This window comes from Pseudomonas sp. S4_EA_1b, from assembly GCF_016307435.1.
Lineage (GTDB): Bacteria > Pseudomonadota > Gammaproteobacteria > Pseudomonadales > Pseudomonadaceae > Aquipseudomonas > Aquipseudomonas rhodesiae.
This window is the reverse complement of record NZ_JAEILC010000035.1, coordinates 1-56,757: the sequence shown is the minus strand read 5'-3', so window position 1 is coordinate 56,757 and position 56,757 is coordinate 1. Positions and strand designations below refer to the sequence as shown.

General features: G+C 59.7%; 52 protein-coding genes and 1 pseudogene (1 of these 53 only partly in view). 35 read left to right on the top strand and 18 right to left on the bottom strand.

The genetic code is table 11. From position 1 onward, the window contains the following. The 6 genes from YA0848_RS11810 to YA0848_RS11785 form a co-directional block, all read right to left on the bottom strand. Positions 1-573 carry the 5' portion of a DegT/DnrJ/EryC1/StrS family aminotransferase gene (locus YA0848_RS11810; RefSeq protein ID WP_034115415.1) on the bottom strand. 570 nt of this gene lie to the left of the window's left edge, so 573 of the gene's 1,143 nt are visible here — the first part of the coding sequence; it begins with the start codon at positions 571-573; the stop codon falls past the left edge of the window. A 162-nt stretch (positions 574-735) separates the two neighbouring features. Beyond that, entirely contained in the window at positions 736-1,050 is a 315-nt protein-coding gene (locus tag YA0848_RS11805; protein WP_003176799.1) for a DUF2388 domain-containing protein, read from the bottom strand. Between the two features lie 69 nt (positions 1,051-1,119). After that, the gene (locus YA0848_RS11800; protein ID WP_034101373.1) at positions 1,120-1,566 is read right to left on the bottom strand and encodes an NfeD family protein; all 447 of its coding nucleotides are present in this window, start codon (positions 1,564-1,566) and stop codon (positions 1,120-1,122) included. A 10-nt stretch (positions 1,567-1,576) separates the two neighbouring features. Beyond that, complete coding sequence (locus YA0848_RS11795) at positions 1,577-2,497, bottom strand: SPFH domain-containing protein (RefSeq protein ID WP_010207363.1); 921 nt, start codon at positions 2,495-2,497, stop codon at positions 1,577-1,579. Between the two features lie 91 nt (positions 2,498-2,588). After that, positions 2,589-4,253: a GspE/PulE family protein gene (locus tag YA0848_RS11790; protein WP_169902340.1), complete on the bottom strand. Its 1,665-nt coding sequence runs from the start codon at positions 4,251-4,253 to the stop codon at positions 2,589-2,591. An 83-nt stretch (positions 4,254-4,336) separates the two neighbouring features. Next, positions 4,337-4,675 carry a hypothetical protein gene (locus YA0848_RS11785; RefSeq protein ID WP_034101371.1) on the bottom strand — a complete coding sequence of 113 codons (339 nt, stop codon included), beginning with the start codon at positions 4,673-4,675 and terminating at the stop codon, positions 4,337-4,339. Positions 4,676-4,801: 126 nt separating this feature from the next. On the opposite strand from YA0848_RS11785, the gene YA0848_RS11780 reads away from it, so the two are divergent. After that, complete coding sequence (locus tag YA0848_RS11780) at positions 4,802-5,272, top strand: Lrp/AsnC family transcriptional regulator (protein ID WP_169867613.1); 471 nt, start codon at positions 4,802-4,804, stop codon at positions 5,270-5,272. A gap of 84 nt (positions 5,273-5,356) precedes the next feature. Here the strand turns inward: YA0848_RS11780 and YA0848_RS11775 are convergent, their stop codons facing one another. After that, complete coding sequence (locus tag YA0848_RS11775) at positions 5,357-6,724, bottom strand: CYTH domain-containing protein (protein ID WP_034101370.1); 1,368 nt, start codon at positions 6,722-6,724, stop codon at positions 5,357-5,359. Between the two features lie 158 nt (positions 6,725-6,882). Between YA0848_RS11775 and argE the strand changes: the two genes are divergently transcribed. From argE to YA0848_RS11725, 10 genes are all read left to right on the top strand, one after another. Continuing rightward, complete coding sequence (gene argE / locus YA0848_RS11770; protein ID WP_034101369.1) at positions 6,883-8,031, top strand: acetylornithine deacetylase; 1,149 nt, start codon at positions 6,883-6,885, stop codon at positions 8,029-8,031. Between the two features lie 135 nt (positions 8,032-8,166). Next, positions 8,167-9,468 (top strand): amino-acid N-acetyltransferase, encoded by a 1,302-nt coding sequence (gene argA / locus YA0848_RS11765; RefSeq protein WP_034101368.1) that lies wholly within the window; start codon positions 8,167-8,169, stop codon positions 9,466-9,468. A gap of 645 nt (positions 9,469-10,113) precedes the next feature. Further along, positions 10,114-11,478 carry an OprD family porin gene (locus YA0848_RS11760; RefSeq protein WP_167417015.1) on the top strand — a complete coding sequence of 455 codons (1,365 nt, stop codon included), beginning with the start codon at positions 10,114-10,116 and terminating at the stop codon, positions 11,476-11,478. A gap of 280 nt (positions 11,479-11,758) precedes the next feature. Further along, positions 11,759-12,397, top strand: coding sequence for a peroxiredoxin (locus YA0848_RS11755; RefSeq protein WP_034101366.1), 639 nt, complete (start codon positions 11,759-11,761; stop codon positions 12,395-12,397). Positions 12,398-12,652: 255 nt separating this feature from the next. Then, positions 12,653-13,246 (top strand): NADPH-dependent FMN reductase, encoded by a 594-nt coding sequence (gene ssuE / locus YA0848_RS11750; protein WP_034101365.1) that lies wholly within the window; start codon positions 12,653-12,655, stop codon positions 13,244-13,246. A 96-nt stretch (positions 13,247-13,342) separates the two neighbouring features. Continuing rightward, positions 13,343-14,311 carry a sulfonate ABC transporter substrate-binding protein gene (locus YA0848_RS11745; RefSeq protein WP_034101364.1) on the top strand — a complete coding sequence of 323 codons (969 nt, stop codon included), beginning with the start codon at positions 13,343-13,345 and terminating at the stop codon, positions 14,309-14,311. A gap of 25 nt (positions 14,312-14,336) precedes the next feature. Further along, entirely contained in the window at positions 14,337-15,485 is a 1,149-nt protein-coding gene (gene ssuD, locus YA0848_RS11740; protein WP_034101363.1) for an FMNH2-dependent alkanesulfonate monooxygenase, read from the top strand. 9 nt (positions 15,486-15,494) lie between these two features. Further along, positions 15,495-16,283: an aliphatic sulfonate ABC transporter permease SsuC gene (ssuC, locus tag YA0848_RS11735; protein WP_169867610.1), complete on the top strand. Its 789-nt coding sequence runs from the start codon at positions 15,495-15,497 to the stop codon at positions 16,281-16,283. Next, a complete protein-coding gene (ssuB, locus tag YA0848_RS11730) occupies positions 16,280-17,086 on the top strand; it encodes an aliphatic sulfonates ABC transporter ATP-binding protein (RefSeq protein WP_169902341.1) in 807 nt (268 codons plus the stop codon). Before ssuC ends, ssuB begins: the two co-directional genes overlap by 4 nt. A gap of 29 nt (positions 17,087-17,115) precedes the next feature. Further along, the gene (locus tag YA0848_RS11725) at positions 17,116-17,331 is read left to right on the top strand and encodes a TOBE domain-containing protein (RefSeq protein ID WP_003176783.1); all 216 of its coding nucleotides are present in this window, start codon (positions 17,116-17,118) and stop codon (positions 17,329-17,331) included. Between the two features lie 115 nt (positions 17,332-17,446). Here YA0848_RS11725 and YA0848_RS11720 read toward each other — a convergent pair whose 3' ends face one another. Beyond that, a complete protein-coding gene (locus YA0848_RS11720; protein ID WP_169902342.1) occupies positions 17,447-18,076 on the bottom strand; it encodes a TetR/AcrR family transcriptional regulator in 630 nt (209 codons plus the stop codon). 222 nt (positions 18,077-18,298) lie between these two features. Then, the gene (locus YA0848_RS11715) at positions 18,299-19,675 is read right to left on the bottom strand and encodes a glutamine synthetase family protein (protein ID WP_034101359.1); all 1,377 of its coding nucleotides are present in this window, start codon (positions 19,673-19,675) and stop codon (positions 18,299-18,301) included. Positions 19,676-20,283: 608 nt separating this feature from the next. On the opposite strand from YA0848_RS11715, the gene YA0848_RS11710 reads away from it, so the two are divergent. The 7 genes from YA0848_RS11710 to YA0848_RS11680 all read left to right on the top strand — a co-directional run bounded on the left by YA0848_RS11710 (position 20,284) and on the right by YA0848_RS11680 (position 28,595). Then, entirely contained in the window at positions 20,284-21,642 is a 1,359-nt protein-coding gene (locus YA0848_RS11710) for a glutamine synthetase family protein (RefSeq protein ID WP_034101358.1), read from the top strand. 58 nt (positions 21,643-21,700) lie between these two features. Beyond that, positions 21,701-23,065 (top strand): aspartate aminotransferase family protein, encoded by a 1,365-nt coding sequence (locus YA0848_RS11705; RefSeq protein WP_034101357.1) that lies wholly within the window; start codon positions 21,701-21,703, stop codon positions 23,063-23,065. 183 nt (positions 23,066-23,248) lie between these two features. Beyond that, on the top strand, positions 23,249-24,343 hold the full coding sequence (locus tag YA0848_RS11700; protein WP_198712560.1) for a polyamine ABC transporter substrate-binding protein: 1,095 nt from the start codon (positions 23,249-23,251) through the stop codon (positions 24,341-24,343). A 150-nt stretch (positions 24,344-24,493) separates the two neighbouring features. Then, entirely contained in the window at positions 24,494-25,588 is a 1,095-nt protein-coding gene (locus YA0848_RS11695) for a polyamine ABC transporter substrate-binding protein (RefSeq protein ID WP_034101356.1), read from the top strand. Between the two features lie 66 nt (positions 25,589-25,654). Further along, positions 25,655-26,797, top strand: a complete 1,143-nt coding sequence (locus YA0848_RS11690) for an ABC transporter ATP-binding protein (protein WP_034101355.1) — start codon at positions 25,655-25,657, stop codon at positions 26,795-26,797. Next, a complete protein-coding gene (locus YA0848_RS11685) occupies positions 26,794-27,714 on the top strand; it encodes an ABC transporter permease subunit (RefSeq protein WP_034101353.1) in 921 nt (306 codons plus the stop codon). Before YA0848_RS11690 ends, YA0848_RS11685 begins: the two co-directional genes overlap by 4 nt. Further along, positions 27,711-28,595 (top strand): ABC transporter permease subunit, encoded by an 885-nt coding sequence (locus tag YA0848_RS11680; protein WP_034101352.1) that lies wholly within the window; start codon positions 27,711-27,713, stop codon positions 28,593-28,595. Before YA0848_RS11685 ends, YA0848_RS11680 begins: the two co-directional genes overlap by 4 nt. A 130-nt stretch (positions 28,596-28,725) precedes the next feature. On the opposite strand, the gene YA0848_RS11675 is transcribed toward YA0848_RS11680, so the two are convergent. Then, positions 28,726-31,080, bottom strand: a complete 2,355-nt coding sequence (locus YA0848_RS11675; RefSeq protein ID WP_169902343.1) for a penicillin acylase family protein — start codon at positions 31,078-31,080, stop codon at positions 28,726-28,728. Between the two features lie 31 nt (positions 31,081-31,111). Further along, positions 31,112-31,687 (bottom strand): DUF6436 domain-containing protein, encoded by a 576-nt coding sequence (locus tag YA0848_RS11670; protein ID WP_034101350.1) that lies wholly within the window; start codon positions 31,685-31,687, stop codon positions 31,112-31,114. Positions 31,688-31,777: 90 nt separating this feature from the next. Between YA0848_RS11670 and YA0848_RS11665 the strand changes: the two genes are divergently transcribed. Then, positions 31,778-32,719 carry an alpha/beta hydrolase gene (locus YA0848_RS11665; protein WP_034101349.1) on the top strand — a complete coding sequence of 314 codons (942 nt, stop codon included), beginning with the start codon at positions 31,778-31,780 and terminating at the stop codon, positions 32,717-32,719. A gap of 41 nt (positions 32,720-32,760) precedes the next feature. Here the strand turns inward: YA0848_RS11665 and YA0848_RS11660 are convergent, their stop codons facing one another. Continuing rightward, positions 32,761-33,513 carry a DUF2059 domain-containing protein gene (locus tag YA0848_RS11660; RefSeq protein ID WP_034101347.1) on the bottom strand — a complete coding sequence of 251 codons (753 nt, stop codon included), beginning with the start codon at positions 33,511-33,513 and terminating at the stop codon, positions 32,761-32,763. Between the two features lie 132 nt (positions 33,514-33,645). Between YA0848_RS11660 and YA0848_RS11655 the strand changes: the two genes are divergently transcribed. Continuing rightward, positions 33,646-34,278, top strand: coding sequence for a 2OG-Fe(II) oxygenase (locus YA0848_RS11655; protein WP_047881737.1), 633 nt, complete (start codon positions 33,646-33,648; stop codon positions 34,276-34,278). A 2-nt stretch (positions 34,279-34,280) separates the two neighbouring features. Next, entirely contained in the window at positions 34,281-34,775 is a 495-nt protein-coding gene (locus tag YA0848_RS11650) for a DUF523 domain-containing protein (RefSeq protein WP_034101344.1), read from the top strand. 36 nt (positions 34,776-34,811) lie between these two features. Here the strand turns inward: YA0848_RS11650 and YA0848_RS11645 are convergent, their stop codons facing one another. Next, a complete protein-coding gene (locus YA0848_RS11645) occupies positions 34,812-35,291 on the bottom strand; it encodes a transporter substrate-binding domain-containing protein (protein ID WP_034101343.1) in 480 nt (159 codons plus the stop codon). A gap of 134 nt (positions 35,292-35,425) precedes the next feature. Between YA0848_RS11645 and YA0848_RS11640 the strand changes: the two genes are divergently transcribed. Next, positions 35,426-35,866: a DUF4399 domain-containing protein gene (locus YA0848_RS11640; RefSeq protein WP_034101341.1), complete on the top strand. Its 441-nt coding sequence runs from the start codon at positions 35,426-35,428 to the stop codon at positions 35,864-35,866. Positions 35,867-35,933: 67 nt separating this feature from the next. Here the strand turns inward: YA0848_RS11640 and serA are convergent, their stop codons facing one another. Next, a complete protein-coding gene (gene serA / locus YA0848_RS11635) occupies positions 35,934-37,163 on the bottom strand; it encodes a phosphoglycerate dehydrogenase (RefSeq protein ID WP_034101340.1) in 1,230 nt (409 codons plus the stop codon). Positions 37,164-37,367: 204 nt separating this feature from the next. Here serA and YA0848_RS11630 point away from each other — a divergent pair, with 204 nt between their 5' ends. The 4 genes from YA0848_RS11630 to YA0848_RS11615 all read left to right on the top strand — a co-directional run bounded on the left by YA0848_RS11630 (position 37,368) and on the right by YA0848_RS11615 (position 41,573). Further along, the gene (locus YA0848_RS11630) at positions 37,368-38,762 is read left to right on the top strand and encodes an FAD-binding oxidoreductase (protein WP_034101339.1); all 1,395 of its coding nucleotides are present in this window, start codon (positions 37,368-37,370) and stop codon (positions 38,760-38,762) included. 23 nt (positions 38,763-38,785) lie between these two features. Continuing rightward, positions 38,786-39,451, top strand: a complete 666-nt coding sequence (locus YA0848_RS11625; protein WP_034101337.1) for a fumarylacetoacetate hydrolase family protein — start codon at positions 38,786-38,788, stop codon at positions 39,449-39,451. A 165-nt stretch (positions 39,452-39,616) separates the two neighbouring features. Then, positions 39,617-40,543 (top strand): SdiA-regulated domain-containing protein, encoded by a 927-nt coding sequence (locus tag YA0848_RS11620; RefSeq protein ID WP_184316003.1) that lies wholly within the window; start codon positions 39,617-39,619, stop codon positions 40,541-40,543. A 121-nt stretch (positions 40,544-40,664) separates the two neighbouring features. Further along, the gene (locus YA0848_RS11615) at positions 40,665-41,573 is read left to right on the top strand and encodes an SdiA-regulated domain-containing protein (RefSeq protein ID WP_198712558.1); all 909 of its coding nucleotides are present in this window, start codon (positions 40,665-40,667) and stop codon (positions 41,571-41,573) included. Here the strand turns inward: YA0848_RS11615 and YA0848_RS11610 are convergent, their stop codons facing one another. After that, positions 41,574-43,520 carry an autotransporter domain-containing protein gene (locus YA0848_RS11610; protein ID WP_034115400.1) on the bottom strand — a complete coding sequence of 649 codons (1,947 nt, stop codon included), beginning with the start codon at positions 43,518-43,520 and terminating at the stop codon, positions 41,574-41,576. A gap of 264 nt (positions 43,521-43,784) precedes the next feature. Beyond that, positions 43,785-44,456, bottom strand: coding sequence for a ribose-5-phosphate isomerase RpiA (gene rpiA / locus YA0848_RS11605; RefSeq protein WP_034101332.1), 672 nt, complete (start codon positions 44,454-44,456; stop codon positions 43,785-43,787). Between the two features lie 137 nt (positions 44,457-44,593). On the opposite strand from rpiA, the gene ilvA reads away from it, so the two are divergent. Continuing rightward, on the top strand, positions 44,594-46,108 hold the full coding sequence (ilvA, locus tag YA0848_RS11600; RefSeq protein WP_034101330.1) for a threonine ammonia-lyase, biosynthetic: 1,515 nt from the start codon (positions 44,594-44,596) through the stop codon (positions 46,106-46,108). Positions 46,109-46,149: 41 nt separating this feature from the next. Further along, complete coding sequence (locus YA0848_RS11595) at positions 46,150-46,563, top strand: DUF2269 family protein (RefSeq protein ID WP_034101329.1); 414 nt, start codon at positions 46,150-46,152, stop codon at positions 46,561-46,563. A gap of 90 nt (positions 46,564-46,653) precedes the next feature. Here the strand turns inward: YA0848_RS11595 and YA0848_RS11590 are convergent, their stop codons facing one another. After that, positions 46,654-47,310 (bottom strand): HAD family hydrolase, encoded by a 657-nt coding sequence (locus tag YA0848_RS11590; protein WP_034101327.1) that lies wholly within the window; start codon positions 47,308-47,310, stop codon positions 46,654-46,656. A 143-nt stretch (positions 47,311-47,453) separates the two neighbouring features. On the opposite strand from YA0848_RS11590, the gene YA0848_RS11585 reads away from it, so the two are divergent. After that, a complete protein-coding gene (locus YA0848_RS11585; protein WP_003176750.1) occupies positions 47,454-47,933 on the top strand; it encodes an RNA pyrophosphohydrolase in 480 nt (159 codons plus the stop codon). Positions 47,934-47,955: 22 nt separating this feature from the next. Further along, positions 47,956-50,235: a phosphoenolpyruvate--protein phosphotransferase gene (gene ptsP, locus YA0848_RS11580; protein WP_034101326.1), complete on the top strand. Its 2,280-nt coding sequence runs from the start codon at positions 47,956-47,958 to the stop codon at positions 50,233-50,235. A 63-nt stretch (positions 50,236-50,298) separates the two neighbouring features. On the opposite strand, the gene YA0848_RS11575 is transcribed toward ptsP, so the two are convergent. After that, positions 50,299-51,045 carry an NRDE family protein gene (locus YA0848_RS11575; RefSeq protein ID WP_169867601.1) on the bottom strand — a complete coding sequence of 249 codons (747 nt, stop codon included), beginning with the start codon at positions 51,043-51,045 and terminating at the stop codon, positions 50,299-50,301. Between the two features lie 120 nt (positions 51,046-51,165). Between YA0848_RS11575 and YA0848_RS11570 the strand changes: the two genes are divergently transcribed. The 5 genes and pseudogenes from YA0848_RS11570 (at position 51,166) to YA0848_RS11550 (ending at position 56,659) form a co-directional block, all read left to right on the top strand. Next, positions 51,166-51,948: a sulfite exporter TauE/SafE family protein gene (locus tag YA0848_RS11570; RefSeq protein ID WP_034101324.1), complete on the top strand. Its 783-nt coding sequence runs from the start codon at positions 51,166-51,168 to the stop codon at positions 51,946-51,948. A gap of 65 nt (positions 51,949-52,013) precedes the next feature. Further along, positions 52,014-52,826, top strand: coding sequence for a prolipoprotein diacylglyceryl transferase (gene lgt, locus YA0848_RS11565; RefSeq protein WP_034101323.1), 813 nt, complete (start codon positions 52,014-52,016; stop codon positions 52,824-52,826). Positions 52,827-52,884: 58 nt separating this feature from the next. After that, a pseudogene (thyA, locus tag YA0848_RS11560) lies at positions 52,885-53,478 on the top strand (thymidylate synthase); the annotation flags it as partial. Positions 53,479-53,573: 95 nt separating this feature from the next. Then, positions 53,574-54,821 (top strand): tyrosine-type recombinase/integrase, encoded by a 1,248-nt coding sequence (locus tag YA0848_RS35985; protein ID WP_054895970.1) that lies wholly within the window; start codon positions 53,574-53,576, stop codon positions 54,819-54,821. After that, entirely contained in the window at positions 54,818-56,659 is a 1,842-nt protein-coding gene (locus YA0848_RS11550) for a site-specific integrase (protein ID WP_198731300.1), read from the top strand. Before YA0848_RS35985 ends, YA0848_RS11550 begins: the two co-directional genes overlap by 4 nt. Positions 56,660-56,757: the final 98 nt, after the last annotated feature.

Here is a 56,757-nt window from a genome sequence, read left to right as displayed (position 1 = left end):
CTCGGAGCAGGTGATGTTCTTGTTTGCCTGGAAACTGAACGACACGAAATCCCCAGTGGCGCCGATGCGCTCGCCGTCCCAGGTGGAGCCCAGCGCCTGGGCGGCATCTTCGACGATACGCAGGTTGTACTTATTGGCCAGTGCATAGAGCATCGGCATGTCCAGCGGCAAGCCGGCCAGATAGACAGGAATGATTGCCTTGGTGCGTGGCGTGATCGCGGCTTCCACTTGGGCCAGGTCGATATTACGGGTAACAGGGTCGATATCGGCGAATACCGGTGTGGCGCCAACTTCCAGAATGACGTTGGCGGTGGCTACCCAGGAGATCGGTGTGGTGATGACTTCATCGCCCGGCCCGATGCCCGCGATGCGCAAGGCAATCTCCATGGTGCAGGTGCCTGAGTTAAACGTGCGCACCGGACGGCCGCCAAAATATTCCGAAAGTTGCGCCTCGAACGCCTGCACCTTCGGCCCGCTGGTGATCCAGCCCGAGCGCAATACGTCGCCTACTGCCGAAATGGTGGCTTCATCGATGGTGGGTTTGGAAAACGGCAGGAAAGGCTGTTGGCTCATGACGATGACGGCATCCGTTCTGATTGGCGATGGTGGTGAGGCGTGTGCGCACCGGCATGGTTGCACGGTTCGACTGAATATAGCCTGTCGCCTGTGAATGAATCGTCGCCTTCCGGGCAAAAAAATGCCGCTTCAAAAGCGGCATTTTTCAGCGAGAAGCTATCACTCAGTGACAGCGTTTTTCGCGAGGATGGCGTTGGCCAACTCCATGTCCGTGGCTTGCAAGCCTGGGTTGTCGGCGCGGACTTTCTGCATTGCGGCCTCCAGGTACGGGCCACGGATACCACCGTCGCTGGCTACGAAGCTGCCGGCGTCGTCTTGAGCGGCGACCACCAGTTTGTGGTCTTTGAATGTCAGGTAGGTCGAGCCGGTGGTGGCACCGGAGGAGATGACATTGCGCCAGAAACTGTCGGCCATGGCTGAACCGACAGGAAGGGAAAGCACAGCGAGGGTTGCGACAGCATATTTGAGACGCATGATGGGTGACTCCGGGTGGGTGATCTGTACGTTTGGATCGTGGTTAGCCCAATCGAGTTCCGTCATTGACTAAACAGTTTCAACCTTCAACACCACGCCTTCCTGGGCAATCACGCGTACTTGAGCGCCTACCGGGCAGTCGGGGCCGCTGACCATCCACACACCGTCGCCGACCTTCACCTTACCTCTTCCATCCACAATCGCCTGGTGCACCACGAATGTGCGGCCGATCAACTCTGAGCCGCGTTCATTCAGCCCCGGTTGGTCACTGACCTTGGCGCTGCTGCGCTGACGTTTCCACCAGTACACCGCCGTCAATATCGACAGCACGGCAAACAACAGCAGTTGCCATTCCAGCGCGAGGGGCGGAACCAGAAACTTGATCACGCCCACGGCTGCCGCTGCGATACCCATCCATAGCAGGTAACCACCGGCGCCGAAGACCTCAAGAATCAACAGCACTGTGCCCAAGGCCAGCCAATCCCAAAACGACAGGTGCAGCAGGAAATCCCACATGGCGATGGCCTCAGCCCTTCTTGTTATCGAACGTTGCCTTGACGATCTCGCCGATGCCACCGACCGCACCGATCACCTGGCTGGCTTCAAGCGGCATCAGGATGACCTTGCTGTTGTTGGCCGAGGCCAGCTTGCCCAGGGCGTCGATATACTTTTGCGCGACGAAGTAGTTGACCGCCTGCACGTTGCCCGAGGCGATGGCTTCCGACACCACTTGGGTCGCCCGTGCTTCAGCCTCGGCCTGGCGTTCGCGGGCTTCGGATTCGAGGAACGCCGCTTGCCGGCTACCTTCGGCCTCCAGAATCTGGGCCTGCTTTTTGCCCTCTGCGGTGAGGATCGCCGAGGCCCGCAGCCCTTCAGCTTCAAGGATTTGCGCACGCTTGATCCGCTCGGCTTTCATCTGGCCGGACATGGCTGCCATCAGGTCGGCCGGGGGGCTGATGTCTTTGATTTCGATACGTGTGATCTTGATGCCCCAGGGCGCGGTGGCTTCGTCCACGGTTTTCAGCAGTTTTTCATTGATGCCATCGCGCTGGCTCAGCATCGCATCCAGTTCCATCGAACCGAGTACGGTTCGGATATTGGTTTGCAGCAGATTCCGAATGGCGTGTTCGAGGTTGTTGACCTCGTAGGCAGCCTGAGCGGTATTGACCACCTGGAAGAAACACACGGCATCGATCTGCACGGTGGCGTTATCGGCAGTGATGACTTCTTGCGGCGGGATATCCAGCACGCTTTCCATTACGTTGATCTTGCGACCGATACGGTCCATGACCGGGATGATGATATTCAGGCCTGGCTTGAGCGTGTTCGTATAGCGGCCAAAGCGCTCGACCGTCCATTGGTAACCCTGGGGCACGACTTTGAAGCCCATGAACAGAATGGCGATGGCCAATCCTACAAAGAGCAGCAGTACGGTTCCGATTTGCATGACGATTCCCTATCTGATGATGTCAGTGACGCAACGTTTGCTGATTGTAATGGTGTTGTCTGCGATAAGAACGATCTGCCCGCGCCGTAATCTAGGGATTTGTTACTGAATCTGAGGGGGTGACCCGCAGCACTTCAGCCAAGGTGGTCTGCCCCGTCCTGACCTTCTGCATGCCCGCCATGCGCAAGCTGCACATCCCGTGCGCCATCGCCGCCTGACGCAGGGCTTGAACATCGGCGCCCGGGGTAATCAGCGCTTTGAGCGACTCGTCCAATATCATGATTTCGTAAACACCGGCTCTTCCCCGGTAACCGCTGTGACGGCACTCCGCACATCCCACCGCTTCATGGCCGTCATCGCCCATACGCTTGCAATAAGGACATAGCACCCGTACCAAGCGCTGCGCCATCACCCCCAACAAGGTAGCCTTGATCAAATAATGAGCAATACCCAGTTCCTGAAGCCGACTGATGGCGCTGGGCGCGTCGTTGGTGTGCAGGGTGGACAGCACGAGATGCCCGGTCAGCGCGGCCTGGATAGCCATTTCTGCGGTTTCCTGGTCGCGAATCTCGCCGATCATGATGATGTCCGGGTCCTGGCGCAGTAGAGCGCGGATGCCGCTGGCAAAGGTCAGGTCGATATTGTGTTGCACCTGCATCTGATTGAACGCCGGCTCGACCATCACGATCGGGTCTTCCACGGTGCACAGATTGACCTCACGGGTCGCGAGCTGTTTGAGCGTGGTGTAGAGCGTGCTGGTTTTGCCTGAGCCGGTAGGCCCGGTGACCAGGATGATGCCGTTGGTCTGGCGCGTCATGGCATTCCAGCGGTGCCGGTCGTCATCCGACAAACCCAACTGGTCAAAACTCTTGAGCAGGACCTGAGGGTCGAAAATCCGCATCACCAGTTTTTCGCCGAAGGCCGTGGGTAGGGTCGACAGGCGCAACTCGATTTCAGTACCCGCCGGGCTTTTGGTCTTCACCCGACCGTCCTGGGGTTTACGTTTCTCCGCCACGTTCATGCGGCCCAGGCTCTTGAGGCGGCTGACCACAGCCACCGTAACCTGGGGTGGGAATTGATAGACATCGTGCAGCAACCCGTCAATGCGAAAGCGCACGCGGCCCTGATCCCGGCAGGGCTCGATATGGATATCACTGGCCCGCTGGGCAAAGGCGTACTGCAGCAGCCAATCGACGATATGGACAATGTGTGCATCGTTAGCGTCCGGCTCCTGATCGCTGCCCCCAAGGTTGAGCAGGTCCGGATGGCCCGGTGCGGTGACCTTCTGCTCAGCACCGTTGACCGATTGTGCCAGTCGATAGAATTCGCCGATGCAGCGTTGAATATCCTGCGGGTTGGCCACCACGCGCGTGATCGAACGCTTGAGCACCTGCGCCAGGCCGGCCTCCCAGCAGGTCACATAGGGCTGCGCACTGGCAACGGTGACGGTTTGCGCGTCCACCGCCACCGCCAGGATGCCGTGGCGTTGGGCGAACGCATGGGACATCAGCGGCACCACCGTCGCGACGTCGATCTTCAGCGGGTCGATGCGTAGATAGACTTGCCCGGCCTGCTCGGCAAGCCACTGAGTGAGGCGTTCCAGGCATGGCCCCAGCTCCGCGATGCGCTCCAGTGGGTGGCGGGTCGTATCGGCTGGCAGCGCCGATAAGCGGTGCGCGATGTCGGGCGTAATCAGCCCATATTCCACCAAGGGTGGCAGCAACGGGTGCAGTTCCAAACGACGATCAGCAGGCATGAAGAGGTTTCCGGATGGCCTTGGATGTTTCCCCAGGCTAGTCAGCCTCCGACGTTCTCGACGTCAACCTGTGTTGCAGGTTTTTACCTGGCGACCGCCATCTGGACGCCGGCCCCCAGTGCATCGGGCGTCCACACGTCCAGAGAACATACGCTGATCAGGTTTCGAATCTTTTCGCCGATCACCTGGGCCCGATGCCAGCTCAGACCATCGAGCACAATTTGGATATTCAGTACGTCTACGTCTCGACTCACCGAGACCTGCCGAGGCGTAAGAAATTGCAGGGCGAAATAGTTGAGCACGCGGCACAGCACATCGGGCTCGGCTTCGGCGACGATCTGGTAGTGGGCCTGACAGTGGGCGGTGTTGACGGCCCATGCATCGACGCGGGTGACAGGCGGAGTGGTTTCGACGGCGTGCATGCTGACTCTCCAAATTGAGTGGAGGAATTTTTACATCCAACCTCGGAGATTTCTTATCTAATATTGGCGTAAATACGGACATAAAAACGTATTCAATCCAATAGACGGTCCAAAGAAGGTATTTTTATGCACAGTGATTTGGACGCCTACGATCGCCGCATCCTGGCCTTGCTTCAAGAAGATGCGTCGCTGTCCAGCGCGCAGATCGCCGAGCAGGTCGGCCTGTCCCAGTCGCCCTGTTGGCGCAGGATTCAACGGCTCAAGGAGGAAGGGGTGATACGCGGTCAGGTGACATTGCTGGATCGCAAGAAAATCGGCCTTAACACGCAGATATTCGCCGAGGTCAAACTCAACGCCCACGGCCGTTCCAACTTCACCGAGTTCACCGAGGCGATTCGCGGGTTTCCGGAAGTGTTGGAGTGTTACGTGCTGATGGGGGCAGTGGATTTCCTGCTGCGCATCGTGACGTCGGACATCGAGGCGTACGAACGGTTTTTCTTCGAGAAGCTGTCGATGGTGCCGGGGATTCAGGAGGTCAATTCGATTGTGGCGCTGTCTGAAATCAAGTCGACCACCAGCCTGCCAGTATTACGCTGACCGGGTGGACCTTATCGGGGGCGAGCCCCCTCCCACACTTGGAATGCATTTCAAATGTGGGAGGGCTGGCGGCCGATTGCAATGTTACAGACGCAGCAGGGTCTTCCACGCACGGTTCTGATACACCGCAATCGCCTGGTGCATCCGCGCATCCAGCGACTCATCGGTGATCGGCTGGTTGGCCAGTAGCGCCAACTTGTTCAGCTCGCCGTAGAGACGATCCAGTTCCGGAATGTCCAGCACATGGCGGGCGTGGTGCAGCCAGGCCTGGATGCGTTCGATACGTGGCAGTTGCTCGGCCAAGTCTTCCGGCTGCTGCTGGTAGCGTGGCAGTTGCAAGGCGACGGCGTCGTCGGCCAGCAGGCGCGGCAACCAGTTGGCGATTTGCGCGGCGCCCTGGCGGTTGCCACGCACGTTGCGGTCGGCGGTCCAAGTGCGGGCCATCAACCAGCGCGACGTGTTGAGTGAGAACAGGCCCCAGCGCACGTCTTCCAATTCTTCGGCGAATTGTTCCGGTGCGGCTTTACGGATGTCTTCATCATCGTCACCGGCCTGCACCAGTGGGCGCCAGTCTTCCAGCAGCGCGTCCAGCGCAGTGCGCAGTTCGCTGGTGGACTGGCGGGGCGCGGCCTGGCCGAGGCTGCCGACCAGAGCACGCAGTTCGCCGAGGTTATCGACCCAGTCCTGCAGCAGGCGCCAGTGGCCGTTGAAACGGTATTGTTCAGCCAGGCGCTGGCTGCTGCCGAGCAGGTGCCACATCAGGGCGGCGAAAGCATCGTCCAGCGGCATTTCGGCGTGTAGCTGTGGCGCCGGCAGGCTCAGGGAGTAACTGCTGGCGTCATACAGGCGGTAGCCGCGCTCGGCCTTGCTGATATCGCATGGCATCAGCGCCAGGGTGGCGGCCAGTTCGGCGGCCAGTTCCAGCAGGGCGGCCGGCTCGCCTTCGCGCAGTTCCAGTTCCAGCTCGCAGATTTCTTCTTTCTGTTTGCCGGCCACTACATGGCCCAGGTCCAGAGCGGCTTCGATCACTACCTTGGCCTTGCCGCGGCCCCAGGCGATTTCGGCGCGTTCACGCACGAAGTCGGTGGTAAAAATCGGTTTGAGGGTTTTTTTGTCCAGCTCGGCCAGTTGCTCGGGCCAGCACTCGCCGTCGAGTTTCTTCACGTCGAGCTTGGCTTTGGGCAAGTCCCAGTTGTACTCATTGCGTTCCGACAAGCCGGCGACGCTCTGGCCACGGGTCTTGAGGGTTTGAATGATGTCGTCACCGTCCTTGCGCAGGCGCAGGGCAACCTTGGCCTGGGCCAGGTCGCGCTCGGGGGTGTCGAAATACTGGTTCATCAACTCACGGCGTTCCCAGCCACTTTTGTTGCGTTTTTTCAGTAACGGGTGCTCACGCAGCGCGGCGAGTGTTTCGCGGCTGACGCGGAGCTTGATTTCGGTTTCTTTCTGCATGGCCGGAAAATCCAGGATCGGGAGCGCAGCCGGGGAAAAGAGTGGCTGCCAAGGTCGTGCAGTGTACAGGACTGAGCCCGGCAACGCGCCGCAACGGTTTATTGTGTCGTGCAGATGCCTCTATAGTGAGGTTCATCCGGGAAGTGGGGAGACTGTATATGCCGTTGCCGTCCATGAAAGAGCAGTTCGCCGCGTTGATTGCCGCGCCGTCGGTCAGTTGCACCCAGGCGTCCCTGGACCAGACCAACCGCCCGGTGATCGACCTGCTTGCCGGCTGGCTGGGTGACCTGGGGTTCAGCATCGACATCCAGACCGTCAGCCCAGGCAAATTCAATCTGCTCGCCAGTTTCGGCAGCGGCCCTGGCGGCCTGGTGCTGGCCGGGCATAGCGACACCGTGCCCTATGACCCCGCGTTGTGGAAAACCGACCCGCTGAAACTGACGGAAATCGACGGTCGCTGGGTAGGATTGGGCAGTTGCGACATGAAAGGCTTTTTCGCCTTGATAATCGAGGCAGTGTTGCCGCTGCTGGATCAACCGTTCAAGCAGCCCTTGCTGATCCTCGCTACCTGCGATGAAGAAAGCTCCATGTCCGGCGCCCGTGCGCTGGCCGAGGCCGGTCGCCCACTGGGCCGCGCGGCGGTGATTGGCGAGCCGACGGGCCTCAAACCGATCCGCCTGCATAAAGGCGTGATGATGGAGCGCATCGACATTCTCGGTCGCAGCGGCCATTCGTCGGACCCCAGCCTCGGCCATAGCGCCCTTGAAGCCATGCACGATGCCATCGGTGAACTGCGCGGCCTGCGCCTGGCCTGGCAGCGCGAGTACCGCAATCCGCAATTCAGCGTGCCGCAACCGACCCTGAACTTCGGCTGCATCCACGGCGGCGACAACCCCAACCGCATCTGTGGCCAATGCTCCCTGGAGTTCGATTTGCGCCCCCTGCCCGGCATGGATCCTCAAGTGTTGCGCGATGCCATTCGGCAGAAGCTCCAACCGTTGGCCGAGCGCCATCAAGTCAAGATCGACTACGCGCCGCTGTTCCCGGCGGTGCCGCCATTCGAGCAGCCGGAAGACGCCGAGCTGGTGCGGGTTGCGGAACGTTTGACCGGTCATCGTGCCGAAGCAGTAGCGTTCGGCACCGAAGCGCCTTATCTTCAGCGCCTTGGTTGTGAAACCCTGGTGCTCGGCCCTGGCGATATCGCCTGTGCGCACCAGCCGGGCGAATACCTCGAAATGTCACGCCTGACGCCTACAGTGCGTCTATTGCGGGATTTGATCGAACATTACTGCCTGAAACCCGCATAAATTAACCCCTGCCTGTTCGTACATAGAAGGAGAGTGAGCGTGTCGCCAAGCCTGTTCCGACGATAACCATCAGCCCGCCGTGCGCTTTCACGATTCATCCTTTTTTGGCTGCTTTTTATTACAGGCCCAGGTGTTATGCCCGAATACGTCAATTGGCTTCGTCATGCTTCCCCTTACATCAATGCCCACCGCGACTGCACCTTTGTGGTCATGTTGCCGGGCGATGGTGTGGACCATCCCAACTTCGGCAATATCGTCCACGACCTGGTGCTGCTCCACAGTCTGGGCGTGCGCCTGGTGCTGGTGCACGGTTCGCGTCCACAGATCGAAGCGCGCCTTGAAGCGCGCGGCCTCACCCCGGCTTACCACGAAGGCATGCGCATCACCGATGCCGCTACCCTGGAGTGCGTGATCGATGCGGTCGGCCATCTGCGTATCGCCATCGAAGCGCGCCTGTCGATGGACATGGCCTCATCGCCCATGCAGGGCTCGCGCCTGCGGGTGGCCAGCGGCAATCTGGTAACTGCGCGCCCCATCGGCGTACTCGAAGGCGTGGACTACCACCACACCGGCGAAGTGCGCCGGGTCGACCGCAAGGGCATCAATCGCCTGTTGGACGAGCGCTCTATCGTCTTGCTGTCGCCCCTGGGTTACTCGCCCACCGGAGAGATTTTCAACCTGGCCTGCGAAGATGTCGCTACTCGCGCCGCGATCGACTTGGGAGCCGATAAATTGCTGCTGTTCGGTGCCGATCTCGGCCTGATCGATGAACATGGGCGTTTGGTGCGCGAGTTGCGTCCGCAGCAAGTGCCGGCGCATTTGCAGCGCCTGGGCAGCAGCAACTACCAAGCCGAATTGCTCGACGCAGCGGCCCAGGCTTGCCGGGGCGGGGTAGGGCGCAGCCATATCGTCAGCTATGCCGAAGACGGCGCGCTGCTCACCGAACTGTTCACCCGCGACGGTGGCGGTACGTTGGTGGCTCAGGAGCAATTCGAGTTGGTGCGCGAGGCGGCGATTGAGGACGTCGGTGGCCTGCTCGACCTGATCAGCCCGTTGGAAGAGCAGGGCATTTTGGTGCGCCGCTCGCGGGAAGTGCTGGAGCGCGAAATCGAGCAGTTCAGCGTGGTCGAACGCGAAGGCATGATCATCGCCTGCGCGGCGCTGTACCAGATCGCCGATTCGGATGCCGGTGAACTCGCGTGCTTGGCGGTGAACCCCGAATACCGCCACGGCGGGCGCGGCGATGAGCTGCTTGAGCGCATCGAAACCCGCGCCAGGGCTCAGGGCTTGAAAACGTTGTTCGTCCTCACCACCCGCACTGCCCATTGGTTCCGGGAGCGTGGGTTTGTGCCAAGCAGCGTGGACCGTCTGCCGTCCGCGCGCGCCTCGCTGTACAACTACCAGCGCAATTCGAAGATTTTCGAAAAAGCCCTCTAACCCTCGCGACCTTGTTGCAGGCGCGAGCTGGCTCGCGCCAACCTTTTTAGGTTTCTTCAGACCTCGCCGTGTGCCGGGGTGCGACAACGTGGCTGTCGTAAAGGGATATAAACCCTTCAGAACGCTCGGTAAGGGCCGATACGGTAAGCGCGGCAAGGAGTAGATTGCGTGAAGAAGGTGTTGCTCGGCCCTTGAGTGTCGGGGCTTGTCATCAAAAGAAACTATTCCGATACAAAAACTGTAACAAATTGACGGGAGGATATGCGTTTGGCCATCATGGCGTCGCTTTTTTGATCGTAGGTGACGTTTGCAGCGTTACGTTTATTCTTTACTGATCTAAATGGCGCTAAAAAATACTTTTTAGGAATTAGCATTTCGACAGGTTCGTCTACGCTGACCAACTCGATCTACGCAAAAGCTTATTCCAAAATTGTATTAAAAAGAATGAAACAATTCTTTTTGGGTGTATGAAAAACTCATTACCCTGCAGGGACCAAATCAACAGCGGTTAGACGAAAGTAGTAGGCACACTAGGTTACGATTGACTTGGTAGTCACTATCTGGCGCTAATCGCGCATCTGTGGATCGAGGGCGTCAGACCCGAGACCAAAGAACTACAAAAATTAGAAACGAGAGGAGCGGTACATGAAGAAGTCCACCTTGGCACTGTCTGTCGCTTTGGGCGTAATCGCCCAGCACGCAGGCGCTGCTGGTTTCATCGAAGACAGCAAGGCAACTCTGGGGCTGCGTAACTTTTACATCAACACGGATAACCGTGATGGCGCCCCAGGCACGACTACTCGCAACAAGAACGCTGAGTGGGGCCAGGGCTTCGATCTGCGTTTCATCTCGGGTTATACCCAAGGTACCGTTCAGTTCGGTGTCGACGCCATCGGCCTGTACGGTGTACGACTGGATTCGAGCCGTGCCGAGCATGGTAACTACAGTGGTACCGCATCCGGCGGCACTGTGTTCCCAAGCGACGGCAACAAGGCTGTTCATGATTACGCCAGCCTGGGCGTAACCGGTAAGGTCAAGATCTCTCAGACCGAGCTTAAGCTGGGTACTCTGCAGCCTAAACTGCCTGTTATCGTGACCAACGATGGTCGTCTGCTGCCGCAAACCTTCCAAGGTGGTCAGATCACGTCCAACGACATCAAGGATCTGACGCTGGTTGGCGGTCAGATCGAGCATGCCAAAGGTCGTAACTCCAGTAACAACGAAGGTTTGTCGCTGGGTGGCGCTAACGGCAGCTCCAATTACACCGCCGGTAAGTTCGTTAACAAGTTCTACTACGCGGGTGGTGACTACAAGCTCACCAAAGACCTTACCGCTCAGTACTACTACGGCAATCTGGAAGACTTCTATAAACAGCACTTCCTCGGCCTGACCCACAACTGGGCGATCGGCCCGGGCGTATTGAAATCTGACCTGCGCTACTTCAATAGCTCCGATGATGGCCTGAACGGCAATAACTCCGCTTACTACACCAACGGTAACTACAACGGTTTCCGTGCGGGTAAGGGCAAGGTTGATAACAACCTGTACAGCGGTTTGTTCCTGTACACCGTGGAAGGTCATACCTTTGGTGGTGGCTACCAGGTGAGCAACGGCAGCAGTGATTTCCCTTGGTTGAACCAAGGCGATGGTTCTTCGGCTTATCTGACCACTGACATGCAAATCCAGAAGTTCGCCCGCGCCGGTGAGCGTACCTGGCAGGCGCGTTACGCTTATGATTTCGCCAAAGTGGGTGTTCCGGGCCTGACTGCAGGTGTCGTATACCTCAAAGGTAGCGACATCGATACCATTGCCAACACTGCTGCCCGCACAGAAACCACTGGCCAGTCCGAGTGGGAGCGTGACATCACCGTTGCCTACGTGATTCCAGAAGGCCCGCTGAAAAACCTCGGCGTAGCCTGGAAAAACGCAATGTGGCGCACCGACCTGGCGAACACTCGTTCCCAGGATGAAAACCGCCTCATCGTCAGCTACTCTCTGCCACTGTTCTAAGCAGTTGTAAGACGTCAAAACCTTGCCCGGCGCAACGCCGGGCAAGGTGTCTTGCTTTTCAAGTCAGGCTCACCCCCGTAAGCCCTTCCTGAACCCCTCTTTTACAGCGTCTCAAGGCCTTCTCGAACCTTGGTGACGATGGTGCCTTGCACCCGGTTGAGCGTCCAATGAACGATTTTTAATATTCTTTTATCGTCTAGATAAATCGATATTTATTCTTTTTAAAATAGCCACAACCCATGCACAGTGGGCTCCATAAGCACTCATCAGGAGCCACACCATGAGCCTAAGACTGGGCGATATCGCCCCCGACTTCGAACAGGATTCCAGCGCCGGCAAGATTCGTTTCCACCAATGGCTGGGCGATAGCTGGGGAGTGTTGTTTTCCCACCCGGCCGACTTCACGCCGGTATGCACCACCGAGCTGGGCTTTACCGCCAAGCTCAAGGACGAATTCGCCCAGCGCGGCGTCAAAGCCATCGCGCTGTCGGTTGACCCAGTGGACTCGCACCACAAGTGGATCGAAGACATCAACGAAACCCAGAACACCACCGTCAACTTCCCAATCCTGGCCGATGCCGATCGCAAGGTCTCTGATCTCTACGACCTGATCCACCCCAATGCCAGCGACACCCTCACCGTGCGATCGTTGTTCGTAATTGACCCAAACAAAAAGATTCGCCTGACCATCACCTACCCGGCCAGCACCGGGCGCAACTTCCATGAAATCCTGCGGGTGATCGACTCGCTGCAATTGACCGATAACCACAAGGTCGCCACGCCCGCCAACTGGCAAGACGGGGATGAAGTGGTGATCGTGCCGTCGCTCAAGGACGAGGACGAGATCAAGAAACGCTTTCCAAAGGGCTATCGCGCAGTGAAGCCGTACCTGCGGCTGACCCCGCAGCCCAATCGTTGACGCTATCGCCTCGGGGGCAAGCCCTCCTCTCGCAGACGATGTACCGCATCTGTAACTGAATCAAAGCAGGGGTTTTCAGGCCGTTTCCACGGCCTTTTTTTTCGCCTGGCGATTGATAAAGTGCATATGTTTTTAAGGAATAAACAAATGAAAAAATAAGATTTATAGATATATGAATCAGCTGATAAGGTCTGTTCCATCTTGGCGCCATCGCCACTTCAGCGAACCGCCGGCACTTGCTCAAGGAATTCCTGCATGTTGGTCGTAACACTCGGAGGCAGTCCCAGCCAGCGTTCCCGCTCCGGGGTCTTGCTGGAAAAAACCCGTCAGTGGTTGCAACACAAAGGCGTGGAAGTAGTGAGTTACCAGGTACGGGACTTCCCGGCCGAAGACTTGCTGCACGCTCGGTTCGACAGCCCAAAGGTCATCGACCTGCTGGAGCAGGTCGCCAACGCCGACGGCCTGGTGATCGCCACGCCGGTTTACAAGGCTTCGTTCTCCGGCGCGTTGAAAACCGTGCTCGATCTGCTGCCTGAGCGGGCCTTGGCCCATAAGGTGGTGCTGCCAATGGCTACCGGCGGCAGCATCGCGCACATGCTGGCAGTGGATTACGCGTTGAAGCCAGTGTTGTCGGCGCTCAAGGCGCAGGAGTTGCTCCACGGCATTTTTGCCGAAGACAGCCAGATCGCCTATGGCGAAGGCAGTGCCCAGGCGCAGTTGGTGCCGGTGCTGGAGCAGCGATTGTACGAGGCGCTAGAGACGCTCTACGGCGCCATGGCCCGTCGCCCGAAACCCCTTGATCCGCATGTATTGAATGAACGTTTGTTGAGTGCTCGCTGGAGCATTTAAGCCGTACCTGAAACCTGGAAACACTCACCTTACTCAGCCGCCAACGGCCAAGCAGGTGCAGCCAAAACCCCTCATCGCATTTTTGGAGAGAGCGCCATGCGCACTGTCATCTTGCGTCGTGGTCTGGTCGCACTGTTTGCTGCGGCTGTGTCCTTCGGCGCCATTGTTCAAGCTCACGCCGCCGAGACCCTGCGGATCGGTTATCAGAAATACGGCACCTTGGTCCTGCTCAAGGCCAAGGGCACCCTGGAAAAACGTCTGGCCGCCCAAGGCGTGCAGGTGCAGTGGACCGAGTTTCCTGGCGGCCCGCAGTTGCTTGAAGGTCTGAACGTCGGCTCCATCGACTTCGGCGTGACCGGCGAAACCCCGCCGGTCTTCGCCCAGGCGGCCGGTGCCGATCTGCTCTACGTGGCCTACGAGCCACCGGCACCGACCAGCGAAGCGATCCTGGTGCCCAAAGACTCACCGATCAAATCGGTGGCCGAGCTCAAGGGCAAGAAAATCGTGCTCAACAAAGGCTCCAACGTGCATTACCTGCTGGTGCGCGCCTTGGAGGACGCCGGCCTGAAATACAGCGATGTGCAGACCGTATTCCTGCCGCCTGCCGATGCCCGTGCGGCGTTCGAGCGGGGCAGTGTGGATGCGTGGGTGATCTGGGACCCCTACCAGGCCGCCGCCGAGCAACAACTGCAAGCACGTACCCTGCGTGACGGTACTGGCATCGCCGACAACCATCAGTTCTACCTGGCAACCAAACCCTACGCCGAACAGCACCCCGACGTGATCACCGCGTTGGTGGAAGAGGTGCGTGCCGTGGGCGAGTGGTCCAAAGCCAACCCGCAGGAAGTCACCGACCAAGTCGCGCCGCTGCTCGGCCTGCCGGCTGACATCACCCTCACCTCGGTAAAACGCCAGGGCTACGGCGCGCTGTTCCTGACCCCGCAAGTGGTGGCCGCTCAACAGAAAATCGCCGACAGCTTTTACCAACTCAAATTGATCCCCAAGCCCTTGAGCATCAAGGACGTGATCTGGACGCCTCCGGCCGCTGTTGCTAAAGCGCCGTAATCCGACTTCTTCAGGAGACAACTCCATGAGCCTCAATATTTTCTGGTTCCTGCCTACCCACGGCGACGGTCATTACCTTGGCACTGCCGAAGGCGCTCGCGCCGTGGACCACGGTTACCTGCAACAAGTCGCCCAGGCTGCCGATCGCCTGGGCTTCGGCGGGGTGCTGATCCCCACCGGGCGTTCCTGCGAAGACTCGTGGCTGGTGGCCGCTTCTCTGATCCCGGTGACCCAACGTCTCAAGTTCCTGGTCGCACTGCGCCCGGGGATCATTTCCCCGACGGTGGCAGCGCGCCAGGCCGCGACCCTGGATCGTTTGTCCGGCGGGCGGGCGTTGTTCAATCTGGTGACCGGTGGCGACCCCGAAGAACTGGCCGGTGATGGCCTGTTCCTAAGCCACGAAGAGCGCTACCAGGCCTCGGTGGAGTTCACCCGTATCTGGCGCCGCGTACTTGAAGGCGAAACCGTGGATTACGACGGCCAACACATCAGCGTCAAAGGCGCCAAATTGCTCTACCCGCCGATCCAGCAGCCACGGCCGCCGCTGTACTTCGGTGGCTCCTCCGAAGCGGCCCAGGACCTGGCGGCCGAACAAGTGGAAATGGTGCTGACCTGGGGCGAACCACCGGCCGCCGTGGCCGAGAAAATCGAACAAGTGCGGGCCAAGGCCGCCAAGCTCGGGCGCACTGTACGCTTCGGCATTCGTCTGCATGTGATCGTGCGCGAAACCAATGACGAAGCCTGGAAAGCCGCCGACAAACTGATCTCCCACTTGGACGACGACACCATCGCCCGCGCCCAAGCCTCACTGGCGCGCTTCGATTCGGTGGGCCAGCAACGCATGGCCGCCTTGCACGGCGGCAACCGCGACAACCTCGAAGTCAGCCCCAACCTGTGGGCTGGCGTCGGCCTGGTTCGCGGCGGGGCGGGTACAGCGTTGGTAGGCGACGGCGCAACCGTGGCCGAGCGCGTAAAAGAATACGCAGCGCTGGGCATCGACACCTTTATTTTCTCCGGTTATCCGCACCTGGAAGAGTCGTACCGCGTGGCCGAATTGCTGTTTCCGCACCTGGATGTCGAGCGTCCAGAACTGCCGAAAAGCGCCGGATACGTGAGCCCGTTCGGCGAAATGGTCGCCAACGATATTCTTCCCAAAGCGGCGTCACAGAGCTGAGGCGGCGCGATGAACCTTGCAAAAGTGAGCCATCGCGTGGCGCCTTGGGTGCTGCCGCTGCTGTTGCTGGCGGTGTGGCAGGTGTCGGTGTCGGCGGGGTGGTTGTCGACGCGCATCCTGCCGGCGCCGAGCGCGGTGATCGAGGCCGGGGTTAACCTGGTGCGCAGCGGTGAAATCTGGACGCACCTGGCCATCAGCGGCTGGCGCGCGGGCCTGGGTTTTGTGATCGGCGGCGCTATCGGCCTGGCGCTGGGCTTTATCACCGGGCTGTCGACATGGGGCGAGCGCCTGCTCGACAGCTCGGTGCAGATGATTCGCAACGTGCCGCACCTGGCGCTGATCCCGCTGGTAATCCTGTGGTTCGGCATTGACGAAACGGCGAAGATTTTCCTGGTGGCCCTCGGCACGCTGTTCCCGATCTACCTGAACACCTACCACGGCATTCGCAACGTCGACCCGGCGCTGGTGGAGATGTCGCGCAGTTATGGGTTGTCCGGGTTCAGCCTGTTCTGGCAGGTGATCCTGCCGGGTGCGTTGCCGTCGATCCTGGTGGGCGTGCGCTTTGCGCTGGGCTTTATGTGGTTGACGCTGATCGTGGCGGAAACTATTTCGGCCAGTTCCGGTATTGGTTACCTGGCGATGAATGCCCGCGAATTCCTGCAAACCGATGTGGTGGTGCTGGCGATCGTGATGTACGCGATCCTCGGCAAACTGGCGGACCTGGCCGCGCGCGGTCTGGAGCGGGTGTGGCTGCGTTGGCATCCGGCGTACCAAACGCATAAAGGAGGTGCGGCATGACCGCTCAACAACCTCCACGCCTGCTCAAGGGGATTCCCCTGGCGGTGCGTAAGTTGCGTAAAGCCTTCGGCACGCGGGATGTGCTCAAGGGCATCGATCTGCACATTCCGGCGGGGCAATTCGTCGCCGTGGTGGGGCGCAGCGGTTGCGGCAAAAGTACCTTGCTGCGCCTGCTGGCCGGGCTGGACGACGCCAGCGGCGGAGAGCTGCTAGCCGGTTCCGCACCCCTGAGCGCGGCCCGTGAAGACACGCGATTGATGTTCCAGGAAGCGCGTCTGCTGCCGTGGAAAAAGATCATCGACAACGTGGGCCTGGGCCTCAAAGGCGACTGGCGTGCCAAAGCACTGCAAGCCTTGGACGCGGTGGGGCTGGCCGAGCGCGCCAATGAATGGCCGGCGGCCTTGTCCGGTGGCCAGAAGCAACGCGTGGCGTTGGCTCGCGCGCTGATCCACCAACCGCGCCTACTGTTGCTCGATGAGCCGCTGGGCGCGCTTGATGCCCTGACCCGCATCGAGATGCAGCAACTGATCGAAAACCTTTGGCAGCAGCATGGCTTTACCGTGCTGCTGGTGACCCATGACGTCAACGAAGCCGTGGCGATTGCCGACCGGGTGATCCTGATCGAAGACGGTGAAATCGGTCTGGACCTGATCGTTGACCTGCCCCGCCCACGGGCCCGTGGCTCCCACCGCCTGGCCGCGCTGGAAGCCGAGGTACTCAACCGCGTGCTGTCACTGCCCGGTACACCGCCCGACCCCGAACCTGTTTCACCGCTGCCGACGCAATTGCGTTGGGCGCAATAACTCACCTATCCCCATGAAGAGAGAACGACATGACTATTAAAGCCATCAACGTGCGTAACCAGTTCAAAGGCACCATCAAGGAAATTGTGGTCGGTGACGTGTTGTCGGAAATCGACGTGCAGACCGCCTCCGGCATCGTCACCTCAGTGATCACCACTCGCTCGGTCAAAGAGCTGGAGCTGGTCATTGGTAGTGAAGTGATTGCCTTTGTGAAATCAACCGAGGTGTCGATCGCCAAGTTGTGAACTGGCTTGAGGTCGTCATCGGGGGCAACCCCCCCCCCACCTTTTGAAAGTATTCACAAGTCAAAGTGTGGGGGGGGGCTTGCCCCCGATGGGATCGCCCCAGTCAACGCAAGGCTCAACGCTTGGGCAGGTAAGCCGGTAGATACAGCCCCACATACGCATCGAACACCCGCATGCCTTCCTCGGCCATGCGCGGCGTGATCAGCCCATGCTGATGCACCGAGCGCGCGTACACGCGGTCGCTCAGCTCCAGCGCCAGGGCGAACACATCCACATCGCTGGGCAGTGTCGGCACCTCGAAGTGGTGGTTGAAAACCTTGAACATCAGGTCGCCCAGTTCCAGATCATGTTGGCGGTCGGCCTGGGTTACTTCGGTGAGGCCATGCTGCGCCAGGATCAATTGGCGCGCGGCGGCATCCTGGTCGTAGATGGTGAGCATGCGTTGCTCGACGATGCAGGACAGATCGCGCCATTGCTTGAGGGGTTCATGATCGATGGGCGCCTGAATCGCCGCACGAAAGGCCCCATGCACATCGGCGGTCAACGCCTCCAGCAGCGCCGGCACGCTGGCGAAGAAGTGATAAACCGACGACGGTGGAATCTGCGCGCGTTCTGCCACGCTGTAGATCGACAGACTTGCCACGCCTTCGGCGGCCAGCAGGGTGCGGGCGGCATCGAGAATCGCATCGATCCGCGCCTGGCTGCGGGCGCGGGGTTTGCGAGGGGCGTCGGGGCGGGTGGTCATGGAAGTCTCCTACAAGGCAGCGGGCATTGTATGAGCAGGAATCTGTGTTGTCTGCCAGGCAGCTATCGGGGGCAACCCACTCCCACATTTTTGATCTGTGAATACATACCAAGTTTGGGAGGGGGCTTGCCCCCGATAAGACCGACCCGGTCTCTCAGAACAGCCCCATAAAAAAACGCCACAGACCCAAAGCCTGTGGCGTTTTTTTATCGCGGCAACCGCTTACACGGTATGCAGGTACCAGTTGTATTCAAGGTCGGAGATGGAGTGTTCGAACTCTTCCAGCTCACTTTCCTTACAGGCGACGAAGATATCGATGTACTTAGGATCGATGTACTTGGCCATCACCTCGCTGTCGTCCAACTCGCGCAGGGCATCGCGCAGGTTGTTCGGCAAGCTCTGCTCGTTTTGCTCGTAGCTGTTGCCTTCCACCGGAGCGCCAGGCTCGATCTTGTTGGTCAGACCGTGGTGCACGCCTGCCAGGACCGAAGCCATCAGCAGGTAAGGGTTGGCGTCGGCGCCCGCCACGCGGTGTTCGATACGCACCGCATCGGCCGAGCCGGTTGGTACGCGAATCGCCACGGTGCGGTTGTCCAGGCCCCAGCACGGCGAGTTCGGCACGTAGAACTGTGCGCCGAAACGGCGGTAGGAGTTGACGTTAGGGCACAGGAACGCCATTTGGGCGGGTAGGGTCTCCAGCACACCGCCGATCGCGTGACGCAATGCGGCGTTCTGCTCGGGATCCTCGCTGGCAAAGATGTTCTTGCCGTCCTTGTCCAGGATCGAAATGTGTACATGCAAACCGTTGCCTGCCTGGCCTGGGTAAGGCTTGGCCATGAAGGTGGTGTCCATCTCATGGTCGTAGGCGATGTTCTTGATCAGGCGCTTGAGCAGTACGGCGTAGTCGCAGGCCTTGATTGGGTCGGCCACGTGGTGCAGGTTCACTTCGAACTGCGCCGGGGCACTTTCCTTGACGATGGCGTCGGCCGGGATGCCTTGCTCTTTGGCACCTTCCAGAATGTCCTGGAGGCAGTCGACGTATTCGTCGAGGTCGTCGATCAGGTAGACCTGTGTCGAGTGCGGGCGTTTGCCGGAGATCGGCGAGCGGGGCGGTTGTGGGCGGCCGTTCACGTTCTCCTGGTCGATCAGGTAGAACTCAAGCTCGAAGGCGGCGCAGATGGTCAAACCGAGGTCGTCGAATTTGCTTACAACCTGGCGCAGGACTTCGCGCGGATCGGCGAAGAAAGGTTCACCTTCCAGTTCGTGCATGGTCATCAGCAGCTGCGCGGTAGGGCGCTTTTGCCAAGGTTCATTGCACAGGGTGTCGGGGATTGGATAACAGATTCGGTCAGCATCGCCGATGTCCAGACCCAGGCCGGTGCTTTCCACCGTCGAGCCGTTGATATCCAGGGCAAATAAAGAGGCAGGCAGGTTAATGCCCTTCTCGTAAACCTTGTGGAGGCTGGTGCGTTCGATGCGCTTGCCGCGCACCACACCATTCATATCCGCAATTAGAAGGTCTACGTACAGAACCTCAGGATGATCCTTAAGGAACGCGTTCGCTTCGTTAAGCTGAACGGCACGCGGGGGTACCGACATGATGCAACACCTTTGTTGTTAAAAATATCAATCATTGATCTTTTCTGGTTTCAGTCAACCCGAACGGCATGCCGAAGTCAAGCGAGGCCTTTTTTGCCCTAAAAAAGCGCCGTGACGGCTTTTTTGGGGCTTTTCGGGGCGTTTTTTCCGCTTTGAACGGCTTGGGCACCGCAGGCTTGAGCGGGCCGTGTTGTATTTTTTACGGGGGTGTTGTGTAAAAAAATGAACAAGGCTAAGCTCGATTCAAACCCATAACAGCAATAATACCGGGGTGCTTCATGTCTCGCCTGCCGCTAATCGGCGTCTCGGCCTGCTTCACACGGGCTTTGTCATCCGTTCACCCATCCTGCGTGAATACCCATGGCCCGGCCAATATTCTTGACGCCTCGGGCGACCTTTTTCCTGCCCCTTCACTCACCGCGCCTTCGCCTCTGAAGGGCGCCGACCCCGGGTGCCGCTCATGATTCTGCACGAGTTTGGCGTGAGGAATGCATTACCACCCCAAATGGCAGGTAAGCTCCTACCCTGAGTGAAGAAACGACGCGGATGCTGCGTCAACCAACGCCTGGCCTTTAATGGATGCCAGGAAACCCAGCCCAGAGGCATTTATGAGTAACAACCTCGACCAGCTCACCGATTGGTTGAAAGACCACAAGATCACAGAAGTCGAATGCATGATTGGCGACCTCACCGGTATCACCCGAGGCAAGATTTCGCCGACCAACAAGTTCATCGCCGAAAAAGGCATGCGCCTGCCCGAGAGCGTTCTGTTGCAGACCGTGACCGGCGACTATGTCGAAGACGACATTTATTACGAATTGCTCGACCCGGCCGACATCGACATGATCTGCCGCCCCGACCAGAACGCGGTGTTCCTGGTGCCCTGGGCCATCGAGCCCACCGCACAGGTGATCCACGACACCTACGACAAGCAAGGCAACCCCATCGAGCTGTCGCCGCGCAACGTGCTCAAGAAAGTCCTCAAGCTCTACGCCGATAAAGGCTGGCAGCCCATCGTGGCGCCGGAGATGGAGTTCTACCTGACCAAACGCTGCGAAGACCCGGACTTCCCACTGCAACCGCCGATTGGGCGTTCCGGTCGCCCGGAAACCGGTCGCCAGTCCTTCTCTATAGAAGCGGCCAACGAATTCGACCCACTGTTCGAAGACGTCTACGACTGGTGCGAGCTACAGGAACTGGACCTCGATACCCTGATCCACGAAGACGGCACTGCGCAGATGGAAATCAACTTCCGTCACGGCGATGCGCTATCCCTGGCCGACCAGATTCTGGTGTTCAAACGCACCATGCGTGAAGCCGCGCTCAAGCACGATGTGGCTGCCACTTTCATGGCCAAGCCCATGACCGGCGAGCCCGGCAGCGCCATGCACCTGCACCAGAGCATCATCGACATCGCCACCGGCAAGAACGTCTTCTCCAATGAGGACGGGACCATGAGTGAGCTGTTCCTCAACCACATCGGCGGCCTGCAGAAATTCATCCCTGAATTGCTGCCGTTGTTTGCGCCCAATGTGAACTCGTTCCGCCGCTTCCTGCCGGATACCTCGGCGCCGGTGAACGTGGAGTGGGGCGAAGAAAACCGCACCGTGGGCCTGCGCGTACCGGATGCCGGCCCGCAGAACCGCCGCGTGGAAAACCGCCTGCCGGGCGCCGATGCCAACCCGTATCTGGCGATTGCCGCCAGCCTGCTGTGCGGTTTTATCGGCATGGTCGAAGGCCATAACCCGAGCGCGCCGGTGGTGGGTCGTGGTTACGAGCGACGCAATCTGCGCTTGCCGCTGACCATTGAAGATGCCCTGGAGCGTATGGAAAACAGCAAGACCATCGAGAAATACCTGGGGCACAAATTCATCACAGGCTACGTCGCGGTCAAGCGGGCCGAGCATGAAAACTTCAAGCGCGTCATCAGTTCGTGGGAGCGGGAATTCCTGCTCTTTGCCGTCTGATGCGCCGGGCGCGCCCTTTGAACGGCGCGCCCTTCACTGAAAAGTCTAGGAGATCGGTATGTCCAGCAACAACCCGCAAACCCGTGAATGGCAAGCCTTGAGCAGTGATCACCACCTGGCGCCGTTCAGCGATTTCAAGCAATTGAAAGAGAAAGGCCCACGAATCATCACCAAAGCCCACGGCGTGTACCTGTGGGACAGCGAAGGCAACAAGATCCTCGACGGCATGGCCGGCCTGTGGTGCGTGGCGATCGGTTACGGTCGCGATGAACTGGCCGACGCCGCCGCCAAGCAAATGAAAGAACTGCCGTACTACAACCTGTTCTTCCAGACCGCTCACCCGCCGGTGCTGGAACTGGCCAAGGCCATTTCCGACATCGCCCCAGCCGGCATGAACCACGTGTTCTTCACTGGTTCCGGCTCCGAAGGCAACGACACCATGTTGCGCATGGTCCGCCACTACTGGGCGATCAAAGGCCAGCCGAACAAGAAAACCATCATCAGCCGCAAGAATGGCTACCACGGTTCCACCGTGGCCGGTGCCAGCCTGGGCGGCATGACTTATATGCACGAGCAGGGCGATTTGCCGATTCCGGGCATCGTCCATATCGCCCAGCCGTATTGGTTCGGTGAAGGCGGCGATATGAGCCCCGAAGAGTTCGGCGTGTGGGCTGCCAACCAGCTTGAAGAGAAGATCCTGGAACTGGGCGTGGACAATGTCGGTGCCTTTATTGCCGAGCCGATCCAGGGCGCCGGCGGCGTGATCGTACCGCCTGAGACTTACTGGCCGCGCATCAAGGAAATCCTCGCCAAGTACGACATTCTGTTTGTCGCCGACGAAGTGATCTGCGGTTTCGGCCGTACCGGTGAGTGGTTCGGTAGCGATTTCTATGGCCTCAAGCCGCACATGATGACCATCGCCAAGGGCCTGACCTCGGGTTACATCCCCATGGGCGGCCTGATCGTGCGCGATGACGTGGTGGCCGTGCTTAACGAAGGCGGCGATTTCAACCATGGCTTCACCTACTCCGGTCATCCGGTAGCGGCGGCAGTCGCACTGGAAAACATCCGCATCATGCGCGATGAACAGATTGTTAAGCGTGTACATGACGAAACGGCACCCTATTTGCAGAAACGTCTGAGGGAGCTGGCGGATCACCCTCTGGTGGGTGAAGTGCGTGGCGTCGGCATGCTCGGTGCGATTGAACTGGTGCAGGACAAGGCCACGCGCAAGCGTTACGAAGGCAAGGGCGTGGGCATGATTTGCCGCACGTTCTGCTTCGAGAATGGCCTGATCATGCGCGCCGTGGGCGACACCATGATCATTTCGCCGCCGCTGGTGATCAGCAAGACGGAAATCGACGAGCTGGTGACCAAGGCTCGCCAGTGCCTGGACCTGACTTTGGCGGCATTGCAAGGCTAAGTGCTAGGCTCAGTGCTCAGCGCACCGAGTGGTTATAAATGTGGGGGCTTTGGTTGAAAGCCGGCCCCTGAACTTGCCAGACTGTCGCCCTGTTTTGTTGCCCATTGGCTGGGCTGCGGAACATACATAGCTTGTGGCCCAAAAAAGAAAAAATTGGAGCATCACCAAATGAAGGCATTAGGTTTGAAGAACGCGGGCAAGACCCTCCTCGCCTTGTCCCTGATGGGCGCAATGGCAGGCGCGGCCCAGGCAGACGATAAAGTGCTGCACGTCTACAACTGGTCCGACTACATCGCACCGGACACCATCGCCAACTTTGAAAAAGAGTCGGGCATCAAAGTGGTGTACGACGTGTTCGACAGCAACGAGACCCTGGAGGCCAAATTGCTGGCCGGCAAGTCCGGGTATGACATCGTCGTACCGTCGAACAACTTTCTGGCCAAGCAGATCAAGGCCGGCGTTTATCAGGAGCTGGACAAGTCCAAGCTGTCCAACTACGACAACCTGAACAAATCCCTGCTCAAAGCCGTGTCGGTCAGCGACCCTGACAACAAGCACGCCTTCCCGTACATGTGGGGCTCGATCGGCATCGGCTACAACCCGGAGAAGGTCAAGGCTGCGCTGGGCGTGGACAAGATCGACTCGTGGGACACGCTGCTCAAGCCTGAAAACATCGCCAAGCTCAAAAGCTGCGGCGTGAGCTTCCTTGATTCGCCGACTGAAATGTTGCCGATTGCCCTGCATTACCTGGGCCTGCCGACCGACACCCAGAAGAAAGATGACCTGAAGAAAGCCGAAGAACTGTTCCTGAAGATCCGTCCTTCGATCGGTTACTTCCACTCCTCCAAGTACATCTCCGACCTGGCCAACGGCAACATCTGCGTAGCCGTGGGTTATTCGGGTGACATCCAGCAGGCCAAGTCCCGCGCGGCTGAAGCCGGTGGCAAGGTCAAAGTGGCGTACGACATTCCGAAAGAAGGCGCCGGCAGTTTCTACGACATGGTCGCCATTCCTAAGGATGCCGAAAATGTCGACGCGGCCTACAAGTTCATGAACTACCTGCTCAAGCCAGAAGTCATGGCGTCGATCACCAACAGCGTGCGTTTCCCGAACGGTAACGAGAAGGCTACCGCCCTGGTCGACAAGGACATCACCAGCGACCCAGGCATCTACCCATCGGCGGATGTGCAAGCCAAGCTCTACGCCATTGCTGACCTGCCAGCCGCGGCCCAGCGTGAAATGACACGCAGCTGGACCAAGATCAAATCGGGCAAGTAAGCCTTTAAACCTGTGGGAGGGGGAAACTCTCTCCCACACATTAATTAAATGACAGAAAGTTTTGCCGGATCGGTTTATCGAGGGTAAGTTGCGCGCCGGTTTTGTTGCCGGGCAACAACTTTGGGCCCAACTATTTAAGAGGACCTCCACTTGCCAATTTCTTTATTTCGCAAAGCCATGCTGCTGAGTGCAGGTATCACGCTGGCTATCAGCGTGCAGGCTGCACCGACCGTGCATATTTATAACTGGTCGGATTACATCGGCACCGACACCCTGGCCGACTTCGAGAAGGCGAGCGGCATCAAGCCTGTGTACGACGTGTTCGACTCCAATGAAACCCTGGAAGGCAAATTGCTGGCCGGGCACACCGGCTACGACGTGGTGGTGCCGTCCAATCACTTCCTCGGCAAGCAGATCAAGGCCGGGGCGTTCCAGAAGCTCGATAAATCGTTGCTGACCAATTACGCCAACCTCGACCCGGCACTGCTCAAGCGCCTGGAAAAGAACGACCCGGGCAACCAGTACGCCGTGCCGTACCTGTGGGGCACCAATGGCATCGGCTATAACGTCGACAAAGTCAAAGAAGTGCTGGGCGTCGACCATATCGACTCCTGGGCCGTACTGTTCGAACCGGAAAACATGAAAAAACTGGCCACCTGTGGTGTGTCGTTCATGGATTCGGCGGATGAAATGCTGCCCGCGGTGCTCAACTACATGGGCCTGAACCCCAACAGCACCAACCCGGAAGACTACAAAAAGGCCGAAGCAAAGCTGCTGAAAGTGCGGCCCTACGTGACCTACTTCCACTCATCCAAATACATCTCTGACCTGGCCAACGGCAATATCTGCGTGGCCGCCGGGTTCTCTGGCGATGTGTTCCAGGCCAAGGCTCGCGCAAGTGAGGCGGGCAAAGGCGTGAACATCGCCTACGTCATTCCGAAAGAAGGCGGCAACCTGTGGTTCGACGTGCTGGCCATCCCTAAGGACGCCACCAACGTCAAGGAGGCCCATGCCTTCATCAACTATTTGCTGCAACCTGAGGTCATCGCCCAGGTCAGCGACGTCGTCGGTTACGCCAACCCTAACCCAGGGGCGGACAAGCTGATGGAGCAATCGATACGCACCGACGAAGCGGTTTACCCACCGCAGGCGGTTCTCGACCGGACATTCGTCAACTTCGAGCTACCCCCGAAGGTGCAGCGTTTAATGACCCGTAGCTGGACCAAGGTCAAGACGGGCAAATAAGGCACAACTTTCCTGGGTTCGCCCGCCTCGGGTGAACCGCAGTCTATTTTTTTGGGAGTTTCGTAAATGGCAGTTGCCTCCGGCGCCTATAAGAAAGCCCTCGAGGGCGACCAGACACCGAAAAAGGTGCTGGTCAAAATCGACCGGGTCACGAAGAAGTTCGACGAGACGATTGCCGTGGACGATGTGTCCCTGGAAATCAAGAAAGGCGAGATCTTCGCCTTGCTCGGCGGTTCGGGTTCGGGCAAATCCACTTTGCTGCGCATGCTCGCGGGCTTCGAACGGCCAACGGAAGGCCGCATCTACCTCGACGGTGTGGACATCACCGATATGCCGCCCTATGAGCGGCCGATCAACATGATGTTCCAGTCCTATGCGCTGTTCCCGCACATGACCGTGGCGCAGAACATCGCCTTCGGTCTGCAACAGGACAAGATTCCCAAGGCCGAGATCGACGCCCGCGTGGCCGAGATGCTCAAGCTGGTGCAGATGAGCCAGTACGCCAAGCGCAAGCCGCATCAGTTGTCCGGCGGCCAACGTCAGCGCGTGGCCCTGGCCCGTTCCCTGGCCAAGCGCCCGAAGCTGCTGCTGCTCGATGAGCCTATGGGCGCCCTGGACAAAAAACTGCGTTCGCAGATGCAACTGGAGCTGGTGGAAATCATCGAACGCGTCGGCGTGACCTGCGTGATGGTGACCCACGACCAGGAAGAGGCCATGACCATGGCCGAGCGCATCGCAATCATGCACCTGGGCTGGATCGCCCAGATCGGCAGCCCGATCGATATCTATGAAACCCCCACCAGCCGCCTGGTGTGCGAGTTCATCGGCAATGTCAACATCTTCGACACCCAAGTGGTGGACGACGCCGAAGGCCACGCGGTGCTCAAGTGCGCTGACCTGGACCGCGACATTTACGTAGGCTACGGCATTGCCACCTCGGTGGAAGACAAGTCGGTGACCTACGCCATCCGCCCGGAAAAACTGCTGGTCACCACCGAAATGCCGACCTGCGAACACAACTGGTCCAGCGGCAAGGTCCACGACATCGCCTACCTGGGCGGCCACTCGGTGTTCTACGTGGAGTTGCCGAGCGGCAAGCTGGTGCAGTCCTTCGTGGCCAACGCCGAGCGCCGTGGCCAGCGCCCCACCTGGGGTGATCAGGTTTACGTCTGGTGGGAAGACGACAGCGGCGTGGTACTTCGCTCATGAACATGAAGAAGCTCAAGCGGCGCTTGCTCCGCATCGTCCCCAGCGGCAAGCAGGTGGTCATCGGGATTCCATTCCTGTGGCTGTTCCTGTTCTTCGCCCTGCCGTTTTTCATCGTGCTGAAAATCAGCTTTGCCGAAGCCGATGTAGCGATCCCTCCGTACACCGAGATCTACACCTTCGTTGAGCAGAAGCTGCAGTTGGTGCTCAACCTGGCCAACTACGCGATGCTTGGCGACGACGAGTTGTACATCGCCGCGTACCTGGGCTCGCTGAAAATGGCGTTCTTCAGCACGCTGCTGTGCCTGCTGATCGGTTACCCGATGGCCTACGCCATCGCCAGTGCGCGCAAAGAGATGCAGACCGTGCTGGTGCTGCTGATCATGATGCCGACCTGGACCGCGATCCTGATCCGCGTGTATGCGTGGATGGGCATCCTCAGCAACAACGGCTTGCTCAACGGATTCCTGATGTCCATCGGGCTGATCAGCGAACCGTTGCAGATCCTCAACACCAACATCGCGGTGTACATCGGCGTGGTCTATTCCTACCTGCCGTTCATGATCCTGCCGCTGTACGCCAACCTGGTGAAGCACGATCAGAGCCTGCTGGAAGCCGCGTCTGATCTGGGTTCGAGCACCTTCAACAGCTTCTGGAAGATCACCGTGCCGCTGTCCAAGAACGGCATCATCGCTGGCTGCATGCTGGTCTTCATTCCGGTGGTGGGCGAGTTCGTGATCCCGGAACTGCTGGGCGGCCCGGAAACCCTGATGATCGGTAAAGTGTTGTGGCAGGAATTCTTCAATAACCGTGACTGGCCGGTGGCCTCTGCACTGGCGGTGGTGATGCTGGCGATCCTGATCGTGCCGATCATCCTGTTCAACCGCAGCCAAGCCAAAGAGATGGAGGGCAAGATATGAAGCGCTTCAGTTTCTCAAGCTTCATGCTGGTGGCGGGGTTGCTGTTCATCTACCTGCCGATGCTGATTCTGGTGATCTACTCGTTCAACGAATCCAAACTGGTGACGGTGTGGGGCGGTTGGTCGATCAAGTGGTACGTGGGCCTGTTGGATAACACCCAATTGATGGGCTCGGTGGCCCGCTCCCTGGAAATCGCCTGCTACACCGCAATCGCTGCGGTGGCGCTGGGCACCCTGGCGGCCTTTGTGCTTACGCGCATCAGTCACTTCAAGGGCCGCACGCTGTTCGGCGGCCTCGTGACCGCGCCACTGGTGATGCCGGAAGTGATCACCGGTCTGTCGCTGTTGCTGCTGTTCGTGGCCATGGCGCAGATGATCGGCTGGCCCCAGGAGCGTGGCATCGTCACCATCTGGATCGCCCACACCACGTTCTGTGCCGCGTATGTGGCGGTGGTGGTGTCGGCGCGCTTGCGTGAGCTGGACCTGTCGATCGAAGAAGCGGCGATGGACCTGGGCGCGCGGCCGTGGAAGGTGTTCTTCCTGATCACCATCCCGATGATCGCGCCGTCATTGGCGGCGGGCGGCATGATGTCGTTCGCGTTGTCCCTGGATGACCTGGTACTCGCCAGCTTCGTGTCGGGCCCAGGCTCCACGACCCTGCCGATGGAAGTGTTCTCGGCCGTACGTCTGGGCGTTAAGCCCGAGATCAACGCCGTGGCCAGCCTGATTCTGCTGGCGGTGTCGCTGGTGACCTTCCTGGTGTGGTTCTTCAGCCGGCGTGCCGAAGAGATGCGCAAGAAAGCCATCCAGCAAGCCATCGAAGAGGCCGCCGCCGACGGCTGGCAGCAACCGGACAAGCGCCGCGCGCCAGCACCGGTCTAAAGATCTACGCGATCCAAATGTGGGAGGGGGCTTGCCCCCGATAGCGGTGAATCAGTCAACAGATGCAGTGACTGACCCACTGCTATCGGGGGCAAGCCCCCTCCCACTTTTTTGCCCGCGCTACAGGCCGTTATCGAGCGGGCAATAGCTTCAGCGTGCCGCGGGTATTGGCCGTGACTTCTTCATCGCTCAAATGCGCCTGCTCATAGCCCCCTTCGATATAGGTCTCGGCCTGGTCGCCGTAATGCTTGTCGAACGGCACGCCGCTTTGCCCCACGGGATTGATGGTCAGGGCGTGGGCTACATCGGCGAAGTCGATCAGGCGGCGGGTGGATGGGCCGTACGTCACTGGCCAGGGCGCCGGGCCGATGGCAGCGGATTGGTTATTCGGCACTTCATGGGTGCCCGGTGCGGGGAACGGGCCGACGTTGAATACCCTATCCAGTGGCTTCTGCATGCCCAGCGGATGACCGTGGGTCAACGTATGCGCCTTGCCCCATTGCCACTGGTTCGGGTCGTCGCCGAGGGTGGCCTTGAGGTGGGCGAGGCTGCTGTCCCAGGCGAGCTTGACGGTGTCGGTGCGTTTGCCGCCCCACCAGGGCGAGTCCGCAGCGGCTGCCAGGCGTGGCAAGGCAGCGTCGATCACGCGGGTGCTGATCAGGGTCTTGAACATCGCGTCGCCGAGTTTGGGGTGGAAGGCCGCATCGGCGAGGTTGAACAGGAACTGGTTGAACAGCGTGGCGCTGATGGAATCCAGCGGGTAGTCGCCTTTCCAGTTGGCCAGTTGATCCACCAGCTTAAGTTGCGCCGGGTCCTTGACCACCTCACGCAGCACTGGCAGCAGCGGTGCCAGCAGGCGTAGGCCGAACGCGGTGGTGGTGCCCAGTTGCAAGGCTTGGCTGTTGGTCACGTCCCACTTCACTCGGGCGTCGCTCAACTGGGCGTTCAACTGCTGGCCACGGTCGGCCAGGTTGTAATAACCGGGGATTTCCATGCCCGTAGGCGACGCTGGCTGGGCGTTGGCAGAGACCACATAGCCGCGCGCCGGGTTTTCTTCCTGAGGGTTGGCGCTGAAGGGGTAGAAGCCAAGTTTGTCGGCCTGGGTGGTACTGCCGTCGAGGATAAACCCTGGGTTCACGCCTGCCGGACGAATCGGTAACTGCGCCGCCGCCCACCAGCCGATATCGCCCTTGGCATTGGCCCACACGATATTCAAGCCGGGTGCCGAGACCTTGGCCGCAGCGGCGCGGGCTTTGGCCAGCGTATCGGCGCGGTTGAGCTGGTAGAAGCCTTCAAGGATCGGGTTCTGAGTGTCGAGAAAGGCCCACCACATCGCGATGGGGGTGTTGCCTGCCGTCTCGCCAAGCACGTCATTGATGATCGGCCCATGGGGCGACTGGCGCAGGGTGAGGGTGACCGGTGCCTGGCCCTTGACCGCGATCTGTTGTTCGCTGCGGGTCAGGTCGACCCACTGGCCCTGATACCAGACCTGATTGGGATTGTCCGGGTTGACCTTCTCGGCGATCAAGTCGAGGTCGTCGTTCTGGAACATGGTCAGGCTCCACCCGAAATCCAGGTTATGCCCCAAGAATGCCATCGGCACCAATGCATTGTGATAGCCGTACAACTCAAAACCCGGCGCCGACAGTTGCGCCTCGTACCACACCGACGGCACGGAAAAACGGATATGCGGGTCGCCCGCCAGCAACGGTTTGCCGCTGCGGGTACGGCTGCCGCTGATGGCCCAGGCGTTGCTGCCCTCGAACTGCGGCAGGCCGTTGTCGGCCAGGGCCTGGTCGCTCAGAGCGGCGAGGGCGCCGAGGGATTGCCAGTCGCTGGCGGCCAGGTTAAGGGCGCCCTTGGGTTGCCAGTCGAGGTCGAAAACCTTCAGGTAGTCGCTGCCCAATTGATCGCGGATGTAAGTCAGCAATGGTTCGGTACGAAACGCGGCAGCAAAGCTGTAGGCCATATACCCGGCCACGCTGATGGTGTCTTCAGCCGTGAAGGGCCGCTTGGGGATGCCCAGCACGTCGAACTCCATCGGGCTGGCGTGGCTGTCCTGATACTGGTTGATTCCATCCAGATAGGCTTGCAGCGCCTTCCAGTGCGCCGATGCATGATCCAGCTGCGCCACATAAGTCGCGGCGCGGTCGCGGATGCGCAGGCTGCGGAACAGTTTGTCGGTGTCGACCACCTTGGGGCCCAGCACTTCGGCGAGTTCGCCACGGGCCAGGCGGCGCATGATCTCCATTTGAAACAGCCGGTCCTGGGCGTGCACATAGCCCAGGGCGCGATACAGATCGGTTTCGTTCTCGGCACGGATATGCGGCACGCCACGGTCGTCATAGCGCACGGTGACCGAGCCTTGCAGATAGGCCAGTGTCACCGTGCCCTGGCGCGTGGGCTGTTTGCTGTACACATACCAACCGGCGCCGAGAGCGAGCAGTACCACCACAGCCGCGAGAGCCTGCAAGACGCGCTTCATGAAGAGTCCTTACCAAGAATGGGGTGGCGGCCTAGGGCCCGGTTGACCACGAACAATAGCAGCCCACCGCCAGGGTGTGCGTGGCATTCACCTCGCGCCCGGCGTCGAGCGCTTGCAGGATCGGCTCGATAAAACTGTTGTTGGCGTTGCACGTCAGGCCCTCGCTGTAGGGCCCGAAATACGCGAGCTTGCCGCTGCGGTCCCAGATGCCCACGGCGGGGCTGGCCGGCACCTGGTCGGCACCGGGCAGGGCAGTGAGGATTTTCATCTGGCGCAGGTTGTCCGGTAATTGGCCATGGCTGCCGGCTTTTTGCAGGGCGTAGAACTCAACGCCTTTGGACGCGTACTGCTCGATCAGCTCGCCCAGATGTTGCTGGTTGATCACATTGCACGGGCACGCCGGGTCCCAGAAATGCACCAGGCGGATCGGGCCTGGGCCGCTGAGTTCGGCGGGCAGTTGCAGCGCATCGCCGGAAAAAACCGCCGTGTGCTCGCTGAAAGCGCGCAGATAGCGGCCCTGAAACCAGTCATACGCCGTCCACAGCACGCCGGTGCAGATAATCAGGATCAGGCTGGCGAACAGGGCGGTACGGTGGGTCTGTCGCATTCGGATCTATCCTCGCAGGTCGCGTAGCTTGCCATGCCTGCCCTGACAGATGAATATCGCAGCTCGATATTGTGAGCCTGGAAACCCTTTATGCCCGTCACCTTTGACCCGGATCATCTGCGCGACAGCTTGCGCCCCTTGTCGGATGCGCAACCGCTCAGCGCCGAGGCGCGGGTCTACCAGCGTTTTTACGGGCTGGACCTGCCCGCGCGCAAAGTGCCGGCGGTGAGTCGCCTGGGGCGCTTTGAGGTGGACGGTTTCGACGTGGTGGCGCAGGTGTGGTGGCCGCCGGTGCCGGTGGCGACGATGTTTTTGTTTCACGGCTTCTACGACCACATGGGGCTGTACCGCAACGTAGTGGACTGGGCACTGGACCAGGGCTTCGTTGTGATCGCCTGCGATTTGCCGGGGCATGGCTTGTCCAGTGGCGCGCGCGCCAGCATCGATGATTTCGCGGTGTACCAAGATGTGGTTCAAGCCCTGTTCGCCCAGGCCGAGGCACTGCAACTGCCCAAGCCCTGGCACCTGTTCGGGCAAAGCACCGGCGGCGCGATCGTGGTGGATCATCTGCTGTACCACGGCGCCCAGAGCCCGGCGCAAGGCAAAGTGCTGCTGCTGTCGCCGCTGGTGCGTCCGCGCGCGTGGGGCTGGTCCCAGGTCAGCTATTACCTGCTGAGGCCATTCGTCAAAGGTATTGCGCGGCGGTTCAGCGACAACTCCAACGACCCGGCCTTCCGGCCGTTCCTGGAAGCCGATCCGCTGCAGCCGCGGCAACTACCCACCGCCTGGGTGGGCGCCCTGGCGCGCTGGATCAAACGTATCGAGGCCGCCCCGCGCAGCACGCGGCGGCCGGTGATCGTGCAGGGGGAGGAAGACATGACGGTGGACTGGCAGCACAACCTGCACGTGCTGCGCGGCAAGTTCGACCGGCCCGAGGTGCTGATGCTGCCCCGTGGACGGCATCACCTGGCCAATGAGATTCCAGAGATTCGCGAAGAGTACTTCCGGTATTTGACGGACCATCTGAAATAACGCGGTGCAAGTGGGGGAGGGGGCAAGCCCCTCCCACATTTCTACTGCGTCAGGCTTGAGGTGCTCTGGCCGACTGCCAGGCCTGCGCGAATCGCCGCCAGCGCCGCCTGGTAATACGCCTTACCCTCCGGCGACTCGGCGAACGTGGCGAATTCTTCCAGCTCCGGGTCGGACAAATCGCGATAGACGTACAGCAACGTGTTGTTCAGGTCATTACCGATCTGCTGCATCAAGCGCTCACGTTGGCCATTCAACATGCCCTGGGCCTGACCGCCGCCCAGCAGGCCAGGGATCATTTGGCTGAGGCTGTCGGCCGCCACGCCGGCAATCGCCAGGCTGACCTCTGCGCCGGCCTCACGGGCGGGCAGGGCTTGGGCCAGGTGGCCGATGATCAGGCTGCGGGTGGCGTCGGCCTGGATCTTCGGCAGGCCCTGGGCGTTTTTGGCCAATTGATCGCGGCGGGTAGCGAGTAATTCGGCGGCGACGATCTTGCGCCCCAAGGGTGACTGAAAGAACGCCAGCGCTGGTGCCGGGTCCGCCAAGTGCTTGCGCAACTGCGCTTCGGCGCGCTGATCCATGGCCTGGGCGGCGAAGCGTTGGTTGCTGTTGTCCACCAGTGCCTGATACACCGCCGGCGGCAGGCTATTGCGGTAGCGCTGTTGGGCCGCCGCGAGGGCATCGGTGAAATGCGCACGTTGTTCGGCCCAGCCGGCAACCTTGTACAACTGGTCATGGCCGTCTGCCCAGGCGGGCAAAACGCAGAACATCAGCAAGGAAAAAAACAAACGACGCATATGGACTCCTGTCAGTCGGCCACTATTGTCCGTGTGGGGCGTAGGATTTGTCGAGAAATCCTGTCAGTCACATGAACTAATCTGTGTTCAGACGCTCGGCGGCTCTGTCGGATTCACAGGCGTATGGATACTATGCGCGCCATGCAAATACCCTTCGATCATCCCCTGCTGCAACGTATTGTCGACGACCTGGCCGAGAAAGGTTGGTCGCAGCAGAACGGCTTCCTGCCCCAGGCTCTGACCCTGGAACTGGCGGCTGAGTGCCGTAAACGTGCCGCCGAGGGTGAATTGGCGCCCGCGGCGGTAGGGCGCGGCCCGGCCCAGGAGATCCGCGAGGGTATTCGCGGCGACCGTATCCAATGGCTGGAGGAGGGTGACGCCGCCGTCTGCGACACCTACATGGCGGTGATGGATAGCCTGCGCCTGGCGATGAACCGGGGGCTGTTCCTCGGCCTGGAAGATTTCGAAAGCCATTTCGCCATGTACCCGCCAGGGGCGTTTTACCTCAAACATCTGGATCGCTTTCGCGATGATGACCGGCGCATGGTCTCGGCGGTGATCTACCTGAATGACGCCTGGCTGCCCGAACACGGCGGCCAGTTGCGCATGTACCTCAAGGACGACGTCGAATACGACGTGACCCCTGTCGGCGGTTGTCTGGTGGTGTTCCTGTCCGGCGTCATCCCCCACGAAGTCATGCCCGCCACGCGCGAACGGCTGTCCCTGACCGGCTGGTTCCGTCGGCGGGGCAACGAGCCGTTCTGAGCATGCACAAGATACTGATCAGCCGCTGCCTGCTCGGGCATAAGGTGCGCTACGACGGTGGGGCCAGTGGGCCGTTCGACCAATTGGCGGCTTGGCAGGCAGAAGGGCGGGTAGTGGCGGTTTGCCCGGAAGTCGCGGGCGGCTTGCCGACGCCGCGCCCGTCTGCGGAGATTCCGGGCGGGCAGGGCATCGATGTGTGGGAAGGCCGGGCCCAGGTGCTCACCGCCGCGGGCGAAGACTTCAGCGCCGCGTTCCTCGACGGCGCGCGCCAGGCATTGGCGCTGGTGCAGCGCCACGGCATCCGTATCGCTGTGCTCAAGGCCAATAGCCCCTCCTGCGGCAATCTGCTCACCTATGACGGTACGTTCACAGGCGTCAAAGTCAGCGGCGAAGGGGTCACGGCGGCGCTACTCAAGCGCCATGGCGTGCAGGTGTTCAGCGAGCTGGAGTTGCCCGAGGCTGCCGCCGCGCTGGCTCAGCTTTCAATCCCGACCTAATCAAAAAGGCGGGAGAGGGCTGCCAGCGCGTTGGCGTTACTGGGCGTCGCTTTCAAGCCACTTGTGGGACAGCGCCTTCAACCGCCCATCCGCCTTCACCCGCTCCAAGGCTTTGTCCAGGCTGGCCTTGAACGCCGGATTGCCCTTCTGGAACGGGATCGCCAGGTCAGGCGCCTGGTTATAGCTCTCGCTGAAATCGAACCGATCACGCAGCTCGGCAGTCATAGCGATATGGTTGATGGCCACGTCGTATTTGCCGCTTTCCACCCCTTGCAGCAAGTCAGTGTCATCGGTGGTGATGAAGGACGGGCGCACATCCATTTCCTTGGCCAGTTGCTCGCCCAGCTCCACTTCAAAGCCGGTGAGCTTGTCGCCCTCCTTGAAGTTGAACGGCGGGTGAGTGGCTTCAAGGGCGATGCGCAGTTCGCCGCGATCGTTCACATCGTCGATCAGTTCGGCATGGGCCAAAGGGCTCAGAAGAGGAAGCAGCAGTAACAGGCCAGGCGAAAAGCGCATGGTCACTCCTAGAGAATTCGAATGTGCGAGGCGCCGTTCAGCATCGCTTTGCTATGGTGTTGAGTGCCTTGGACAGCAATTTGCCGCGAAGTTGTCATAAACCTACAGATTTCACAGAAAAACTGGAGAAGCGAATGAAAGCCCTTTTGTCCCGTGCAACGATTGCCAGCCTGTTGCTGGGTGCCTCGATGTTGGCCAGCGCCGCCGACCTTCCACGTACGCCGGCGCCTGAAGGTGCCGAAGTGTTTATCGTCTCGCCGAAGGATGGCGCGACCGTCGACAAAACCTTCAAGGTCAAATTCGGCGTCAAGCACCTGGACCTGGAACCTATCGATAAGCAAGTGCCTAACGCCGGCCACCATCACCTGCTGGTCGATCAGGACGTGACGGCGCTTAAAGCCGACGAGGCGATCCCGGCCACCGCCACCTCGATCCACTTCGGCAAGGCGCAAACCGAAACCGAACTCACCCTGACCCCAGGCAAGCACACCTTGCAACTGGTGGCGGGCGACAACGTGCATCGCCAGTTCGAGCCAACGGTCGCCTCGAAAGTCATCACCGTTAACGTTAAGTAAGCGTTCTACGGACAAAAAAATGGGAGACCCCTGCGGGTCTCCCATTTTTTGTGCAGCGGTTAAAGCCTTAGAACAACACGCGGCTACGGATAGTGCCGTTGATGTGCTGCAGCTTCTCTTGCGCCAGGTCCGAGTACTCGGCGTCGACATCGATTACCACGTAGCCGACTTTCTCGTTGGTCTGCAGGAACTGACCGGAGATGTTGATGCCGTTTTCCGCGAAAACCTTGTTGATCTCGCTCATCACACCCGGAATGTTCTGGTGGATGTGCAACAGGCGGTGCTTGCCAGGGTGAGCCGGCAGGGCCACTTCCGGGAAGTTGACGGACGAGACCGACGTACCGTTGTCGCTGTACTTGACCAGCTTCTCGGCCACTTCCAGGCCGATGTTGGCCTGGGCTTCAGCGGTGGAACCGCCGATGTGCGGGGTGAGGATCACGTTGTCCAGGCCACGCAGCGGGCTTTCGAAGATGTCGTCGTTGGAGCGAGGTTCTACCGGGAATACGTCGATGGCGGCGCCGATCAGGTGCTTGTCCTTGATCGCGTCGGCCAGGGCGTCCAGCTCGACCACGGTGCCGCGCGCGGCGTTGATCAGGATGCCGCCTTTCTTGATGGCGCGGATTTCCTTCTCGCCGATCATCCACTGGGTCTCAGCGGTTTCCGGAACGTGCAGGGTCACGATGTCGGACATGCCCAGCAACTCGGTCAGGCTCGACACCTGAGTGGCGTTGCCCAGCGGCAGCTTGGTCAGGGTGTCGTAGAAGAACACCTGCATGCCCAGGCCTTCAGCCAGCACCGACAACTGCGTGCCGATCGAACCGTAACCGACGATGCCCAGCTTTTTGCCACGGATTTCGAAGGAATTGGCCGCGCTTTTGATCCAGCCGCCACGGTGGCAGGAAGCGTTCTTCTCCGGGATGCCGCGCAGCAACAGGATCGCCTCGGCCAACACCAGCTCCGCTACGGAACGGGTGTTGGAGTACGGTGCGTTGAACACCGCAATACCGCGCTCGCGTGCGGCGTTGAGGTCGACCTGGTTGGTGCCGATGCAGAAACAGCCGACCGCCACGAGTTTCTTGGCGTGATCGAAGATCTCTTCGGTCAACTGAGTGCGTGAGCGAATGCCGATAAAGTGCGCGTCGGCGATCTTTTCCTTGAGCTGGGCTTCCGGCAGAGAACTGGTGATGTACTCAATGCTGGTGTACCCGGCGGCTTTCAGAACGTCGACAGCCGATGGGTGGACGCCTTCCAGAAGAAGGAACTTGATCTTGCTCTTATCGAGAGAAGTCTTGCTCATCTGCGTAAACCTGTATCCCGGAGAAAAATGGCAGGGAGTCGGATCACTTAAGCTGACCCGGACGGCAGGAAAGCCGTCACCGCAGAAACGCCCTTGGGCTCTGTCCTGCGGGGGCGGTATGCTAGCATATGCGCCCCGCTAAACACCTATCCTGCGACGTGAAGCGTTCTCAGGATGACCATGAATTGTTCGAGAGTTCTGTCGATGACCCATCCTGCCCTGATTGATGAGCTAAAGACCCTGGTTGAGCCCGGCAAAGTGCTGACCGACGCCGACTCCCTGGAGGCTTACGGCAAGGATTGGACCAAGCACTTCGCCCCCGCGCCGACCGCCATCGTGTTTCCCAAGACCATCGAGCAGGTGCAGGCGGTTGTGCGTTGGGCCAATGAGCGCAAGGTGGCGCTGGTGCCGTCCGGCGGGCGTACGGGGCTGTCGGCCGCAGCCGTTGCGGCCAATGGCGAAGTGGTGGTGTCGTTCGACTATATGAACCAGATCCTCGACGTGAACCTCACCGACCGCACCGCCGTGTGCCAGCCGGGCGTGGTCACCAAGCAGTTGCAGAACGTCGCCGAAGAAAACGGCCTGTACTACCCCGTGGACTTTGCATCCTCCGGTTCCAGTCAGATTGGCGGCAATATCGGCACCAATGCCGGCGGGATCAAGGTCATTCGCTATGGTATGACCCGTAACTGGGTGGCCGGCATCAAAGTCGTCACCGGCAAGGGCGACGTGCTGGAGCTGAACCGCGACCTGATCAAGAACGCCACCGGCTATGACATGCGCCAGCTGTTTATCGGCGCCGAAGGCACTCTGGGCTTTGTGGTCGAAGCCACCATGCGCCTGGACCGTGCACCGAAGAACCTCACCGCCATGGTGCTGGGCACCACCGATTTCGACTCGATCATGCCGGTGCTGCATGCCTTCCAGGGCAAGTTGGACCTGACTGCTTTCGAATTCTTCTCCGACAAGGCCCTGGCCAAAGTCCTCGGCCGTGGCGACGTGCCGGCGCCGTTCGAAACCGAGTGCCCGTTCTACGCGCTGCTGGAATTCGAAGCCACCACCGAAGAAGTCGCCAACCATGCCCTGGAAACCTTCGAGCACTGCGTCGAGCAGGGCTGGGTGCTGGACGGCGTGATGAGCCAAAGCGAAACCCAATTGCACAACCTGTGGAAACTGCGCGAGTACATCTCCGAGACCATTTCCCACTGGACGCCTTACAAGAACGATATTTCGGTGACCGTCAGCAAAGTGCCGGCGTTCTTGAAGGAAATCGACGCGATCGTCGGTGAACACTACCCGGACTTCGAGATCGTCTGGTTCGGTCACATTGGTGACGGCAACCTGCACCTGAACATCCTCAAGCCGGAAAATCTGAGCAAGGATGAGTTCTTCGCCAAGTGCGCCACCGTCAACAAGTGGGTCTTTGAAACCGTCGAGAAATACAACGGTTCGATCTCCGCCGAGCACGGCGTGGGTATGACCAAACGCGACTACCTGACCTACAGCCGTTCGCCAGTTGAAATCGAATACATGAAAGCCGTCAAAGCGGTGTTCGACCCGAACGGGATCATGAACCCCGGCAAGATCTTCGCTGTTTAAACCGCCCCTGAAGGAGTCGTTTCATGAGCTACCAGCACAAGTATGTCGACGGCACCAATATCCACTTTCCTGTGGGGAAAGTGGTGTGTATTGGGCGCAATTACGCCGAACATGCCAAGGAACTGGATAACCCGGTGCCGACCGAACCTTTGCTGTTCATCAAGCCGGGCAGTTGCGTGGTGCCGTTGGAAGGCGGTTTCGCTATTCCCGCAGAACGTGGTTCGGTGCACTACGAGGCGGAAATCGCGGTGTTGATCGGCAAACCATTGTCGGCCAAGCCCAGCCGTGAAGAAGTGCTGGATGCCATTTCCGGCTTCGCCCCAGCGTTGGATCTGACCCTGCGCGACAAACAGGCCGAACTGAAAGCCAAGGGCCTGCCGTGGGAAATCGCCAAGTCGTTCGACGGCGCGGCGGTGATTGCACCCTTCGTGGTCGGCAGCACCTTCCCGGACCTGACCGACATCGGCATTCGCCTGACCATCAATGGCGAACTGCGCCAGGACGGTAACAGCGCGCAGATGCTCAACCCTATCGTTCCGATGATCCAGTACATGGCCGGCTGCTTCTCGCTGCAGGCGGGGGATGTGATCCTCACCGGCACCCCGGCCGGCGTAGGCCCGTTGAATGCAGGCGATGAACTGGTGCTGGAATTGCCGGGCGTAAGTCGCTTCGAAAGCGTCGTCCGCTAAGAGCGCTAGGAGGGGGGCTTACCCCCTCCTGCGTTCGGTCTGAGCATGTCTCACTAAGCGACGTTTGCATTTTTTTCACACGCGATCCGGATAATCTTCAGACCCCAGCACGCGAGCCCATTGATCCTGTGCTAATTCCCTACTCACTCCTCGGAAAAGCGCTCAATGGCCGTGCCTCTGCCCTCTGCAACATCCAAGCCCCGCTCCCGCTTCGCCCTGCGCTGGTATTCCTGGCTGTTTCTGGTTGGGGCGGTGGTGTATGGCGTGGCGTGGGCGATGCATTGGGACGATCGCGGTGTGCTGTGGGTGCTGGAGCGATTTGAAAGCCCTGCCGAGCGCAAGGAAAGTGTCTGGCTGCCGGACTATCAGGCGGTGATCGATGCCAAGGTGCTGCCGGGCATGGAAAAAGACGAAGCGTCGGACCTCACCTATAACCCACAGACCAAAACCCTGTTTTCTGTCATGGGCAAAAACGCCTTTCTTGTGGAGCTGAACCTGCAAGGCGACGTGCTGCGCAAGATGCCGCTCAACGGCTGGAGCAACCCGGAAGGCGTCACGATGCTGGAAAACGGCCTGATGGCGGTGGTCGATGAACGTCAACACACGCTGACCATCGTCAAGGTCGATGCCACGACCCAGCAGTTGAACAAAGCCGACTTTACCAGTTACGACCTGGGCCCCTCCATAGACCAGAACAAAGCGTTTGAGGCCGTAACCTGGGACAAACGCACTCAGCAACTGGTGCTCGGTGAAGAGCGTCCACCGGCATTGTTCACCTGGAAAAGCGACGGCAGCCAGACCCTGACTGGCGATAAACAAAAGCTGGCTAGCAAAGAGTTGGACATGCGCAATCTCTCGGCTCTGGCCATCGATTCGCGCACGGGCCACATGCTGGCGTTATCGGCCGATTCTCACTTATTGCTGGAGCTGGATGAAAAGGGCGAGCAGGTGAGCTTCATGACCTTGCTCGGTGGCTTCAACGGCCTCAAGGACACGATTCCGCGAGCCGAAGGGGTGACCATGGACGAGGACGGCAACCTGTACGTGGTGAGCGAGCCGAACCTGTTCTATCGTTTCGAAAAGCAGAAATAGCTGGCGAAATACGTCGGATATTTCTCTTTCAACGGCATTCGTCAGACAGTGGGGCGCGTTTAAGTTTAAATTCAGACCGGCGTGATATTTATTCGCCACTTTTTGACTTTGAGCTCGCCCAATGCGTCGACTTGCCCGCCCTAAACCTATTCTTTTGATGATTGCGCTGGTCATCGTGATCAGCGCCGTCGCTGTTGCGCAGTACTTCCGTCTCTTTGAGCGCGCCTGGTTCAACTGGCAGGCGTGGCGCCAGCCCACCAATGAGCAATCCATTGGCCTGGCGGATTACCGCGTGGTGCTGGAGGCGCAGGTGATTGAGGGGTTGGATGATGACGTGTCGGCCCTCACCTATGATCCGATCCGCAAAAGCCTGTTTACCGTGACCAATAAAAACGCCGAGCTGATCGAGCTGTCCCTGGAGGGCAAGATCCTGCGGCGTATTCCCCTGATCGGGTTTGGCGATGCCGAGGCCGTGGAGTTCATCAGCGAGAACATTTACGTCATCAGCGATGAGCGCCAGCAACGGCTGATCAAAGTACATGTGGACGATGACACCGAGTTCCTCGACGCTGCGGACGCCGAACAAATGACCTTGGGCGTGCATGTCGGCGGCAACAAGGGCTTTGAGGGCCTGGCCTATGACTCGGTAGGCAAACGTCTGTTCGTCGCCAAGGAGCGCGATCCGATGCTGATCTACGAGGTGCACGGCTTTCCTCATTTCAAACCGGAAAAAACCTACTCGGTGCATGTGATCAACAACCCCAAGCGTGACGCCGGGTTGTTTGTGCGCGACCCGTCGAGCCTGCAATACGACGAGCGCAGCGGCCATTTACTGGCGTTGTCGGATGAGTCGTTTCTGGTGCTGGAGTTGGACATCGACGGTCGTCCGTTGAGCAGTCTGTCTCTGCTCAACGGACGCCATGGTTTGAAAAAACGCGTGCCCCAGGCCGAAGGCATTGCCATGGATGACGATGGCGCGCTGTACCTGGTCAGCGAGCCGAACCTGTTCTACGTGTTCAAAAAGCCCTGATCAGAACATCCATTGCACACCCAGTGAATAGCCGGTCTGGCTGCCTTCGCTATGGCCCAGGCGGCTATTGACCTCGGCATACACCCCCAGCTGTGGGGTAATCGCCAACTGGCTGCCCAGTTGGGCGCGACCAAAATGCTTATCCACAGCGCCGAGCCGCGCGGTACGCGCCTGGCCATCGGCGCGGGCGGTCAATTGCAGATCGTCCAGGCGACCGTCGGCCAATTCCTCAACCCAGGCAATGTCGCCGTAGGGCATCAGGCTTAGGCCATGAGGCAGTGCGACGGTACCGCGTACTCGCCAACCAAGGCTGGCTTCCAGGGAGTCGAAGGATTGTTCCTCGTATTCAAGGGCGGTGCGCAGGTTTTGTTTCTCGTGGAATTTATCGATGCGTGAGTGGCTGTAGTCCAGGCCGGCGAACGGGCCGCTCTTGATTGCGCCGAGGTCAAAGTCGTAGCCGCCCAGCACCCGCGCGCCGAGCGTCAATGCGTCAGTGCTGCCGGTCAGCTGTTGATTGAGCAGGATCGGCCCACCATTGGCCTGGATCAGCAGGTTGCGCCGGCTATCGAAGCGGCTGTGGCCGATGCTCAGGTCGCCGGCCAGCCAGCTCGGCCCGCCATCGTTAAGCAGCGCATAGGCGGCAGCTTGCCAGGTGTCGCTGTCGAGTTTGCCGCGGTGCTCCAGTTTGTCGCGGCCGTTGAGGTAACTGAGGCTGGCGCCGATGTTCAGGCTCGCGCTGAGTTGGTAATCGCCCAGGGCGTGCAGGCCCACGCGCCGGGCCTCTGGGTTGGGCGCCGTGTCGAAGCCACTGTCGGGGTTGTATTCACCGTCCACGCCAATCTCGCCGTCAAAGCTGCCGACCTCGCGGCTGGCCGATTGCAAGGTCAGCCAGCGGCGATCGTGCAGGCGCACCATCGCCTGGTGCTGGCGCTGCAAGTTGTCCTGCATATTGCGCGCGACGGCGCCGCCGGAAGCGGTTGAGGCCAGCAGGTCAGCGTTGGTCAGCTCCAGCACCAAGCGGCTGAGCAGGCGCGAATAGTCGCGCAGACGCTGGTCAATGCGCGCCTGGCCGAAGGCATCAGTGAGAACCGCTTTGTTGTCTTCAGCGGGGTCGTGCCAGGTCGAGCCGCCGGGGATTTTCGGGTTATTGGTCTGGGTATAGCCGTCCAGGTCGCCCAGTTCCCAGTTAGTGGCCTCTATATAGAGGATTGGTATGTTCAGCGCTTCGAATGCTTCGCCGTCGCTGCAGCAACCGGTGCCTGTGGGGTATTGCGGGTCGAGGCCGGGGTTGGTGAACAAAGGAATATTCAATTCCTTGGCGATCTGGAAGGTGTGCTCGCGCAATGCCGCCAGTGCGGGGTTGGCGGTGCTGTTCTGGCCGGCGTGGGCGTACATCATGTCGCCGGTGATCAGACTGTCGAGGTTGATCATCGCCAGCATATTCGCGCGCTGGCTGGCGCTTAGTGAGTCAACGAACGCCCGGGAGCCGCGCAAGCCTTCTTCTTCCGCGCCGAAACCGACAACCTGCAGCCCGTTTTCCAGCTGCAGACCGCCCAGGTTCTTCGCCACTTCGGTCAGCACACTGGCGCCGGAACCGTTGTCATCCAGGCCTTGCAGGGTAGGGCGGCCAAAGTAAGTGTCGAAATGCGCGCCAATTACCACGTACTGCGGCCGAGTGCCGGCGGCGTAGGCCACTACGTTCTGCGAGGCGCGGCTGCCGTTGTTCCAGGTGAAGTCCTGACGGCTGATGGTGTAGGCCGTGCCCATCTGGCTTTGCATCCAGTCGGCCGCGCCGGCGAAATTGGCCGTGCCACGATACCGGCCGGGGTAATCGTTGATCAGCTTTTCCAGGGTGGTGTTGGCGTGCTCGCCGTATTCGTAGGCTGAGGCTTGCAGGGATACCAGGGCGCAGGTCGCGCCGATCGCGAAGGCGAGGGGCTTTATCACAGGGTCTTCCTTGAAGTGACGGAGTGGTTGAGCCGAGACCCTTTGCACAATGTGCGCCTCATTCCCTGGGCGATTGTGAATTGGCGCATTGTTAAACGGCGGGGTCGCGTGGTTGTAAGTTGTAACGGATTTGATACCAGCGACGGCATTGCATGTCGTGATTTGGCGCACGATTTTGGAGAGGGGTGCTGCGAAAGGTAGCGTTTTTGTTACATGAACAGGGCTATGGGAGGAGGCTGGCTCCGTCCCACAGTCAACCTGTGCTTAAGCCTTGAGGGTTTTCACGCCTTCAGGCGTGCCCAGCAGCAACACATCCGCCGGCCGCGCGGCGAACAAGCCATTGGTGACCACGCCGACGATGGCGTTGATCCGGGTTTCCAGCTCGACCGGGTTGGTGATCTGCATGTTGAACACATCGAGGATGATGTTGCCGTTGTCGGTCAACACGCCTTCGCGGTACACCGGGTCGCCGCCCAGCTTCACCAATTCCCGGGCTACGTGGCTGCGGGCCATGGGGATGACTTCCACCGGCAGTGGGAATGTACCGAGCACCGGCACCAGTTTGCTGGCATCGGCGATGCAGATGAAGGTCTTGGCCACGGCCGCGACGATCTTCTCGCGGGTCAGGGCTGCGCCGCCGCCTTTGATCAGGTGCAGGTGTTCGTCGCTTTCATCGGCGCCGTCGACATAGAACTCCAGGTCGCTCACGGTGTTGAGCTCATACACCGGAATGCCGTGGCCTTTGAGGCGCGCGGCGGTGGCTTCGGAGCTTGCCACGGCGCCGTCGAACGCGCCCTTGTGCTGGGCCAGCGCATCGATAAAGCAGTTGGCGGTGGAGCCGGTGCCGACGCCGACGATGCTCTTGTCGTCGAGTTTGGGAAGGATTAAATCGACGGCGGCCTGGGCCACGGCCTGTTTGAGTTGATCCTGGGTCATGCGGGCTCCGGAACGGGCGGGGAGTTATCGAGGGCGGCGAGTATACCCCAACAAAACCTCGGGATTCGTGTGGTCGTACGGCTAAAAGCCGGGTTAGACTCCTTGGCCCTGCCCAACCCGCCCAGTGATGCTTTCCGATGCTTGAACAGTACGTCAAAAAGATCCTCACCTCGCGCGTCTACGACGTTGCCGTAGAAACCCCGTTGCAGACCGCCCGCCAGCTCTCCGAGCGCTTGGGCAACAAGGTCTGGCTCAAGCGGGAAGACTTGCAGCCGGTGTTCTCGTTCAAGATTCGCGGCGCCTACAACAAGCTGACCCAACTGAGCGCCGAAGAACGTGCGCGCGGTGTGGTCACCGCCTCGGCGGGCAACCACGCCCAGGGCCTGGCCCTGGCGGCCAAGGTGCTGGGGGTCAAGGCTACTATCGTGATGCCCAAGACCACCCCCGAGATCAAGGTCGAAGGCGTGCGCTCCCGTGGCGGCAAAGTGGTGCTGCACGGCGATTCGTTCCCGGAAGCCCTGGCCTATTCGCTCAAGCTGGTCGATGAAAAAGGCTACGTCTACATTCACCCCTACGACGATCCGCACACCATTGCCGGGCAGGGCACCGTGGCGATGGAGATTCTGCGCCAGCACCCAGGGCCGCTGGACGCAATCTTCGTACCGGTGGGCGGCGGTGGCCTGATCGCGGGTATTGCGGCATACGTGAAATACCTGCGCCCGGAAATCAAGATCATCGGCGTCGAGCCGGATGACTCCAACTGCCTGCAAGCCGCGATGGCAGCGGGCGAGCGAGTGGTGCTGCCGACCGTGGGCCTGTTTGCCGATGGCGTGGCGGTGGCGCAGATCGGTCAGCACACGTTCGATATCTGCAAGGACTACGTGGATGAAGTGATCACCGTCAGCACCGACGAAATCTGTGCGGCGATCAAGGACATCTACGACGACACCCGTTCCATCACCGAGCCGGCGGGCGCGCTGGGCGTGGCGGGTATCAAGAAATACGTGGAAACCCGAGGCGTCAGCGGGCAAACCCTGGTGGCTATCGATTCCGGCGCTAACGTCAACTTCGACCGCCTGCGCCATGTGGCCGAGCGCGCCGAGCTGGGTGAAGGCCGCGAAGCGATCATCGCCGTGACCATTCCCGAGAAGCCTGGCAGCTTCAAGGCGTTCTGCGAGGCCGTGGGCAAACGCCAGATTACCGAGTTCAACTACCGCTATCACACCGGCAGCGAAGCGCACATTTTCGTCGGTGTGCAGACGCATCCGGAAAGCGACCCGCGCAGCGCCTTGATCGCCAGCCTCACCCAGCAGGGTTTTCCGGTGCTGGACCTGACCGAGAACGAATTGGCCAAGTTGCACATCCGCCATATGGTCGGTGGGCATGCGGCCAAGGTGAGCGATGAAGTGGTGTTGCGCTTCGAGTTTCCGGAGCGGCCGGGGGCCTTGTTCAACTTTCTTAACAAATTGGGCGGGCGCTGGAACATCTCAATGTTTCACTATCGCAACCACGGCGCGGCGGATGGCCGTGTGGTGGCCGGCCTGCAAGTGCCGGCGAACGAACGTCACCTGGTACCGGCGGCCCTGGCGGAAATCGGTTACCCGTACTGGGACGAAAGCGATAACCCGGCCTACAAACTGTTCCTCGGTTGAGCGACTACGCTGATTGGGGCGGCCTTTAAGGAATACGACACATGCAAACCCTGATCACCCTCAAAGTTATCCACATTGCGGCCACTGCGGTGTTGTTGCTCTGCGGCCTGGGCCTGGCGCTGTTGGCCTGGCGCAAACGCAGCGCCGGTCCGGCGGTGGTCGTGCAGCGCCCTTGGGCGTTCGTATGGTTGCTGATGGGGGTTTGCCTGCTCAGCATGCCATTTACCGGCTGGTGGCTGGTGCACCTGGTGGGCTGGCCGTTGGGGCAGACCTGGATTCTGGGCTCCAGCCTGCTCTACACCGTGGCGGCGCTGGCCTGGTTCTGGCTGGTGGCGCGGCTCAACCGGTTGCGCAAGGGCGAGGGCGGTAGCCTGAATTTCACTTTGGTGCTAGCGGTGGTCAGCCTGGTGGGGTTTGTGGCGATTGCCGGGTTGATGGGGGCCAAGCCGGTTTAACCCGTTGGATCGTGTCGCCTGTATCGGGGGCAAGCCCCCTCCCACATTTAACCGAGTCCTTGTGGGAGGGGGCTTGCCCCGATAGCGCTATCAGCTACGCAGGGTAATCACCGGCCAACCCCGCTTCTCGGCTTCGGCGCGCAAATTCGGGTCCGGGTCGACCGCCACCGGGTTCGCCACCTGCTCCAACAGCGGCAAGTCGTTCATCGAGTCGCTATAGAAGTAACTGTCTTCCAGGCTATGCCCGGTCTCTTCCAGCCAACGATTCAAGCGCGTCACCTTGCCTTCACGGAAACACGGCACATCCGTGCTGCGTCCGGTATAGCGGCCGTTTTCCATCTCGCATTCAGTGGCGATCAGGGTGTCCACGCCCAGGCGTGCGGCAATCGGCGCCGTGACGAAACGGTTGGTGGCGGTGATGATCACTAACTTGTCGCCGGCGTCGCGGTGCTTGGCCAGCAGTTCGGAGGCGCGTGGCAGCATGATCGGTTCTATGCAGTCGCGCATGTAGTCGTTATGCCAGGCGTCCAGCTGGGCCATCTCGGTGCGGCCGAGGATTTCCAGGCAGAAGTTCAGGTAAGCGGCATTGTCCAGTTGGCCGGCCAGGTAATCCTGGTAGAACTCGTCGTTGCGAGCCTTGTAGGCCACCGGGTCGAGAATCCCGCGTTCACACAGGTAATCGCCCCAGGCGTGGTCGCTGTCACCGCCGAGAAGGGTGTTGTCCAAGTCGAATAAAGCCAGGCGCATTGCAGTTACTCGCTGAAATGTCTGTAAAAAGGCGTCCAGAATACGGTCTTTTCACAAGAGTGCACATAAGCTAAGAAGCCTCGTTGCCGCTTGCGCAAGCTTTGTGGAACAATGCGGCGACATGCGTTTGCGAGGTTGTTGCCGTGATCGACCCCGATGGTTTCCGTCCAAATGTCGGGATTATTCTTACGAATGATGCCGGACAGGTGCTATGGGCTCGCCGAATCAACCAAGATGCCTGGCAGTTTCCTCAGGGCGGAATCAACCCCGACGAAACCCCTGAAGACGCCTTGTACCGTGAGTTGAACGAAGAAGTCGGCCTTGAGCGCGAAGATGTGCAAATTCTGGCCTGTACCCGTGGCTGGTTGCGCTATCGTTTGCCGCAACGCCTGGTGCGTACCCACAGCCAACCGCTGTGCATCGGCCAGAAGCAGAAATGGTTTCTCCTGCGCCTGATCTCCAATGAGCAGCGGGTGCGGATGGATTTGACCGGTAAACCGGAGTTCGATGGCTGGCGTTGGGTCAGTTATTGGTACCCGCTGGGCCAGGTGGTGACATTCAAGCGCGAAGTTTATCGTCGCGCTCTCAAAGAGCTTGCCCCGCGCCTTTTAGCGCGCGACTGACGACGGAGTTCGACCCCGAGCCATGCTCAATACGCTGCGCAAGATCGTCCAGGAAGTTAACTCCGCCAAGGATCTCAAGGCGGCGTTGGGGATTATTGTGTTGCGCGTCAAGGAAGCCATGGGCAGCCAGGTCTGCTCGGTTTACCTGCTGGACCCCGAGACCAACCGTTTTGTGCTGATGGCCACCGAGGGCTTGAACAAGCGCTCCATCGGCAAGGTCAGCATGGCGCCCAATGAAGGTCTGGTTGGCTTGGTGGGGACGCGTGAAGAACCCCTGAACCTTGAACATGCGGCCGATCACCCGCGTTATCGCTACTTTGCCGAAACCGGCGAAGAGCGCTACGCCTCATTTCTCGGCGCACCCATCATTCACCACCGCCGCGTTGTCGGCGTGCTGGTCATTCAACAGAAAGAACGCCGCCAGTTCGACGAAGGTGAAGAAGCCTTCCTCGTGACCATGAGCGCGCAATTGGCCGGGGTTATCGCCCACGCCGAGGCCACCGGTTCCATCCGTGGCCTGGGCCGTCAGGGCAAGGGTATTCAGGAAGCCAAGTTCGTCGGGGTGCCGGGTTCGCCAGGTGCTGCTGTGGGTACGGCGGTGGTCATGCTGCCGCCGGCCGACCTCGATGTGGTGCCGGACAAAACCATCACTGACATCGACGCCGAAATCAAACTGTTCAAGACCGCCCTCGAAGGCGTGCGCGCCGACATGCGCAACCTCTCGAACAAACTGGCCACCCAATTGCGCCCCGAAGAGCGGGCGCTGTTCGAGGTGTACCAGATGATGCTTGACGACGCGTCCCTCGGGAACGAAGTCAAGACCGTGATCAAGACCGGCCAATGGGCCCAGGGCGCGTTGCGTCAGGTGGTCAGCGATCACGTCAACCGTTTTGAAATGATGGACGACGCCTACCTGCGCGAGCGCGCCTCGGATGTGCGTGACCTCGGTCGCCGTCTGCTGGCCTACTTGCAGGAAGATCGCAGCACCAACCTGGTCTACCCCGACAACACCATCCTGATCAGTGAAGAACTGACCGCCACCATGCTCGGCGAAGTACCGGAAGGCAAACTGGTGGGCCTGGTGTCGGTACTCGGTTCGGGTAACTCCCACGTCGCGATCCTGGCCCGCGCCATGGGCATTCCGACGGTGATGGGCCTGGTGGACCTGCCGTATTCCAAAGTCGACGGCATCGACATGATCGTCGACGGCCATCGCGGCGAAGTCTTTACCAACCCCAGCGAAGTGCTGCGCAAGCAATATGCCGAGGTGGTGGAAGAAGAGAAGCAATTGGCGCTGGGCCTCGATTCCCTGCGCGAGTTGCCGTGTGTGACCCTCGACGGCCACCGCGTGCCGCTGCTGGTCAACACGGGCTTGCTGGCCGACGTGGCCCGCGCACAACAGCGAGGCGCCGAAGGCGTGGGGCTGTACCGCACCGAAGTGCCGTTCATGATCAACCAGCGTTTCCCGAGCGAGAAGGAACAGCTGGCGATCTATCGTGAGCAGTTGGCGGCGTTCCACCCGTTGCCGGTGACCATGCGCAGCCTGGATATCGGCGGCGACAAGTCGTTGTCGTACTTCCCGATCAAGGAAGACAACCCGTTCCTCGGCTGGCGCGGTATTCGCGTGACCCTCGACCATCCCGAGATTTTCCTGGTGCAGACCCGCGCCATGCTCAAGGCCAGCGAGGGCCTGAACAACCTGCGTATTCTGTTGCCGATGATCTCCGGCACCCACGAGCTGGAAGAAGCGTTGCACCTGATCCACCGGGCCTGGGGTGAAGTGCGCGACGAAGGCGCCGACGTACCGATGCCGCCGATTGGCGTGATGATCGAAATCCCGGCAGCGGTGTATCAAGCCAAGGAGCTGGCGCGGCAGGTGGACTTCCTGTCGGTAGGCTCCAACGATCTGACTCAGTACTTGCTGGCCGTGGACCGCAACAACCCTCGGGTTGCCGACCTGTACGACTACCTGCACCCGGCCGTGCTGCAAGCCTTGCAGCATGTGGTTCGCGACGCCCATGCCGAAGGCAAACCAGTGAGTATCTGCGGCGAAATGGCCGGCGACCCGGCAGCGGCAGTGCTGTTGATGGCGATGGGTTTTGACAGCTTGTCGATGAACGCCACCAACCTGCCGAAAGTGAAGTGGCTGCTGCGCCAGGTCAACCTGAGCATGGCCAAGGATCTGCTGGCGGAGGTGATGACCATCGACAACCCGCAAGTTATCCACAGCTCGCTGCAATTGGCCCTGAAAAACCTGGGGCTGACGCGGATGATCAATCCGGCTTCGGCGAAAACCCTATAACGCTGACACCGATCAGAATTGTGAGAGGGGCTTGCTCCCTCCCACATCGGCGTTGTGGTGTGGCTAGAGGTTGATCTCCACTTCGCCCAGCCGCCCGCCCTCGGGCCCGAAACTACGCTCCACCATCCACCGTGTGCCGTCGGCATTCACGATCAATGCTGTGCTGGCTCGGGTCCCATAAGTAGGGCTGGCGATAAACACGCTCGACAACAGGCTTTCAGTCGCCAGCCCCACGCCGGTATCCGGCAACTCGGCGAACGGCGCGGTCTGCGGATCACTCAACAACGCCAGCAAGGTATGCGGGTGCGGATCATCCAGCGCCTGGCTTAACGCTGCCTTGGCCTTGAGCAGCTTCGGCCACGGCGTATCCAACCCGGCATTGGACAACCCATACACTCCCGCCTCCAACCGGGCAGGCTCGGTGTGATTGGCGTTGTAATGCCACATCTCTTCCCGCGTCCCCACCAGCAGGTTGAAGCCGGCATATTCGATGGATCGGCCATTTACTTCGGCTAAATACTCGTCAATCGGCAGCGAACCACTGAGAAACCGCGCCACCAGCTCGCCGCGGGACTTACGCGCCGGCGGCTGGTGCGGATCGCGGATATTGGTCAGTGCCGCAAACCGCCCATCGGCACTCACTCCCAGCCAGGTGCCGCCGGCTTCCTGATCGCGGCCGGCATACACGTGAGGCGCATCCGGCCACTGGGCCAGCGGCAGCGTAGGGCGGGCGTAGAACTCATCGCGGTTGGCCGCGACGATCAGCGGCTGGGCATGACCCGGCCGCCAGGCGAAAACGATCAAGCACATCAGGCGATCCCTTTTGTGTTTTTTGCCACTCTACTCACTCAAGCAGAAGCGTTCCATCGTCTCCAGTTGGGTCGCATGCCTTCCATCCGTTAACATGCCGGACTTGTTTCGGGGGCTCCCATGGAATTTCTGCTGTATCTGGTGCTTGGCGCCTGTGCGGGCGTGCTCGCCGGGCTGTTCGGTGTGGGCGGCGGGATCATCATCGTGCCGGTGCTGGTGTTCAGCTTCACCTTGCAGGGCTTCGACCCGCAGGTACTGACGCACTTGGCGGTGGGAACGTCCCTGGCGACTATCATCTTTACCTCGGTCAATGCCGTGCGCGAGCACCATCGGCGTGGCGCGGTGCGCTGGCCGATCTTTGTGTGGATGACCGTCGGCATCTTGATCGGCGCCGGTTTTGGCGCGCTGACCGCCGAGGCGATTTCCGGGCCGCACTTGCAGAAGATCATCGGCGTGTTTGCCCTGCTGGTGGCGCTGCAACTGGGCCTGGACGTCAAGCCGAAGGCCAGTCGAACGGTGCCGGGCAAGGTCGGTCTGACCCTGGCCGGCACTGTGATCGGCTGGGCCTCGGCGATTTTCGGGATTGGCGGCGGCTCGCTGACCGTGCCATTCCTGACCTGGCGCAGCGTGCCGATGCAGCAGGCAGTGGCGACGTCGTCGGCCTGCGGCCTGCCGATTGCGCTGGCCAGTGCATTAAGTTTCATGATTCTGGGCTGGCATGATCCGCTGTTGCCCGCTCATAGTCTGGGGTTCGTGTATTTGCCGGCCCTGCTGGGCATTGCCCTGACCAGCATGGTGTTCGCGCGCTTCGGTGCACGCCTGGCGCACCGGCTGTCGCCCCGCCTGCTCAAGCGGCTGTTTGCCGGATTGCTATTGTGCGTCGGTTTGAATTTTTTGCTGTAACGAAGGCTTAATCGCGCCCGGGCATGGTCCGGACGCCATAACGAATGATTTAACGAGGAGTCGCAATGCTGCCTTACCCGCAGATCGACCCGGTGGCCCTGGCCATCGGTCCGCTGAAAATCCACTGGTACGGGTTGATGTACCTGATCGGCATCGGCGGCGCGTGGTTGCTGGCGTCTCGGCGCCTGAACCGTTTCGACCCAACCTGGACCAAGGAGAAACTCTCCGACATGGTGTTCTGGTTGTCGATGGGGGTGATCGTCGGCGGACGCCTGGGGTATGTGCTGTTTTACGATTTGTCGGCGTATATCGCCAACCCGATGCTGATTTTCGAAGTGTGGAAGGGCGGCATGGCGTTCCACGGCGGCTTTATCGGCGTGATGATCGCGGCCTGGTGGTTCGGTCGGCGCAACGGCAAGTCGTTCTTCCAATTGATGGACTTTGTCGCGCCGCTGGTGCCGATCGGCCTGGGCGCCGGGCGCATCGGTAACTTTATCAACGCCGAGTTGTGGGGCAAGCCGACCGACGTGCCGTGGGCCATGGTATTCCCGCCGTTCAGCGACCCGGCCCAGTTACCGCGCCATCCGTCGCAGCTGTACCAGTTCGCCTTGGAAGGCGTGGCACTGTTCCTGATTCTGTATATCTTCTCGCGCAAACCGCGCCCGACCATGGCCGTGTCCGGCATGTTCGCGCTGTTCTACGGGATCTTCCGGTTTATCGTCGAATTCGTACGGGTGCCGGATGCGCAGCTGGGTTACCTGGCGTGGGGCTGGCTGACCATGGGCCAGATCCTCAGCCTGCCGATGATCCTGGTCGGCCTGGGCCTGCTGTGGTGGGCGTACAATCGCCCGCAGCCGCTGAAGAACACCGCGCTTTAAATTCGAACGCCTGGGCCCAGCCGCGCTGGGCCCAGGCTTCAACGAAACGGGTATCCACATGAAGCAATATCTCGAACTGCTGCACGACGTCGTGACCAATGGCCTGACCAAGGGCGACCGCACCGGCACCGGCACCAAGGCCGTGTTCGCTCGCCAGTATCGGCATAACCTGGCCGACGGCTTCCCGCTGCTGACCACCAAGAAGCTGCACTTCAAAAGCATCGCCAACGAGTTGATCTGGATGTTGAGCGGCAACACCAACATCAAATGGCTCAATGAAAACGGCGTGCGCATCTGGGACGAATGGGCCACCGAAGACGGCGACCTGGGCCCGGTCTACGGCGAGCAATGGACCGCCTGGCCGACCAAGGACGGCGGCACGATCAATCAGATCGACTATATGGTTCACACCCTTAAGACCAACCCCAACAGCCGTCGCATCCTGTTCCACGGCTGGAACGTCGAGTACCTGCCCGACGAAACCAAGAGCCCCCAGGAAAACGCGCGCAACGGCAAGCAAGCCCTGCCGCCGTGCCATCTGCTGTATCAGGCGTTCGTGCATGACGGTCACCTGTCGATGCAGTTGTATATCCGCAGCTCCGACGTGTTCCTTTTATGCCCCCGAGAAGAAACTGCACAGTACGTAATGACTGCGTAACCCAGTAAGCCTTCCAAGCCTGTTTATTGTGCCCCATATCAAAATGCACATTGTGTATAGTACGGGCCGCTTTGAAAAGGAAGGAAGAAGTGAAGGTAATCGCGGTACGGGGCAACCCCCTAGATCTCAGTGAGTCCCCGACCAGGCGGGACGACACCCTTGATGAGCATCAAGCTCAAGAAACCTTGAAGGTCACAGGAGCAGCCGTCTTTGATGACGATGAGCGCCTGATGCCTCTAATGTCCGGCTTCCTCTCCCAGCAACTCCAAGCTGCGCTGATAGCTGAGCAGACCGCCATGACCTTTGGCCGGAACCTTGGTTATGTCCATGAGTACCTGAGCAGCCGCCGTGAGTTCGCTAGCTGTGAGCGGGATTCCGCTTACCTGGAGATCCGTACCCACGTTATCCAAGAATACTTTGCGCACCTGCGCGAGGTTGAGGGGATCTCGAAGAAGACTGTCCGCAATCGAGATTCATCGCTCATGGCCTTCTTCAACAAGTCGCTTTGTAATTGGGTGGACGATGTCCCTCCTCCTCGAAAAGAAGCTAACCCGTATGCGGGTGGGCTGCTGTCTCCGCGTCCAAACAAGAATCTGGTGGTGGCCTGTTCCCTGGACGACCTCTTACAGCTAATCCTTGCCACCGAGAGCGAGCGTGAGCGGTGCCTCCTTCAGTTCATGTATGACGCAGGCATTCGCCGCTCGGAAGTCCCTCGCGTGACCCTGAGGGCGATTGATGACGCTCTTCGCTTCCAAGACACCATGTTCATTTCACCCGGTGCCTCTGTCGCGGTGAATGCCGACTATTGTCCCCTTCGTATCGATGGGAGTAAGGGGCCCGCTGATTCCTTCAAGCCTCGCGATACCTTGGTGAGCAGGGCAACGTTGCTTCGCATAAAGAAGTACCACGCCTCTCCGCTGTACAAGATGCACAAGCGCCAGTTCGGCAGCTCCGAGACCACTCCTGCATTCCTGAATGCTGAGGGTGGCGAGTTCACAGCGCGCTCCGTCTCCAAGCTCCTTGAGCGCACCTCGAAGCGTGCCTTGAATCTTATGAAGATCAACAGAATGATCTCCCCGCATAAGCTGCGTCATGGGAATGCTTATGCCCTGCTCCGCACGCCGGATATTGGCACGAGCTACCTTGACCGGCTGGTAGCCGTACAAAAAACGTTGGGGCATTCCCGGCTCAAGACAGCCGAAACTTACACACAGATTCCTCACGACATCTATCAGAAGCTTGTTCGCCCTGGGACTGAGACCAAAACAAAGGCCGGCGAGATGGCTGAGCTCGCCGACCGGACGCGCCTGAGAATTGATGCGGGAGATATGAAATGAGTAGTCGGTTAACGGGCTCGCAGGTAGACGCGACCATTGAGTCCTTTGTTGCCCTAGCTACTGATGATCGAGAGTCGTTGCTTCAGATCTGCTTGAGCAAAAATGCCGAATTGGCGGTGTCTGCTGGGTATGTGATCGAACAAACCGGCTTGAGTGCCTCGACGGTCAAGAATAAAGCTTCGCTTTTTCAGCCCATCCTGGATGCGATGGCAGATGAGGGGATCATTGTCTCAGGTCATCCTTCGGGCGCTTGCGAATGGCGCCGCAGGCTTCTTGCCTGGTATGAGGGCATGCCTAAAGAACAGAAGCTAGCGATTCCGGTGGCGGCGAACACCATTCGATATCGAGGTTATTTGAGTGATGTTCCTGAATTGGTAGGCTTCCCCTCTGCCAGGGCGAAATATGAGTTGGTGCGGTCTACGTTCGAGGAGATCCTTGAAGACCTCAGAGCGCTGGGAGTTCTAGATAGGGAGTATCAAACAGTCGTCGAGCGCGTCGCGTCGAAAAAGCCCGTCGAGCTAACGGAAGCGGGGAAGTTGAAGGCAGCCTTCAAGTCACTTCGTTCGGTCTCCATTTATGGGCTATCTGATGTCATGTCAGTAGAGCCGGAGCGTCCATTTATTCACCTGCTCCATGTGTTCAGCGCTGCGTCGATGAACGCCAGCAGTGAATCGGGTCAGGCAAACTTTATCGAAGCGTTTAAGTACTTTCGAGACTATCTGAAGGTGGCGGAATTCACAGGGCTGGAAGATCTTCGTGAGCTGGTAAGCGTCTATGCTTTGCCCAAGTTTCGGGTATATCTTCAAGAAAAAATTATTGAGCGCGTGTTGTCGACAAACCATTGCAACACGCTGATGAGCTCGGCCCGGAAAATGATGGAGCGTGCACTTCAGATTAATGGGCTAGGGCTGACGACCTTCATGGCTGCCCAAGGCTTCGACCCAGAGCGAGAAACTGATCAATACAAGCCTTACTCTGCTCCAGTACGTGCTCGCATTGCCGAAGCCATCCTTGAAGAGATTGCGGAGACTAACCGTCTGGCACAGCCGTATGTTCTGAGCCATGTAGGGGAGGATCCCGTTGCGCCTAATGGCAAGATTCGGCGTGGGTGTGCCACTATTGAAAACGCCCGCTGGATCTTTGAGAACAAACTCAATTGCAAGCCTTTGGGTTTCAAGTCGGCCAATCGTGAAGATGCTTATGAAAAGGCTTTCATTACAATTATCCAAAGTTCCGAATTGTCGATCTTTGATATCTATAAAGAATGGGGTGTTCTCTATCAGATTGACAGCCGGGTGCTAGCACCCTATGTGATCCGGCTCGCCCAGGTTACTGGCATGAACGCTGATTCGTTGTTGGGTCTCGATCTCGATGACTTTATCGAACGTCACGATCTAACCGATCGGCCTTGCTTGCTGTATTGGAAAGAGCGATCAGATGGCGAGAAGATGTACCATCTTGATTTGTTTCATGCCGAGATTTCGTGGCTTACAACTTCTCAGGGGCGCGCAGTAAAACAGGTGTTTGATGACATTAAATTCTTGACCCGTAATCTTCGCGCTGAAGCTCAGCCTGAAGTTGAGAATAAGTTATTCATCTATCGCTCAAGCTCTCCCAGAAAGTTCGGGGTGGTTGACTCCATTGAGAATTCTTCCGGCAATATGATTAATAAGATCATGAAGGGTTTCTCTGAAGATCGGGGGTTGCTTGATGAAGAGGGCAACCCATTGCCATTGTCGGCCTCTCGGTTTCGACCAAGTTTTGTGAGTGAGTTGATTGAGCGCGGTGTGTCTCCTCGGGAGATTCAAGTGATGTTAGGGGGCGGCCGCAAAAACTGAGTGCAACACCTGACCTTTCCGGTACGGTGTTGCCCCATGTCCTATTCCGAACTCAGCGTCGAAGAGCGCGCCGCCATTCAACTCGGTGAAGCCCAAGG

Bases quoted from the DNA above. Each gene is read 5' to 3' on its own strand.
- YA0848_RS11805 (WP_003176799.1), bottom strand. From the start codon at position 1,050: ATGCGTCTCAAATATGCTGTCGCAACCCTCGCTGTGCTTTCCCTTCCT.
- YA0848_RS11800 (WP_034101373.1), bottom strand. From the start codon at position 1,566: ATGTGGGATTTCCTGCTGCACCTGTCGTTTTGGGATTGGCTGGCCTTG.
- YA0848_RS11795 (WP_010207363.1), bottom strand. From the start codon at position 2,497: ATGCAAATCGGAACCGTACTGCTGCTCTTTGTAGGATTGGCCATCGCC.
- YA0848_RS11790 (WP_169902340.1), bottom strand. From the start codon at position 4,253: ATGCCTGCTGATCGTCGTTTGGAACTGCACCCGTTGCTGCCACCCTTG.
- YA0848_RS11785 (WP_034101371.1), bottom strand. From the start codon at position 4,675: ATGCACGCCGTCGAAACCACTCCGCCTGTCACCCGCGTCGATGCATGG.
- YA0848_RS11780 (WP_169867613.1), top strand. From the start codon at position 4,802: ATGCACAGTGATTTGGACGCCTACGATCGCCGCATCCTGGCCTTGCTT.
- YA0848_RS11775 (WP_034101370.1), bottom strand. From the start codon at position 6,724: ATGCAGAAAGAAACCGAAATCAAGCTCCGCGTCAGCCGCGAAACACTC.
- argE (WP_034101369.1), top strand. From the start codon at position 6,883: ATGCCGTTGCCGTCCATGAAAGAGCAGTTCGCCGCGTTGATTGCCGCG.
- argA (WP_034101368.1), top strand. From the start codon at position 8,167: ATGCCCGAATACGTCAATTGGCTTCGTCATGCTTCCCCTTACATCAAT.
- YA0848_RS11760 (WP_167417015.1), top strand. From the start codon at position 10,114: ATGAAGAAGTCCACCTTGGCACTGTCTGTCGCTTTGGGCGTAATCGCC.
- YA0848_RS11755 (WP_034101366.1), top strand. From the start codon at position 11,759: ATGAGCCTAAGACTGGGCGATATCGCCCCCGACTTCGAACAGGATTCC.
- ssuE (WP_034101365.1), top strand. From the start codon at position 12,653: ATGTTGGTCGTAACACTCGGAGGCAGTCCCAGCCAGCGTTCCCGCTCC.
- YA0848_RS11745 (WP_034101364.1), top strand. From the start codon at position 13,343: ATGCGCACTGTCATCTTGCGTCGTGGTCTGGTCGCACTGTTTGCTGCG.
- ssuD (WP_034101363.1), top strand. From the start codon at position 14,337: ATGAGCCTCAATATTTTCTGGTTCCTGCCTACCCACGGCGACGGTCAT.
- ssuC (WP_169867610.1), top strand. From the start codon at position 15,495: ATGAACCTTGCAAAAGTGAGCCATCGCGTGGCGCCTTGGGTGCTGCCG.
- ssuB (WP_169902341.1), top strand. From the start codon at position 16,280: ATGACCGCTCAACAACCTCCACGCCTGCTCAAGGGGATTCCCCTGGCG.
- YA0848_RS11725 (WP_003176783.1), top strand. From the start codon at position 17,116: ATGACTATTAAAGCCATCAACGTGCGTAACCAGTTCAAAGGCACCATC.
- YA0848_RS11720 (WP_169902342.1), bottom strand. From the start codon at position 18,076: ATGACCACCCGCCCCGACGCCCCTCGCAAACCCCGCGCCCGCAGCCAG.
- YA0848_RS11715 (WP_034101359.1), bottom strand. From the start codon at position 19,675: ATGTCGGTACCCCCGCGTGCCGTTCAGCTTAACGAAGCGAACGCGTTC.
- YA0848_RS11710 (WP_034101358.1), top strand. From the start codon at position 20,284: ATGAGTAACAACCTCGACCAGCTCACCGATTGGTTGAAAGACCACAAG.
- YA0848_RS11705 (WP_034101357.1), top strand. From the start codon at position 21,701: ATGTCCAGCAACAACCCGCAAACCCGTGAATGGCAAGCCTTGAGCAGT.
- YA0848_RS11690 (WP_034101355.1), top strand. From the start codon at position 25,655: ATGGCAGTTGCCTCCGGCGCCTATAAGAAAGCCCTCGAGGGCGACCAG.
- YA0848_RS11685 (WP_034101353.1), top strand. From the start codon at position 26,794: ATGAACATGAAGAAGCTCAAGCGGCGCTTGCTCCGCATCGTCCCCAGC.
- YA0848_RS11680 (WP_034101352.1), top strand. From the start codon at position 27,711: ATGAAGCGCTTCAGTTTCTCAAGCTTCATGCTGGTGGCGGGGTTGCTG.
- YA0848_RS11675 (WP_169902343.1), bottom strand. From the start codon at position 31,080: ATGAAGCGCGTCTTGCAGGCTCTCGCGGCTGTGGTGGTACTGCTCGCT.
- YA0848_RS11670 (WP_034101350.1), bottom strand. From the start codon at position 31,687: ATGCGACAGACCCACCGTACCGCCCTGTTCGCCAGCCTGATCCTGATT.
- YA0848_RS11665 (WP_034101349.1), top strand. From the start codon at position 31,778: ATGCCCGTCACCTTTGACCCGGATCATCTGCGCGACAGCTTGCGCCCC.
- YA0848_RS11660 (WP_034101347.1), bottom strand. From the start codon at position 33,513: ATGCGTCGTTTGTTTTTTTCCTTGCTGATGTTCTGCGTTTTGCCCGCC.
- YA0848_RS11655 (WP_047881737.1), top strand. From the start codon at position 33,646: ATGCGCGCCATGCAAATACCCTTCGATCATCCCCTGCTGCAACGTATT.
- YA0848_RS11650 (WP_034101344.1), top strand. From the start codon at position 34,281: ATGCACAAGATACTGATCAGCCGCTGCCTGCTCGGGCATAAGGTGCGC.
- YA0848_RS11645 (WP_034101343.1), bottom strand. From the start codon at position 35,291: ATGCGCTTTTCGCCTGGCCTGTTACTGCTGCTTCCTCTTCTGAGCCCT.
- YA0848_RS11640 (WP_034101341.1), top strand. From the start codon at position 35,426: ATGAAAGCCCTTTTGTCCCGTGCAACGATTGCCAGCCTGTTGCTGGGT.
- serA (WP_034101340.1), bottom strand. From the start codon at position 37,163: ATGAGCAAGACTTCTCTCGATAAGAGCAAGATCAAGTTCCTTCTTCTG.
- YA0848_RS11630 (WP_034101339.1), top strand. From the start codon at position 37,368: ATGACCCATCCTGCCCTGATTGATGAGCTAAAGACCCTGGTTGAGCCC.
- YA0848_RS11625 (WP_034101337.1), top strand. From the start codon at position 38,786: ATGAGCTACCAGCACAAGTATGTCGACGGCACCAATATCCACTTTCCT.
- YA0848_RS11620 (WP_184316003.1), top strand. From the start codon at position 39,617: ATGGCCGTGCCTCTGCCCTCTGCAACATCCAAGCCCCGCTCCCGCTTC.
- YA0848_RS11615 (WP_198712558.1), top strand. From the start codon at position 40,665: ATGCGTCGACTTGCCCGCCCTAAACCTATTCTTTTGATGATTGCGCTG.
- rpiA (WP_034101332.1), bottom strand. From the start codon at position 44,456: ATGACCCAGGATCAACTCAAACAGGCCGTGGCCCAGGCCGCCGTCGAT.
- ilvA (WP_034101330.1), top strand. From the start codon at position 44,594: ATGCTTGAACAGTACGTCAAAAAGATCCTCACCTCGCGCGTCTACGAC.
- YA0848_RS11595 (WP_034101329.1), top strand. From the start codon at position 46,150: ATGCAAACCCTGATCACCCTCAAAGTTATCCACATTGCGGCCACTGCG.
- YA0848_RS11590 (WP_034101327.1), bottom strand. From the start codon at position 47,310: ATGCGCCTGGCTTTATTCGACTTGGACAACACCCTTCTCGGCGGTGAC.
- ptsP (WP_034101326.1), top strand. From the start codon at position 47,956: ATGCTCAATACGCTGCGCAAGATCGTCCAGGAAGTTAACTCCGCCAAG.
- YA0848_RS11575 (WP_169867601.1), bottom strand. From the start codon at position 51,045: ATGTGCTTGATCGTTTTCGCCTGGCGGCCGGGTCATGCCCAGCCGCTG.
- YA0848_RS11570 (WP_034101324.1), top strand. From the start codon at position 51,166: ATGGAATTTCTGCTGTATCTGGTGCTTGGCGCCTGTGCGGGCGTGCTC.
- lgt (WP_034101323.1), top strand. From the start codon at position 52,014: ATGCTGCCTTACCCGCAGATCGACCCGGTGGCCCTGGCCATCGGTCCG.
- YA0848_RS11550 (WP_198731300.1), top strand. From the start codon at position 54,818: ATGAGTAGTCGGTTAACGGGCTCGCAGGTAGACGCGACCATTGAGTCC.